The sequence below is a fragment of the Bradyrhizobium sp. CCBAU 11434 genome, assembly GCF_028128895.1.
GTDB lineage: Bacteria > Pseudomonadota > Alphaproteobacteria > Rhizobiales > Xanthobacteraceae > Bradyrhizobium > Bradyrhizobium zhengyangense.
The window spans coordinates 396110-453780 of sequence record NZ_LBJX01000102.1 but is presented as its reverse complement, the minus strand read 5'-3'; the positions used below and the strand labels follow the sequence as shown (position 1 = coordinate 453780).

Annotated in this window: 50 protein-coding genes (2 of these 50 running past the window's edge); 20 read left to right on the top strand and 30 right to left on the bottom strand. The window is 64.4% G+C overall.

What is annotated here, in order from left to right; all coding sequences use genetic code 11:
* On the bottom strand, window positions 1–515 hold the beginning of the coding sequence (gene urtA / locus XI06_RS39365) for an urea ABC transporter substrate-binding protein (RefSeq protein ID WP_237860351.1). It extends 745 nt beyond the left edge of the window; 515 of the gene's 1260 nt are visible here — the first part of the coding sequence; it begins with the start codon at window positions 513–515; the stop codon falls past the left edge of the window.
* A gap of 167 nt (window positions 516–682) precedes the next feature.
* Here urtA and XI06_RS39360 point away from each other — a divergent pair, with 167 nt between their 5' ends.
* Entirely contained in the window at window positions 683–4054 is a 3372-nt protein-coding gene (locus XI06_RS39360; protein WP_271607769.1) for a hybrid sensor histidine kinase/response regulator, read from the top strand.
* Window positions 4038–4964, top strand: a complete 927-nt coding sequence (locus XI06_RS39355) for a response regulator (RefSeq protein WP_237860355.1) — start codon at window positions 4038–4040, stop codon at window positions 4962–4964. Before XI06_RS39360 ends, XI06_RS39355 begins: the two co-directional genes overlap by 17 nt.
* 210 nt (window positions 4965–5174) lie before the next feature.
* Here XI06_RS39355 and XI06_RS39350 read toward each other — a convergent pair whose 3' ends face one another.
* Together XI06_RS39350 and XI06_RS39345 are read right to left on the bottom strand one after the other, a co-directional pair.
* On the bottom strand, window positions 5175–6677 hold the full coding sequence (locus tag XI06_RS39350) for a flavin-containing monooxygenase (protein WP_271607768.1): 1503 nt from the start codon (window positions 6675–6677) through the stop codon (window positions 5175–5177).
* Window positions 6678–6799: 122 nt separating this feature from the next.
* On the bottom strand, window positions 6800–7558 hold the full coding sequence (locus XI06_RS39345) for a S1 family peptidase (protein ID WP_237860359.1): 759 nt from the start codon (window positions 7556–7558) through the stop codon (window positions 6800–6802).
* Between the two features lie 85 nt (window positions 7559–7643).
* Between XI06_RS39345 and XI06_RS39340 the strand changes: the two genes are divergently transcribed.
* On the top strand, window positions 7644–8279 hold the full coding sequence (locus XI06_RS39340) for an HAD-IA family hydrolase (RefSeq protein WP_237860361.1): 636 nt from the start codon (window positions 7644–7646) through the stop codon (window positions 8277–8279).
* A gap of 120 nt (window positions 8280–8399) precedes the next feature.
* Here the strand turns inward: XI06_RS39340 and mtnA are convergent, their stop codons facing one another.
* The 3 genes from mtnA to XI06_RS39325 form a co-directional block, all read right to left on the bottom strand.
* Complete coding sequence (mtnA, locus tag XI06_RS39335; RefSeq protein WP_237860363.1) at window positions 8400–9509, bottom strand: S-methyl-5-thioribose-1-phosphate isomerase; 1110 nt, start codon at window positions 9507–9509, stop codon at window positions 8400–8402.
* Between the two features lie 30 nt (window positions 9510–9539).
* A complete protein-coding gene (locus XI06_RS39330; RefSeq protein ID WP_237872343.1) occupies window positions 9540–10415 on the bottom strand; it encodes an S-methyl-5'-thioadenosine phosphorylase in 876 nt (291 codons plus the stop codon).
* Window positions 10416–10576: 161 nt separating this feature from the next.
* The gene (locus XI06_RS39325) at window positions 10577–10849 is read right to left on the bottom strand and encodes a phosphopantetheine-binding protein (protein WP_237860369.1); all 273 of its coding nucleotides are present in this window, start codon (window positions 10847–10849) and stop codon (window positions 10577–10579) included.
* A gap of 359 nt (window positions 10850–11208) precedes the next feature.
* On the opposite strand from XI06_RS39325, the gene XI06_RS39320 reads away from it, so the two are divergent.
* From XI06_RS39320 to XI06_RS39305, 4 genes are all read left to right on the top strand, one after another.
* On the top strand, window positions 11209–12426 hold the full coding sequence (locus tag XI06_RS39320; protein ID WP_237860371.1) for an acyl-CoA dehydrogenase family protein: 1218 nt from the start codon (window positions 11209–11211) through the stop codon (window positions 12424–12426).
* A gap of 39 nt (window positions 12427–12465) precedes the next feature.
* Complete coding sequence (locus XI06_RS39315) at window positions 12466–13446, top strand: amino acid--[acyl-carrier-protein] ligase (RefSeq protein ID WP_237860373.1); 981 nt, start codon at window positions 12466–12468, stop codon at window positions 13444–13446.
* 36 nt (window positions 13447–13482) lie between these two features.
* Window positions 13483–14358 carry an acyl-CoA acyltransferase gene (locus XI06_RS39310; RefSeq protein WP_237860375.1) on the top strand — a complete coding sequence of 292 codons (876 nt, stop codon included), beginning with the start codon at window positions 13483–13485 and terminating at the stop codon, window positions 14356–14358.
* Window positions 14359–14536: 178 nt separating this feature from the next.
* Window positions 14537–17404 carry a PAS-domain containing protein gene (locus XI06_RS39305; protein WP_237860377.1) on the top strand — a complete coding sequence of 956 codons (2868 nt, stop codon included), beginning with the start codon at window positions 14537–14539 and terminating at the stop codon, window positions 17402–17404.
* 127 nt (window positions 17405–17531) lie between these two features.
* On the opposite strand, the gene XI06_RS39300 is transcribed toward XI06_RS39305, so the two are convergent.
* On the bottom strand, window positions 17532–19226 hold the full coding sequence (locus XI06_RS39300; RefSeq protein WP_271607767.1) for a bifunctional diguanylate cyclase/phosphodiesterase: 1695 nt from the start codon (window positions 19224–19226) through the stop codon (window positions 17532–17534).
* Window positions 19227–19445: 219 nt separating this feature from the next.
* Here XI06_RS39300 and XI06_RS39295 point away from each other — a divergent pair, with 219 nt between their 5' ends.
* Window positions 19446–19706 carry a hypothetical protein gene (locus XI06_RS39295; RefSeq protein WP_237891825.1) on the top strand — a complete coding sequence of 87 codons (261 nt, stop codon included), beginning with the start codon at window positions 19446–19448 and terminating at the stop codon, window positions 19704–19706.
* Between the two features lie 6 nt (window positions 19707–19712).
* Here XI06_RS39295 and XI06_RS39290 read toward each other — a convergent pair whose 3' ends face one another.
* From XI06_RS39290 to mtgA, 3 genes are all read right to left on the bottom strand, one after another.
* Window positions 19713–20351, bottom strand: coding sequence for a hypothetical protein (locus XI06_RS39290; RefSeq protein WP_237861302.1), 639 nt, complete (start codon window positions 20349–20351; stop codon window positions 19713–19715).
* 153 nt (window positions 20352–20504) lie between these two features.
* Window positions 20505–20687, bottom strand: coding sequence for a 50S ribosomal protein L32 (gene rpmF, locus XI06_RS39285; RefSeq protein ID WP_007598106.1), 183 nt, complete (start codon window positions 20685–20687; stop codon window positions 20505–20507).
* 170 nt (window positions 20688–20857) lie between these two features.
* On the bottom strand, window positions 20858–21532 hold the full coding sequence (gene mtgA, locus XI06_RS39280) for a monofunctional biosynthetic peptidoglycan transglycosylase (RefSeq protein ID WP_237891824.1): 675 nt from the start codon (window positions 21530–21532) through the stop codon (window positions 20858–20860).
* Between the two features lie 161 nt (window positions 21533–21693).
* Between mtgA and XI06_RS39275 the strand changes: the two genes are divergently transcribed.
* Together XI06_RS39275 and XI06_RS39270 are read left to right on the top strand one after the other, a co-directional pair.
* Window positions 21694–22617, top strand: a complete 924-nt coding sequence (locus XI06_RS39275; protein WP_237860382.1) for a polyprenyl synthetase family protein — start codon at window positions 21694–21696, stop codon at window positions 22615–22617.
* Window positions 22618–22695: 78 nt separating this feature from the next.
* Complete coding sequence (locus XI06_RS39270) at window positions 22696–23379, top strand: DUF1345 domain-containing protein (RefSeq protein WP_237860384.1); 684 nt, start codon at window positions 22696–22698, stop codon at window positions 23377–23379.
* Window positions 23380–23646: 267 nt separating this feature from the next.
* On the opposite strand, the gene XI06_RS39265 is transcribed toward XI06_RS39270, so the two are convergent.
* Complete coding sequence (locus XI06_RS39265; protein ID WP_271607766.1) at window positions 23647–25443, bottom strand: caspase family protein; 1797 nt, start codon at window positions 25441–25443, stop codon at window positions 23647–23649.
* Window positions 25444–25641: 198 nt separating this feature from the next.
* Window positions 25642–26070 (bottom strand): GFA family protein, encoded by a 429-nt coding sequence (locus tag XI06_RS39260; RefSeq protein ID WP_271607822.1) that lies wholly within the window; start codon window positions 26068–26070, stop codon window positions 25642–25644.
* Between the two features lie 95 nt (window positions 26071–26165).
* Here XI06_RS39260 and XI06_RS39255 point away from each other — a divergent pair, with 95 nt between their 5' ends.
* The 3 genes from XI06_RS39255 to XI06_RS39245 all read left to right on the top strand — a co-directional run bounded on the left by XI06_RS39255 (window position 26166) and on the right by XI06_RS39245 (window position 29249).
* Window positions 26166–26540 carry a nuclear transport factor 2 family protein gene (locus XI06_RS39255; protein WP_237860387.1) on the top strand — a complete coding sequence of 125 codons (375 nt, stop codon included), beginning with the start codon at window positions 26166–26168 and terminating at the stop codon, window positions 26538–26540.
* 195 nt (window positions 26541–26735) lie between these two features.
* On the top strand, window positions 26736–27593 hold the full coding sequence (gene bla, locus XI06_RS39250; RefSeq protein WP_237860388.1) for a class A beta-lactamase: 858 nt from the start codon (window positions 26736–26738) through the stop codon (window positions 27591–27593).
* Window positions 27594–27638: 45 nt separating this feature from the next.
* On the top strand, window positions 27639–29249 hold the full coding sequence (locus XI06_RS39245) for a Na+/H+ antiporter (protein WP_271607765.1): 1611 nt from the start codon (window positions 27639–27641) through the stop codon (window positions 29247–29249).
* A gap of 11 nt (window positions 29250–29260) precedes the next feature.
* On the opposite strand, the gene XI06_RS39240 is transcribed toward XI06_RS39245, so the two are convergent.
* The 5 genes from XI06_RS39240 to XI06_RS39220 form a co-directional block, all read right to left on the bottom strand.
* Window positions 29261–30058 carry an N-acetylmuramoyl-L-alanine amidase family protein gene (locus tag XI06_RS39240; protein ID WP_271607764.1) on the bottom strand — a complete coding sequence of 266 codons (798 nt, stop codon included), beginning with the start codon at window positions 30056–30058 and terminating at the stop codon, window positions 29261–29263.
* A complete protein-coding gene (locus XI06_RS39235) occupies window positions 30055–30951 on the bottom strand; it encodes a TauD/TfdA dioxygenase family protein (RefSeq protein ID WP_271607763.1) in 897 nt (298 codons plus the stop codon). The genes XI06_RS39240 and XI06_RS39235 overlap by 4 nt, the downstream gene beginning before the upstream one ends.
* A 99-nt stretch (window positions 30952–31050) precedes the next feature.
* Window positions 31051–32328, bottom strand: a complete 1278-nt coding sequence (gene ispG, locus XI06_RS39230) for a flavodoxin-dependent (E)-4-hydroxy-3-methylbut-2-enyl-diphosphate synthase (RefSeq protein ID WP_237860397.1) — start codon at window positions 32326–32328, stop codon at window positions 31051–31053.
* Between the two features lie 12 nt (window positions 32329–32340).
* Entirely contained in the window at window positions 32341–33294 is a 954-nt protein-coding gene (locus tag XI06_RS39225; RefSeq protein ID WP_237871707.1) for a DMT family transporter, read from the bottom strand.
* A gap of 35 nt (window positions 33295–33329) precedes the next feature.
* A complete protein-coding gene (locus XI06_RS39220; protein ID WP_237871709.1) occupies window positions 33330–33824 on the bottom strand; it encodes a Fur family transcriptional regulator in 495 nt (164 codons plus the stop codon).
* 155 nt (window positions 33825–33979) lie between these two features.
* On the opposite strand from XI06_RS39220, the gene XI06_RS39215 reads away from it, so the two are divergent.
* Genes XI06_RS39215 through XI06_RS39205 form a run of 3 tightly spaced genes read left to right on the top strand, consistent with a single transcriptional unit; the run spans window position 33980 to window position 37194 of the window.
* Window positions 33980–34465 carry a MarR family winged helix-turn-helix transcriptional regulator gene (locus XI06_RS39215; protein WP_237860402.1) on the top strand — a complete coding sequence of 162 codons (486 nt, stop codon included), beginning with the start codon at window positions 33980–33982 and terminating at the stop codon, window positions 34463–34465.
* Window positions 34458–35633, top strand: a complete 1176-nt coding sequence (locus XI06_RS39210) for an HlyD family secretion protein (RefSeq protein WP_271607762.1) — start codon at window positions 34458–34460, stop codon at window positions 35631–35633. Before XI06_RS39215 ends, XI06_RS39210 begins: the two co-directional genes overlap by 8 nt.
* Window positions 35634–35637: 4 nt before the next feature.
* Window positions 35638–37194 carry an MDR family MFS transporter gene (locus XI06_RS39205; RefSeq protein ID WP_271607761.1) on the top strand — a complete coding sequence of 519 codons (1557 nt, stop codon included), beginning with the start codon at window positions 35638–35640 and terminating at the stop codon, window positions 37192–37194.
* A gap of 200 nt (window positions 37195–37394) precedes the next feature.
* On the opposite strand, the gene XI06_RS39200 is transcribed toward XI06_RS39205, so the two are convergent.
* The 6 genes from XI06_RS39200 to pcaF all read right to left on the bottom strand — a co-directional run bounded on the left by XI06_RS39200 (window position 37395) and on the right by pcaF (window position 44008).
* On the bottom strand, window positions 37395–38483 hold the full coding sequence (locus XI06_RS39200; RefSeq protein WP_271607760.1) for a phosphotransferase: 1089 nt from the start codon (window positions 38481–38483) through the stop codon (window positions 37395–37397).
* 49 nt (window positions 38484–38532) lie between these two features.
* Window positions 38533–40224 (bottom strand): methyl-accepting chemotaxis protein, encoded by a 1692-nt coding sequence (locus XI06_RS39195; protein ID WP_237860410.1) that lies wholly within the window; start codon window positions 40222–40224, stop codon window positions 38533–38535.
* A gap of 178 nt (window positions 40225–40402) precedes the next feature.
* Window positions 40403–41005: a protocatechuate 3,4-dioxygenase subunit alpha gene (pcaG, locus tag XI06_RS39190; protein WP_271607759.1), complete on the bottom strand. Its 603-nt coding sequence runs from the start codon at window positions 41003–41005 to the stop codon at window positions 40403–40405.
* A 1-nt stretch (window position 41006) separates the two neighbouring features.
* Window positions 41007–41708 (bottom strand): protocatechuate 3,4-dioxygenase subunit beta, encoded by a 702-nt coding sequence (pcaH, locus tag XI06_RS39185; RefSeq protein WP_271607758.1) that lies wholly within the window; start codon window positions 41706–41708, stop codon window positions 41007–41009.
* A gap of 126 nt (window positions 41709–41834) precedes the next feature.
* On the bottom strand, window positions 41835–42728 hold the full coding sequence (locus XI06_RS39180; protein ID WP_271607757.1) for a dioxygenase family protein: 894 nt from the start codon (window positions 42726–42728) through the stop codon (window positions 41835–41837).
* Window positions 42729–42799: 71 nt separating this feature from the next.
* Window positions 42800–44008 carry a 3-oxoadipyl-CoA thiolase gene (gene pcaF / locus XI06_RS39175; protein WP_237860419.1) on the bottom strand — a complete coding sequence of 403 codons (1209 nt, stop codon included), beginning with the start codon at window positions 44006–44008 and terminating at the stop codon, window positions 42800–42802.
* Window positions 44009–44224: 216 nt separating this feature from the next.
* Between pcaF and mutS the strand changes: the two genes are divergently transcribed.
* On the top strand, window positions 44225–46963 hold the full coding sequence (gene mutS, locus XI06_RS39170; protein WP_271607756.1) for a DNA mismatch repair protein MutS: 2739 nt from the start codon (window positions 44225–44227) through the stop codon (window positions 46961–46963).
* 9 nt (window positions 46964–46972) lie between these two features.
* Here the strand turns inward: mutS and XI06_RS39165 are convergent, their stop codons facing one another.
* The 6 genes from XI06_RS39165 to XI06_RS39140 all read right to left on the bottom strand — a co-directional run bounded on the left by XI06_RS39165 (window position 46973) and on the right by XI06_RS39140 (window position 53076).
* The gene (locus XI06_RS39165) at window positions 46973–48649 is read right to left on the bottom strand and encodes a methyl-accepting chemotaxis protein (protein ID WP_237860424.1); all 1677 of its coding nucleotides are present in this window, start codon (window positions 48647–48649) and stop codon (window positions 46973–46975) included.
* Between the two features lie 252 nt (window positions 48650–48901).
* Entirely contained in the window at window positions 48902–49702 is an 801-nt protein-coding gene (locus tag XI06_RS39160; RefSeq protein ID WP_237860426.1) for a hypothetical protein, read from the bottom strand.
* Between the two features lie 74 nt (window positions 49703–49776).
* Window positions 49777–50286, bottom strand: a complete 510-nt coding sequence (locus tag XI06_RS39155) for an OsmC family protein (RefSeq protein ID WP_237860428.1) — start codon at window positions 50284–50286, stop codon at window positions 49777–49779.
* Window positions 50287–50340: 54 nt separating this feature from the next.
* Window positions 50341–51126 (bottom strand): ABC transporter ATP-binding protein, encoded by a 786-nt coding sequence (locus XI06_RS39150; RefSeq protein ID WP_237860430.1) that lies wholly within the window; start codon window positions 51124–51126, stop codon window positions 50341–50343.
* A gap of 4 nt (window positions 51127–51130) precedes the next feature.
* Window positions 51131–51976: an ABC transporter permease gene (locus XI06_RS39145; protein WP_237860433.1), complete on the bottom strand. Its 846-nt coding sequence runs from the start codon at window positions 51974–51976 to the stop codon at window positions 51131–51133.
* Between the two features lie 128 nt (window positions 51977–52104).
* A complete protein-coding gene (locus tag XI06_RS39140) occupies window positions 52105–53076 on the bottom strand; it encodes an aliphatic sulfonate ABC transporter substrate-binding protein (RefSeq protein WP_271607755.1) in 972 nt (323 codons plus the stop codon).
* A gap of 188 nt (window positions 53077–53264) precedes the next feature.
* Here XI06_RS39140 and XI06_RS39135 point away from each other — a divergent pair, with 188 nt between their 5' ends.
* A complete protein-coding gene (locus tag XI06_RS39135) occupies window positions 53265–56054 on the top strand; it encodes a [protein-PII] uridylyltransferase (protein WP_271607754.1) in 2790 nt (929 codons plus the stop codon).
* A gap of 115 nt (window positions 56055–56169) precedes the next feature.
* On the opposite strand, the gene XI06_RS39130 is transcribed toward XI06_RS39135, so the two are convergent.
* Window positions 56170–56700 carry a methylated-DNA--[protein]-cysteine S-methyltransferase gene (locus XI06_RS39130; protein WP_271607753.1) on the bottom strand — a complete coding sequence of 177 codons (531 nt, stop codon included), beginning with the start codon at window positions 56698–56700 and terminating at the stop codon, window positions 56170–56172.
* 39 nt (window positions 56701–56739) lie between these two features.
* Here XI06_RS39130 and XI06_RS39125 point away from each other — a divergent pair, with 39 nt between their 5' ends.
* The gene (locus XI06_RS39125) at window positions 56740–57156 is read left to right on the top strand and encodes a DUF1304 domain-containing protein (RefSeq protein ID WP_237871733.1); all 417 of its coding nucleotides are present in this window, start codon (window positions 56740–56742) and stop codon (window positions 57154–57156) included.
* A 169-nt stretch (window positions 57157–57325) separates the two neighbouring features.
* A protein-coding gene (locus tag XI06_RS39120; protein WP_237860442.1) for an ABC transporter substrate-binding protein crosses the window boundary here: on the top strand, window positions 57326–57671 show its 5' end (the start). Its footprint extends 881 nt past the window's final position; the window shows 346 of its 1227 coding nt (coding positions 1–346); it begins with the start codon at window positions 57326–57328; the stop codon falls past the right edge of the window.

The window sequence follows — 57671 nt, the reverse complement described above, 5'->3', positions numbered from 1 at the left end:
GCTTCCTGGCCGGTGTAGATCACGTTCTTGGACTGCTCGAGACCTTCATAGAAGGTCGGATAGTAGAGCATGCCGTTGTACTGCTCGACCACCGGCAGCACCGCCTTGCGCGAGGCCGAGGTCCAACAGCCCATGATCGCCGCGACCTTGTCGTTGACGAGCAGCTTCTTCGCCTTCTCCGCGAAGGTCGGCCAGTCGCTGGCGCCGTCTTCCTGGATGAACTTGATCTTGCGCCCCAGAACGCCGCCGGCGGCGTTGATCTGCTCGATGGCGAGCTTTTCGGCCTCGATCGAGCCGGTCTCGGAAATCGCCATCGTGCCGGTAGCCGAATGTAGGATGCCGACCGTGACCTCGGTGTCGGTGACCGCTAGACCGGTGGTGTTGACCGCCGAAGTCGCCGGGGCCTGCGCAAACGACGTCCGCGGCAGCATCGTGATGGCCGGGACGGCCGCCATTCCCATCAATAGTTTGCGCCGGAGCGGCGACAACAAGCCCTTGTTGGTTTCGTCTGACATGAGCACCCCACTGTTTGTTCGAGGACACGCGATTGGTGTCGTGAGGATGGCTCGAATTTGTGCACCGCAAGGATACGCAAGATCGCGTATATTGCACCGCAAAATGCCGACGTAGGCTTCTGGTACGGGATTTGCGAGGGATCCGGCGGGTTCGGGAGTGGAGTTAAGTGGCAGGGCGGCAGCGAATAGACCGCGTCAGGCGCCAGTACAATCAATGGGTCGCCAACCAGACGCTGGAAGACTACGCGCTGCGCTTCACCGCCAAGAGCGCGCGACGCTGGTCCGCCGCGCGCGTTGCCAACACCGCCATCGGCGCGATTTCCTTCCTGGTGCTGGAGGCGATCGGCGGCACCATAACCCTCAACTACGGCGTGACCAACGCCGTATCTGCAATTCTCGTCGTCTCCGTCATCATCTTCTGCTGCGGCGTTCCGATTGCCTATTATGCCGCCAAATGCGGCATCGACATTGACCTGCTCACGCGCGGCGCCGGCTTCGGCTATATCGGCTCGACCGTCACCTCGCTGATCTACGCCTCCTTCACCTTCATCTTCTTTGCCATCGAGGCCGTGATCCTGGCCACCGCGCTGGAGATGTGCCTCGGGATCCCCCGCCCGATCGGCTACCTCATCAGCGCCATTGCGATCATCCCGCTGGTGACCTACGGCATCACGCTGATCAGCCGCTTCCAGCTCTGGACGCAGCCGCTCTGGGTCGTGTTGCACATCCTGCCCTTTGCCGCGATCGCCTGGGCGAGCCCGCATTCTTTCACTGAATGGCACAAATTCGCCGGCGAGCATGGCGATCTCGGCGGCCATTTCGATCTGTTGCTGTTCGGCGTTGCGTCTTCCGTCGTATTCTCGCTGGTGGCGCAGATCGGCGAGCAGGTCGACTTCCTGCGATTTCTGCCGCGCGACCGTCGTACCTCCAAGGCGTCGTGGTGGATCGCGTTGATGAGCGCGGGGCCTGGCTGGATCGTGCTCGGCGCGCTGAAACTGCTTGCGGGCTCGTTCCTCGCCTTCTTTGCGCTCAGCCACGGCGTGCCGCCCGAGGAGGCCGCCGAGCCCGCGCATATGTATCTCGTGGCATTTCGCTACGTCCTCTCAGATCCGGACCTTGCACTGGCGCTGACCGGCTTCTTCGTGGTGCTGTCGCAGATCAAGATCAACGTCACCAATGCCTATGCCGGCTCGATCGCCTGGTCGAACTTCTTCTCACGGCTGACGCACAGCCATCCCGGACGCGTGGTCTGGCTGGTGTTCAACGTGATGGTCGCGCTTCTGCTGATGGAGATCGGCGTCTACAAGGCGCTGGAGCAGACGCTCGCGCTCTACTCCAACGTTGCGATTGCCTGGGTCGGCGCGCTGGTGTCGGATCTCGTCATCAACAAGCCGCTTGGCCTGCGTCCGCCGCAGATGGAGTTCAAGCGCGCGCATCTCTACGACATCAATCCTGTCGGCGTCGGCGCGATGACGCTCGCGATCATCGTCTCGATCGCGGCGTTCTACGGCCTGTTCGGCCCGACCATGAAGGCGCTCGCTGCCTTCGTCGCGCTGACGGTGGCCTTCGTCACCGCGCCCGTGATCGCCTGGCTGACGGACGGAAAATTCTACATCGCGCGCAAGCCGAAACGGAGCTGGGCCAATATCGAGGCGATCCAGTGCTGTATTTGCGAGCACAGCTTTGAGCCTGAGGATACCACCTCATGTCCGGCCTATGCTGGCCCGATCTGCTCGCTGTGCTGCTCGCTCGATGCCCGCTGCCACGATCTCTGCAAGCCGCACGGACGCGCGCAGGTGCAGTTCTCCGAGGCGCTCAGCAAGATCCTGCCGCAGCCGATCTATCAGCGCATCAACTCCCAGTTCGGCCACTATATCGGCGTGTTCGTGGTCTCCGCCGGCCTCGTCGCACTGGTGCTCGGGCTGATCTATCTCCAGACGTCGGCGAGCGTGCATGGCGAGAACGCACTCGTCTCCAACGTGTTGTGGAAGGTGTTCTTCTCGCTCAGCATCATCATCGGCGTGGTTGCCTGGCTATTCGTGCTGGCGCAGCAGAGCCGCCGCGCGGCGGAGGCCGAGACGCGGCGGCAGACCGCGCTCCTCATCCAGGAAATCGACGCGCACAAGCGCACCGACGCCGAGCTCCAGCGCGCCAAGGAGGTCGCCGAATCCGCCAACCTCGCCAAGAGCCGGTATGTGGTGGGACTGAGCCACGAGTTGCGCTCGCCGCTGAACGCGATCAGCGGCTATGCGCAACTCCTCGAGCAGGACGCGACACTGAATACCAAGCCGCGCGACCAGGTCCGCGTGGTCCGCCGCAGCGCCGACCATCTCTCCGGCCTGATCGACGGCATTCTGGATATTTCCAAGATCGAGGCCGGCCGGCTTTATCTCTCCCGCGATGAAGTCCGCCTGAGCGAGTTCCTCGATCAGCTCGTCGGCATGTTCCGCCTCCAGGCCGGCGCCAAGGGCATCGACTTCCTGTTCCGGCGTCCGGCGACACTGCCGACAGTGGTCTATGCTGACGAGAAGCGGCTGCGCCAGGTGCTGATCAACCTCCTCTCCAACGCCATCAAATTCACCCAGACCGGCAGCGTCCAGTTCGTCGTGCATTACCGCAGCCCGGTCGCCGAATTCGAGGTGATCGATACCGGTCCCGGTATCCAGGGCGACGATCTCGAACGCATCTTCGCGCCGTTCGAGCGTGGCGCGCTGGGCGTCTCGCAGCCGCAGACCGGCACCGGACTGGGTCTCACCATCAGCCGGCTGCTCGCCGGCGTGATGGGCGGCGACATCAAGGTCGCCAGCACCGTCGGCCGCGGCAGCACGTTCAAGGTGAAGATGCTGCTGTTGGAGGTCACCAATCCCAGGCGCATTGCGCCGGTGAAGGCGCCGGTCTCGGGCTATCACGGCGCGCGCAAGACCATCCTCATCACCGACGACGATCCTGTTCATCGCGATCTCCTGCGCGAGGTGCTGACGCCGCTCGGCTTCATCCTGCTGAGCGCCGCCGACGGTCCCGGCTGCCTCGCGCTGGCGCAGCATTGCCGGCCCGACCTGTTCCTGCTCGACATCTCCATGCCTGCCATGGACGGCTGGACGGTGGCGGAACAGCTGCGCGCAGCAGGCCATCACCAGGCCCGCATCCTGATGGTGTCGGCAAGCGCGCTGGAGGCGCACGGCGCACCGCTCGCACAGCCGTTCCACGACGGCTATCTGATGAAGCCGATCGACATTCCGCGATTGCTGGAGACCATCCGGCAGTTGCTCAGGATCGAATGGCAATACGGCTCCGATGAGACCGTCGTACCGCTGTGGCGGCCGGAGAGCGGCTCGCGGCCGCCGGTCAGGCACATCGAGGCGCTGATCGGGCTCGGCCAGATCGGCTACGTCAAAGCTATCCAGCTCAAGCTGGACGAGATCGGCAGCGAGCACCCGGAGCATGCCGACTTCGTCGCTGAAATGAGATCACTGGTCGATCGCTTCGACCTCGACCAATACATGACAACATTGAAAACCCTGCATGCTTATGAGCATTGAGCCGAAAAAGCGCGACGTCGCGCTCGTTGTCGACGACTCGCCGGAGACGCTGAGGCTGCTGACCGATGCGCTCGACGGCGCCGGGATGACGGTGATGGTGGCGCTCGACGGCGCCAGCGCGATGCGCATCGTCGACCAGATCACGCCCGACATCGTGCTGCTCGACGCCGTGATGCCCGGCATGGACGGGTTTGAGACCTGCCGGCGGCTCAAGCGCGACGCCGGCCTTGCCAATGTCCCCGTGATCTTCATGACCGGCCTTGCCGAAACCGAGCACATCGTGCGCGGACTGGAAGCCGGCGGCGTCGACTACGTGACCAAACCGATCGTGATCGAGGAGATGCTGGCGCGCATCCGCGTCCATCTCGGCAATGCGCGCCTGACCCAGAGCGCGCGCGCCGCGCTCGACGTCTCCGGCCGCTTCCTGTTCGCGGTCAACCGCCAGGGCCACATTCTCTGGGCAACGCCGCAGGCGCAAAAGCTGCTGGCCGACCACCACGGCGTGCAGACCGATGACTTCGTCCTGCCGCCGTCGCTGCTGCAATGGCTGGAACAGGCGAAAGGCAAGGGCAGCGCGAAGTCGCAGGCCGCGTCCTTGCCCGACAATCCGCAGCTCCGCTTCTACTACATGGGCGAGACGGCGCCGAACGAGTTTCTGCTGCGGCTGTCCAAGGAAGCCGGCACTGCGCTGCCGCCAGAGTTTTCGAGCGAGCTCGGCCTCACCACGCGCGAGGGTGAGGTGCTGGCCTGGCTCAGCAAGGGCAAGACCAACCGCGACATCGCGCAAATTTTGGGATTGAGCCCGCGTACCGTCGACAAGCATCTGGAGCAGATTTACGCCAAGCTGGGCGTGGAGAACCGGACGGCAGCCGCGGCGATCGCGACGAATGCGACGCGGAGGAATTCGTAGCCGTGGTGAGATTGAGTTGGAACGCTATCGCCTGACAACATGTGTCATCCCGGCGAAGGCCGGGACCCGCACCGCGTGATTCTCGGTTTGAGCGGTAGCCGTACCGGACCACGAATCTTCGCCAAACTACTCCCTGGGATTATGGGTCCCGGCTTTCGCCGGGACGACAGTGGAGTGTGGAGCGAGCGCTATCGCTCCACACGTCTCTCGTCACCCATACACAAACGCCTTGTCATCCAGATCCGTCTTCGGGATCTCGTCCTTCTCGGTCCAGTAATCCTGGCTATGCTGCCATTCCGGCTTGTCGCCGCGCTTGGGCAGCAGGTTCATGTTGCGCATGATGTAGCCGGGATTGAAATTCTCAGGATCAATCCAAGGCAGGATCGGCATGTTGTGATCTTCGGGCCGCAGCTTGACCTCGACCTTCTTCGCCCCCTTCGCCTTCATGTGACCGAGCAGGCGGCAAACGAAATCGGCGACGAGATCGACGCGCAGGGTCCAGCTCGCGCGGAAATAGCCGAACACCCAGACCATGTTAGGCACGCCTGTGAACATCATGCCGCGATAGGTGACGGTATCGCCGAAGGCGAGCGGCTTGCCGTCGATCTCGAAGGCGATGTCGCCGAGCGCGGAGAGATTGAAGCCCGTCGCAGTGACGATGACGTCAGCCTCGAGCAGCTTCCCGGACTTGAGCTGGATGCCGTTCTCAACGAAGCACTCGATCTCGTCGGTCACTACCGAGGCCTTGCCGCTGGCGATGCCCTTGAACAAATCGGCATCGGGCACGAAGGCAATGCGCTGCCGCCACGGGCGGTAGCTCGGTGTGAAATGCGTCTCGACGTCGTAGTCCGGACCGAGCACCGCGCTGATCTGGCCGATCAGCTCCTTCTTCACCTGCTCGGGCTTCGCCAGGCAGAGCTTTGTGAACGCATCCTGCTCGAACAGGATCTTGCGGCGGACGATCTCGTGGATCCAGGCTTCATCGATCTGGAGCCGACGCAGCTCCTCGGCGATCTCGATCGCGTTGCGCCCCAGGCGGAAATAGGTCGGCGAGCGCTGCAGCATGGTGACATGCGCGCATTCGTCCGCGATGTTCGGCACCAGCGTCGCAGCCGTCGCGCCAGAACCGATCACGACGACCTTCTTATCTTTAAGGTCGATATCGTCAGGCCAGGTCTGCGGATGGACGATGCGGCCCTTGAAGCGGTCCATACCCTTCCATTCCGGCGTGTAGCCTTCCGAATGGCGATAATAGCCCTGGCACATCCAGAGGAAGTTGGCGGTGAAGAACTTCGTCTCGCCGGTGTCGGTCGTCGTCGCCTCGATGGTCCAGAGATTCTGCTCGCTCGACCAGCTCGCCGAGATGATCTTGTGCCCGTAGCGGATGTGGCGGGCGATATCGTTGTCGTCGATCACCTCGTTCATATAGGCGAGGATTTCATCGGCGGTCGCGATCGGCGGCCCGACCCAGGGCTTGAAGCTGTAGCCGAAGGTGTGGAGATCGCTGTCCGAGCGAATGCCGGGATAACGATGCGTAGACCAGGTGCCGCCGAACGTCGCCTGCGTTTCCAGGATGACGTAGCTCGTGCCAGGCAACTGCTTTTCGATGTGATAGGCGCTGCCGATGCCGGAGATGCCGGCGCCGACGATCAGCACGTCGAAATGTTCTGAGGCCTGCTTGGTCGTGGCGTGATTGCGAACAGCGACATTCATTGTTGCTTCTATGCCTTGTCTTTTTCTGGCCGCCCTTGATCGGCGACGCGTTTCCTCAGCGATGGGCATCGTCGCCCATCGCGCTTCCCTTGCAAAATGACATAGATCAAGTCGCGATCAAACTACAACGCCGCGCCCCAGCTCCGCGCTGTCTGCAGGATCCAGTCGCGATAGAGCGTCAGCGGCGTGACGCCGGTCAATCCGCCGCAGCCCGCGGCATTATTCGGCCCTGTCGACCAGCTGATGACGCCGACGAGCACGGCACCGTTCGGCTTGTCCTCGAACATGGGACCACCGGAATCGCCGGTGCAGGCGCCGATTCCGTCGCGAACACCGTTGGTTACGGGATCGACCAGACGGATCTGGAACGTGCCGGGCTGGCCGGTAACAACAAGGCCGGCGACGCGAATCGTGCCGCCGCTCTTGCCATCGCCGCGCACGGTGACGCCGATACCGGCGATGGTGAAGCGGCTGCCGACCTGTATTGGAATATTCGGCATGCCGACCGGCACCGTCGATTTTCCCTTGAGTGGAATTTCCAGCTGCAGCAATGCCACGTCGGCGGTGGCGCGATGCGCCAACATCGCCTGCATGTTGAAGCTCGGATGGATTGCAACGGTCCGCACGTTCAGCAGTTGCGGCTGACCGTCCGCGCCACGTTCGACGATCTTGTAATCCGCGCCGGGCTGCACGCAGTGCGCGACCGTCAGCACAAGCTGAGGGGCGATCAAGGTGCCGGTACAAAAATTACCGCGCGAGCCGACGATGGTGACGACCGCGCGCGCAACGCCGTCCGTCTGCGGTGTGCCGCCGCCGACGATCGCATGAGCTGGCGTCGTAAGCAGCAGCGTGGCTATGGCGAGAGTGGCAAGCTTCTTCATGGAACAGGCTCTGACATCGGCAGGACTGGTCCTTGCCGATAGCGCATGCTAGCCGTCTTGGAAAGCAATTGACGAGGGCAGGATAGTGGCGATCGAGGCGGTGATCTTTGATTTTGGCGGCGTGCTGACGAGCTCGCCATTCGAGGCGTTTTCGCGGTTCGAGACGGAGCGTGGACTGCCCGCCGACATTATCCGGCGCACCAACGCCGCCAACCATTTGGAAAATGCCTGGGCCAAGTTCGAGCGCGCCGAGGTCGACATCGAGACATTCGATCAATTGTTTGCCGCAGAATCACGGGCGCTCGGCGCCGAAGTGCGCGGCCGCGACGTGCTGCCGCTGCTCCAGGGCGATCTGCGCCCCGAGATGGTCAAGGCGCTAAAGTCCATCAAGGCCAAGTTCAAGACCGGCTGCATCACCAACAACCTTCCGGCCAATGCCATCGGCAGCATGACCGGGCGTTCGCTCTACGTCGCGGAGGTGATGGTGCTGTTCGATCATGTCATCGAATCCGCCAAGATCGGACTGCGCAAGCCTGATCCGCGCATTTACCAGCTGATGGTCGAGACGCTGAAGGTCGACCCAAAGAGATGCGTCTATCTCGACGATCTCGGCGTCAACCTGAAGCCCGCGCGCGAGATGGGCATGACCACGATCAAGGTGGCTAGTGGCGCGCAGGCGATCGCGGAGCTCGAGGCCGCGACGGGGATGAAGCTCGGGTAGTCTATCAACCTCGTCATTGCGAGCGCAGCGAAGCAATCCAGACTATCTCCGCGGAAAGATTCCGGATTGCTTCGCTGCGCTCGCAATGACGGGTGCGGCGAGACATCGCCTGAATAGTGCCTACTCTGCCGCGACGGCGATGCGTTCCGGAAATGCCGCCGCCAGCGAGGCGCGATCGGGCCTCAATACGCCACGCTCGGTGATCAGGCCCGTCACGAGCCGCGCCGGGGTCACGTCGAAGGCGTAGTTCGCGACAGGCGATCCTTCTGGCACGATGCGCACGGTCTCCAGCCGACCGTCGGCGGTACGGCCGGTCATGTCGGTGACCTCCGTGCCACTGCGCTGCTCGATCGGAATGTCCCTGATGCCGTCGTCGACCGCAAAATCGATCGTCGGTGACGGCAGCGCGACATAGAACGGAACGTTGTTGTCTTGCGCCGCGAGCGCCTTCAGATAGGTGCCGATCTTGTTGCAGACGTCGCCATTGGCAGCGACGCGGTCGGTGCCGACGATAGCGAGATCGACCATGCCGTGCTGCATCAGATGGCCGCCGGTGTTGTCGGGAATTACGGTGTGCGGAACGCCGTGATGGCCGAGCTCCCACGCCGTCAGCGAGGCGCCCTGGTTGCGCGGGCGGGTCTCGTCGACCCAGACATGGATCTTGATGCCGCGCTCATGCGCGAGATAGATCGGCGCGGTCGCCGTGCCCCAGTCGACGGTGGCAAGCCAACCGGCATTGCAATGGGTCAGCACGTTGACGGTCTCGCCCGGCTTCTTCTTGGCCACGATCGCTTCGATCAGCTTCAGGCCGTTGCCGGCGATGCCACGATTGATCTCGACGTCCTGTTCGACGATCTCATCGGCGCGCGCATAGGCCGCTTCCGCACGTTCGAGCGGATCGATCGGCGCGAGCGTCGCGCGCATCTCGTCCAGCGCCCATTTCAGGTTGATCGCTGTCGGTCGTGCCACGACTAGCGTCTCATAGGCCCGTTTCAAGCCCGCGTCGGAGGCGTCCTCGCGCATCGCCAACGCCATGCCGTAAGCGGCGGTAGCGCCGATCAGCGGCGCGCCGCGCACCAACATGTCGCTGATCGCGACCGCCGCGTCCTCGCACGATACTAAGCGCGCAACGACGAACTCATGCGGCAACCGCCGCTGATCGATTGCACCGACCGACCAGCCGTCGCGCTCACGCCAGATACTGCGGAAATGCTTGCCGTCGACCTTCATGGCGTTCTACCCTTTCGTTATTCTTGCGTCTTAACCGCGCAGGATGCGCCCGGCCACCGCATCGAGCTTCTTCAAAAGCTCGGGATCGCGTGCCTCGGGCGCGGTGATCAGCGCGGTGTCGAGCGCGCGGTCCGATCCGATTGGACACGGCTCATGCTCGCGCGGAAACTCCTTGGCCAGCCGCGCCACCAGCGCCTTGGCCTTGTCGGCGTTGGACGTCAGCACGCGGATGATGTCCTGCACGGTGACGGCGTCGTGATCGGGATGCCAGCAATCGAAATCCGTCACCATCGCCACGGTCGCGTAACAAATCTCGGCCTCGCGAGCGAGCTTTGCTTCAGGCATGTTGGTCATGCCGATCACGGAATAGCCCAGCGTCTTGTAAGTCATGCTCTCCGCATAAGTGGAGAATTGCGGCCCCTCCATGCAGACATAAGTGCCGCCGCGCGCGACCGCGATGCCCTCGGCCTCGGCCGCCGCGGCGAGATGAATCCGCAGCCGCGGCGATACCGGATGCGCCATCGAGACATGCGCAACGCAACCCTTGCCGAAGAACGAGCTCTCGCGCTTGTGGGTACGGTCGACAAACTGGTCGACCAAAACGAAGGTGCCGGGCGGCATCTCCTCCTTGAAGGAACCGCAGGCCGAGAGTGAGATCAGATCGGTGACACCGGCGCGCTTCAACACGTCGATGTTGGCGCGGTAGTTAATGTCGGAAGGCGAGAGACGGTGACCCTTGTCGTGCCGCGGAAGAAATACGATCGGCAGGCCGGCGATAGTCCCGCGCCGCACCGGAGCCGACGGCTCTCCCCAGGGACTCCTGATCACCTCTTCGTGCGCGCCCTCGAGACCCGGCAAATCGTAGATGCCGGAGCCGCCGATGATGCCCAATACCGCCTGCGTCATGCCTGCTCACCCCTGTCCGCCACGTGCGACATGGTTAAGCTATGCCAGTTTTGCGGCGGATTTGGAACGGGGGGTAGTGGGGAGGCGGATGCCGGTGTCGTGAGGCGCTTGCCCCTCACTCGGTGTCGTCGTGGCAAACGCCAGACGACCCCGGAGTATGATCAAGCCGCGTTTGCGGGCTGCAACTGCGCCGCGACCATGCGTTCCAGTGTCTCGACGGACTGGAAGTTCTCCGGCGTGATCTCGGTCTGCGGAATGGTGAAATCGAACTCCGCTTCGACGCCCAGCATCAGATTGACCATATCCATCGAGGTCAGGCCGGCATCGACGAGCTTCGTCGACGGCGTGACGTCAGCGCTGAGCGAGTTCTGCTCGAGAATGCCCTTCACCAGCTTGATAATGCGGTTACGCACGTCGGTGTCGAAGGCCTGCATGGTTAAAATTCCCGTCTTTCCAAAATCGATCGAGCCGTCGCCCGGTACGATGGGCGCGACGGGCCGATCTCACAATGGGCGTGACCATTACTTCGCGCTTCTTAGTAAACGATGACTCAGATTGTCTGGAATTCGCCCTTCTTCCAGAACCCTAACGTGATCATCGAAAATCAGACGTTGCAAACAACCGGACCTTAACTGTTCGTCCCGAATTGCAGTTCGTTTACCCTCTATTTCATCGACGAATTTGAATTAAATCCGTAGCCTCGTCTCACAAGCAAAGATGGTCGGGGGATCTCCTTCAACGGCATCGCGAATGATGCCGGCGATCCCGAACGACGAAGAGGAGGCGGACGAGTATGAACGTGCGTGAAGCAGTCCAGACTTTCGATGAAGCGCAGCCGAGCCCTCTCGAGCACGGCCCCTCCTTGATCGAGCGCGCGGCGCGCACCGCCAGCGTGGCCGCGGCTGAGGCCGACGGCGTCGATCGCGACGCCAGCTTCCCCCACAAGGCTTTCGAAGCCGCGCGTGAGCAAAGGCTGCTCGGCGTCATGATCCCGGTCGAGTTCGGCGGCTTCGGCGCCTCGATCCACGACGTCACCGACATCTGCTACACGCTCGGGCGCGCCTGCGCCTCGACTGCGATGATCTACGCCATGCATCAGACCAAGGTCGCCTGCATCATCAGGCACGGCCACGGTATCCCCTGGATGGAAACCATGATGCGCCGGGTCGCCCGCGACCAGTGGCTGCTCGCCTCTTCCACCACCGAAGGCCAGAACGGCGGCAACATTCGCGCCAGCGCGGCCGCGGTCGACCACGCCGGCGACACCGTCTCGCTGGTACGCGACGCCACCGTGATCTCCTACGGCGCTCAGGCCGACGGCCTCGTCACCATCGCCCGCCGTGCCACCGAGGCCGCCGCCTCCGACCAGGTGCTGCTGGCGCTAGCCAAGGACGATTATTCGCTGAAGCAGACGCAGGGCTGGGAAACGCTGGGCATGCGCGGCACCTGCTCGACCGGTTTCGAGCTCAAGGTCGACTGCCCCGCCGATCGCGTCTTCCCGGAAGCTTATGACAAGATTCACGCACAGACCATGACGCCGTTTGCGCATTTGTGCTGGTCGTCAACCTGGGCCGGCATTGCAGCCGCCTCGGTGACGCGTGCGCAGGCCTTCGTCCGCAAGGCTGCCCGCAACTCCGGTGGCCAAATGCCGCCGGCCGCAGCGCACTTCACCGCTGCAAAGATGTCTCTGGCCAAGCTGCGGGCCTTGATCGCTGCCAACCTCGACGCTTTTGCTCGCGCCGAGCATGACGAGCGCGCGCTCAGCTCACTCGACTTCCAGTCTTCGATCACGTTGTTGAAGGTGCAGGCCTCCGAGCTCGCGGTCGAGACCGTGATGCATGCGATGCGCACTGCGGGCCTCGCCGGCTACCGCAACGACGGCGAGTTCACCATGGGCCGCCATCTGCGCGACGTGCTGTCGTCGCCGATCATGATCAACAACGACCGTATCCTGGCCAACGCCGCCACCGCTACCTTGATGAGCGGCATTCCGACAAGCCTTCGCGACTAAATCAACAAGAACAATTTTCAGATAGCAGGACACCATCCCATGAACATTGCCGTCCTCCCCGATTCGCCCGAGACCGCGCCTCAGATCGTCGATCCGCTCGATCATCTCGCCGACAAGCTGTTCCACCGCATGGGCTCGGACGGCGTCTATGCGCGCACTGCGCTCTATGAGGGCATCGTCGAGAAGCTCGCCGCGCTGATCACCAGCCATCGCGAAGCCGGCACCGAGGTGATGCGCTTTCCGCCGGTGATGAGCCGCGCCCAGCTGGAAAAGTCCGGCTACCTCAAGAGCTTTCCGAACCTGCTCGGTTGCGTCTGCGGCCTGCACGGCACCGAACGCGAGATCAACGCTGCGGTGAGCCGCTTCGATACCGGCGGCGATTGGACTTCGTCGCTCTCGCCCGCGGACCTCGTGCTGTCGCCCGCCGCTTGCTATCCCGTCTACCCGATCGCGGCGAGCCGCGGCCAGCTGCCGAAGGGTGGCCTGCGCTTCGACGTCGCAGCCGATTGCTTCCGCCGCGAGCCGTCAAAGCATCTCGATCGGCTGCAATCGTTCCGGATGCGCGAATATGTCTGCATCGGCACGCCCGATGATGTCGCCGATTTTCGCGAGCGCTGGATGGTGCGCGCGCAGAAGATCGCGACCGATCTCGGCCTCTCCTTTCGCGTCGACTATGCCAGCGATCCCTTCTTCGGCCGCGTCGGCCAGATGAAGGCTGTGAGCCAGAAGCAGCAGCAGCTCAAGTTCGAGCTCCTGATCCCGCTGCGGTCGGAAGAGCAGCCGACTGCCTGCATGAGCTTCAACTATCACCGCGAACATTTCGGCACGACCTGGGGGATCCAGGACGCCAATGGCGAGCCCGCCCACACCGGCTGCGTCGCCTTCGGCATGGATCGCCTGGCCGTCGCCATGTTTCACACCCACGGCACCGATCTTTCCGCCTGGCCCGCCAAGGTGCGGGAGATGCTGGGCCTGCAGCCGGAAATCGCGGCGAATGCTCACGGCGAAGGCTGGCGATAAGGCAAGAGGCTGATCATTTCTACGGGCAAGACGAGCGTGATCCATACCAAGGTCCGATGTCGCGAAATCACCGAGTCCGATGTCGAAGGCATCGCGGATTTGCTGACGCGCGGCTTCGTCGGCCGCTCGCGCAATTACTGGATCCAGGGCCTGCGCCGGCAGGCCTTCCGGCCGGTGCCGGACGGCTATCCGCGCTTCGGCTACATGCTCGACAATGACGGCGAACCGGTCGGCGTGCTGCTGCTGATCTACACCGCGCGCAAGGATGGCGATGAGACCGCCATCCATTGCAACCTGTCGAGCTGGTATGTCGAGCCGGCCTATCGCAATTACGCGCCGCTGCTGACGAAGATCGCGCAGCGGCACAAGCACGTCACCTATCTCAACATCAGCCCGGCGCCGTGGACCTGGCCGATCGTCGAGACGCAGGGCTTTCGCGCCTATTGCCGCGGCATCTTCATCTCGGTGCCCGCACTGTCGCGCGCGCCGCGCTGGAGCAAGATCGAGGTCATCTCCCAGCATACCAAGGCGATCGAGGGGCTCTCCGAAACCGAGACCGAGCTGTTGACACGGCATGCGCGCTACAATTGCCTCAGCCTGGTCTGCCGCACGCCGAAGGGCGTGTTCCCATTCATCCTGCAACCGGTGCGCATCCGCCGCGGTTTCATCGCACCGCCGGTGATGCAGCTGATCTATTGCCGCAGCGCCGCCGAATACGCAGCCTGCGCCGGCCGCATCGGCCGGCTGCTGCTGCGGCTCGGCAAGGTCTCGGTGATCGTCGATTCCAACGAGCCCATCCCCGGCCTCGTCGGTATTTATACCGAGCGCCGTGGCCGCAAATATTTCAAGGGCCCGCATCGCCCGCGGCTGGCCGATCTCACCGATACGGAACTCGTGCTGTACGGGCCGTAGGCGCACTACGCGCTTGCGACACCACGATTTGTCGTGCGGTCTGAGATCCTCACTCTCTGCATCAGTAGTCACCCTCCGTAAACTACGGCGCTTAAGGGAATTTTCCCGCCTCTTCGTTACGGTCAGAGGCTGAATTACGTTGCGTTAAGTCTATTGCCACCGAGATCCCGCTGATCCCATGATTTCGACCCGCGACAACGAGCTCGGTGCACGCCGCGAGCAAGGCCAACAGGGCCTGCTGTCGCTGAGCCAGCTTGCGCTCGACGGCATGGAACAGGGCGTCTGCGTCTACGATGCCGACAACCGGATCTTGCTGGTCAATCGCCGGTATATCGAGCTGTTCGACATGTCGCCCGACATCGTCCGGCTCGGAACGAGTTACCGCGATGTCCTCGCCCACAGCGTGGCGCGCGGCAATATCCCGGCGGATGAGCTCGACGCGCTCTATGCTTCGCGGATCGCCTTGATCGCGGCTGGCGAGCCGTTCCAGACCCGGCAGACGCTGGCAAGCGGCCTTGTCATCACGCTCGAACTGAAGCCGCTCCCCGGCGGCGGCTGGATGACGATCTGCGACGATGTCAGCCGCCTCGCCCGCCTCGAAGCCGAGTTGCGCCTTCAGACCGAGCGCAGCGAGCACGCGCTCGCGAACATGTCTCACGGCCTCATCATGTTTGACGCCGATAGCCGCCTCGTCGTCTGCAACGAACGTTTCCTGCAACTCTACGACCTCGACCCCAACGTCCTGAAACCAGGTATCACGCACACCGAGGCGATCGACCTTTGGCTCGCGCGCGGAAACCGAACGGGCATGTCGGGAGACGAATTCCGCGATGCACGGATCAACGATGTCCTGACCCGCAACCCAAAGACCGTCTTGGTCACGCGCCACGACGGCCGGAAGATACAGGCCGTGTCGCGGTTCATGCCCGACGGCGGTTGGGTGACGCTGCATGAGGATGTTAACGAGCGGCTGCAATATGAGGAGATGCTGAAACAGCAAAACCTCATGCTCGATGCCGCGCTCGAGAACATGGCGCATGGGCTCGCATTCTACGACAGCGACATGCGCCTGCGCGTCTGCAACTCCACCTATCAGAAGATCTACCGGTTGTCGCCGGAGGAGAGCAAGCCGGGCACGCATCTCTCCGAGCTGATCGAACGGTCGATCGCGAACGGCGCCTTCGCATCCGAATACAGCCCGCAGCAGATCCTGGAGGCCGCGCGCGCCCGGATCGAAAACAACGATTCCTCGCCGATGCGCCGGCGCATGACCAACGACACGATCATCTCGGTGCGCTATTGCGCGTTGCCCGAGGGCGGCTTCGTCGCCACCTATGAGGACATCACCGAGCGCGAACACGCGGTCGAGGAACTCAGCGAGCAATATCGTCGCTTCGACGCCGCGCTGAACAACATGAGCCAGGGCCTGTGCATGCTCGATGCGAGCCTGCACGTGATCGTCTGCAACCGCCGCTATATCGAGATGTACGGCCTGTCGCCCGACATCGTGAAGCCGGGCATCTCGATGCGCGAGATCATGGAGCACAGCTGCGATCTCGGCATCCATCCGAACACGACCGCCGCCAAGCTCTACGCCGACTATGTCGAGCGGCTGCGCGAGGGCGAGCACACGCTGCACCGCCATCTGAGCGACGGCCGCATCATCAAGCTCAACCACAAGCGGATGGAGCACGGTGGCTGGGTCGTCACCTATGAGGACGTCACCGAGCGCCACAAGGCCCAGGCGCGCGTCGCGCACATGGCACGGCACGACTCCCTGACGGATCTGCCGAACCGCACGCTGTTCCGCGAGAAGATGGGCGAAGGGCTGAACCAGGTCGCGATCGCCGGCGGGTCCATGGCGGTGCTGTGCTTCGACCTCGACAATTTCAAGACCGTCAACGACCGGCTTGGCCACGCCGCCGGCGACCGGCTGCTGCGCTGGGTCGCGGCGCGGCTGAAGGAGAATGTCGGCGAGCACGACACCGTCGCCCGCCTCGGCGGCGACGAGTTCGCCGTACTCCAGCGCGGGCCGCAGCCGCAATCGGCGGAGCGGCTGGCACGGCGTCTGGTCGAGATCATCGGCCACCCGCCGCCACTGGAAAGCCAGTCGATCCATGTCGGCGCCTCCGTCGGCATCGCGATTGCGCCCGATCACGGCCTCGATGCCGACGAGCTGATGAAATGCGCCGATCTCGCGCTGTACCAGGCCAAGGCCAAGGGGCGCGGCGCCTTTCAGCTGTTCGAACCCCGGATGGAGGAAGAGGCGCGCAGCCGGCACGCGCTCGAGCACGATCTGCGCGGCGCGCTGGAGGGCAACCAATTCCACCTGGTGTTCCAGCCGCAGGTGCGGCTCGATACCACCGAGCTCACCGGCTTCGAGGCGCTGCTGCGCTGGAAACATCCCTCGCGCGGCTTCATCTCGCCGGCTGAGTTCATTCCGATCGCCGAGGAGAACGGCCTGATCGTTCCGATCGGCGAATGGGTGCTGCGCACCGCCTGCGCCACAGCCGCCTCATGGCCTGACGTCACGGTCGCGGTGAACCTCTCCCCCGTGCAATTCCACTCGCGCGGATTGGTGTCGATGGTGACGAGCGCGCTTGCGGAAGCCGGCCTGCCGCCGCAGCGACTGGAGCTCGAGGTCACCGAGACGGCGCTGCTCGACGACAGCGAAGCCACGATCGAGATGCTGCACCAGCTCCGCGCGCTCGGCGTACGCGTCAGCCTGGATGATTTCGGTGTCGGCTATTCCTCGCTCAGCTATTTGCGCAAGTTTCCATTCGACCGCATCAAGATCGACCGCTCCTTCGTGGGCACGCTCGGCGAAAGCCCGGAGAGCGTCGCGATCGTCCGCACCATCGCGAGCCTCGGCTCCGTGCTCGGTGTCGAGACCACGGCGGAAGGTGTCGAGACCATCGAACAGCTCGACTTCGTCCGCGAATGCGGCTGCACCGCGGTGCAGGGCTATTATTTCGGCAAGCCGTGCCCGGCGGCCGAGGTGGCGCTGACCATCGAGACGCTGAACGCGGTTCGCCGCGTGGCGTGAGCCCCCTCCCTCGCGAACCTTCGCGAAAACAACCCCATGCACAGTAGAACGGGCGTCGATTTCACAGGAGAAAATCTCTGAGATCGTGGGCACGGCGCAAGGGCGCCTTTGCCGACCCTGCGAGACCTCAGCTGGCCGCGGGCAGCGCGCTGTCCGGCGGCGCGCTCCAGGGACGGTCGGCTGAGGCGAGGCCGATCAGGCGGCCCTGGATGTAGTCGCAACCCCAGTCGCGCAACATGGCGGCGGCCTCCTCGTCCTGCACCCATTCGGCGACGGTCTTGATGTCGAGGCGGCGGGCGAGGTCGATCAGGGTCTGCACGAAGGCGGGGTCGTCTGCGGAGTGGATGATGTTCTGCACGAAGGCGCCATCGATCTTCACGATATCCACGCCGAGCTTGCGCAAGTTTCTGAACGACGTGTAGCCGGCGCCGAAATCGTCGATGGCGATGCGACTGCCGAAATTCTTGAGCCGGCTGACGAAGGCGCGGACGTCGTCGATATCCTGGATCGCGACCGTCTCGGTGATCTCCACGATCAGCCGCTCGGCAACGCCGGGATGGGCGCGCATCAGCGATTCGATTCCGGCCCACCAGTCGGGATCCATCGTGGTATCGGGCGAGATGTTCAGGCTGAGCCTGACATCGGGCGCGGCCGCAAGCTCGGCGACCACGAGCTCGAGCACGCGGTGGTCGACCAGGCGGATCAGGCCGAGCCGCTCGGCGACCGGCACGATGTCGGGTGCGAGCAGCACCTGGCCGTCGCCCTGGTCCATCCGCACCAGGCATTCGTGGAATGCGCCCTCGCGCGTGGCGGCCGACACGACCGGCTCGTAAGCGAGCTTGATGCGGCGCTCGTTCAGCGCGGTGACGATCTCATCGGTGACACGGATGTTGACGCGGCGCTGCGCATCGCGGGTCGCATCCGGGCGCCAGGCTGCGAACGCACCGGCGCGGCGACGCTTGGCGGCGTCGAGCGTCTCATGGGCGCGATTGATCGCCTCGTCGGTGTTGCGGGCATAGCGCGGCAGGCTGACGGCGCCGATCGAGACGGTGACCGAGACCGGGCCGGACTTGGTCGGCACCACCTCGTCGCGGACGCCGACGAGGAAGCGCTCGGCGGCGACGTTCATGTCGTCGACGGTGCAGTTCTTCAGGATCAGGCCGAACTTGTTGCCCGAGAAGCGGCCGAGCACGTCGCCGCCGCGCAGGCGCGTGCGGATCCGCCTGGCGACATCGAGGATCACGGCATCGGCCACATCGAAGCCGAAGGCGTCATTGACGCGGGCAAGATGATCGATTCCGACCAGCATGAAGGCTGCGGTCGAGCGGAAACGGCTCGTCTCCTCGATTGCTTCGGCCAGCGCCGCGATCAGATGCGAACGGTTGAGCTCGCCCGTCAGTGGATCGAGCCGGGCAAGCCTCGCCAATTCCTCGTCGCGGGCATGCCGCTCGTTGTTGATACGGACGGAGCCGATCGCGCGCGTCGGGCGACCGTCGGCGCCGGCGAACCAGCGGCCGGTCTCCTCGATCCAGACCACCGGATCGGAAGCGCTCATGCGCACGCCATATTCGACCCGGTAGGGCGTGCCGTCGGCGCCGTGCACGGCGGACGTTTGCGCCAGCGCGGCGGTCCGCAAGCCTTGCGCAGGCTCGATCAGCTTGGCGAACTCGGCGCCGGTCGCAAGCCGCTCGGCGGGAATGCCGGGGAAGATGGCGCCGACCTGCTCACCCCAGACGATCGCGTCGCTGGCGAGATCCCAGACGAACACGGCCTGGCCGAGGGCGGCGAGGATTTCGGAGGCTTGCGGCAATGCGGGGGTCAAAAGCGCCTCGTTTCGGGACAGCGGGGAGTCCTGAGCCGGCACAGGATACGGCCAGATTCGTCTCCGACCCTAGGCAAAGTTCATAAACAATTTGGAAACCACGTTTCCGACGCCAACGGAACGGAATAGGCTCGGCCGGCATAGCCCTTGCGAGACCATCATATGCACCGGCGCCTGCGTCCCAAAACGGGCCAGTTCAACCGGATCAGCGGTGTTGCGATGGTGAATTGGGATCAGATCGAAGAAACAACGCGGGAAGCGAGTACCGCGCTGGTCCCGCTCACGCCGGTTTTACAGCTCGTCCGCAAGGTGCCGCTGACGCGCCCCGATCCGAGTTTTGTCACCCAGCTGATCGCCAATGCCGAGCACCTGCCCCAAGCAAGCCGGCTGCGCCGCGGTTCGTCCGAGGACGCCCGCACGGCCTATGGCAGCAAGCTCCTGCTTCCCAGCGTCAGCTCACGAACGCGTCAGGTGGCGTAGCGCCGCTCAGCGCGGTTCTTCGGGCGAGGACGGCGTGCCGTTGCCCGGCTGCAAATGCGGTGAGGGAATTTCCGGCGACGGCGCGATCACCGGCTTCGGCGCGGGATGATCCATCAAGACGGATTCGGCCACCGATTGCGCCGAGGGTGCGGGTGGCTCAGGCCGCGGTGCCGGCGCGGGATCGAGCTTCGGCTCGAACGTTGACGCTGGCGGCGGCGCCTCGGCCTGACGCTTGGCCTTGCGCGGCACTGTCACCGTCTCCGTGGCAACATAGGCAATGCGGCGGCGTGTGCGTTGCGCGATACCGCCGAGGAAATCGGCCATCGAAAGCAGCACCAGAAGAAAAAAGGTCGAGTTGCCGAATTTCGGCCACATCACGAATTCGGCCGCGGCGGCGCCGAAGATGATCAGCGACAGCAGATGATCCATGAGGAATTTCGCGCCGGGCCGCGCGCCCTTGACCACTTCGAGTAGCAGCAGCAGCACGCCGAGCGCCAGCAGCAGATCGGACAGCGTGACCGGCCAGGCCACGCCCGTGATCATCGGCACCTTGAACAGCACGTCCGAGAAGGACACGCTGGGCATCAGGAAGGCGATGATGTTGTAGACCGCAAGCGGAATCAGAAGCAGCGGGAAACCGACCATCGGCAATGCGCCTTCTCGATCAAGATGTCCGGGCAGGACAACGCGGCGGCGAAGCATCCGCTCCGCCGCCGTCACTGTCATATCTCATGGTTCGGCCGAAATCAGGCGGGTCACGTCATCCTGATTGAGGATAACCCTGCCTGAGAAGAGTCCTTAGGACTCTTTCTTCTTCAGGACCTGACGGCCCTTGTACATGCCGGTCTTGAGGTCGAGATGGTGCGGACGACGGAGCTCACCGGAGTCCTTGTCTTCCACATAGGTCGGCTTCTTGATGGCGTCTGCCGAGCGGCGCATGCCACGGCGCGACGGCGAAGTTTTACGTCTCGGAACGGCCATTTCAATATCCTCTAGGGATTGGTGTTCATCCGGGCATCGTCCGCGAGGGGACGGCTCAGCACCCGCAATACGAGGCGAGCTGAATGCCGATCAAGGCCGGGCTTATAGAGGAAGGCTGGCCGTAAAGCTAGGGTTCAGGAGCGGAAAATACGCCCGAAAAGGGCCCGAAATCAGCGATTTTCCCGCCAGCAGGTCAAAAGCGACGACGCCTGCGCCCTGGCCACATAGGTCCCGGCCAGCCGCCTGACGCCCGGCCCCGGGGCCCTGGCGCTGCGTTTGACCGGATTCGGCAGGATCGAGGCCAGAAGGGCCGCCTCCCGGGGGGAGAGGTTTGCGGCCGACTTGCCGAAAGCATAGGCGCTGCCGGTCTCCGCCCCGAACTGGCCCTGGGGCCCGAGCTCGGCGATGTTCAGGTAAATTTCCAGGATCCGGTGCTTGGGCAGGACGAAATCGATCCAGAGCGCCAGCGGAAACTCCAGCGCCTTGCGGACGAAATCCCGCCCCTGCCAGAGGAACAGGTTTTTCGCCACCTGCTGGGTGATCGTGGAGGCGCCGCGGAAGGCGGTGCCGTCCTCCTGCGCATCGTTGATCGCCTCGCGCAGCGCGCCCCAATCGATGCCGTGATGCTTGCAGAAATGGGCATCCTCGGCCGCCACCACCGAGCGCGGCAGGTAAGGCGACATCTCGGCCAGATCGATCCATTCGCGATGCATCGGCGCGCCCGTCAGCGAGCGCCAGGCCATCAGCGTCGAAACCGGGTGACCGCTGCGGTAGAACGGCGCGACCACATAGGGCGCGAGAGCCACGATCGCGAGCGCTACCAGCAGGATTTTGACGATGCGCAATTCGGCCTTTCCGGCGGGAAATGAAACGCGGTCACGGATCCCGGCATTAAGTCTGTGATAATTCGGGCCTTTTCCAGCACTTTTTAGGCCTTCCAAACGATTGACTGGAACGGGCGCATAAAGGATTGTCCGCCGAATTTTTAGTTCTGGAGCCTTTCTTGATGACCGGCACGTCCCCGTCCGATTTCGCCAAGCGTCTGGACAAGACCGCTGATGACACCGAAGCCTTGCTCGGGCGTTTGCTGTCGGACGACATCCTGCACGATGAGATCGCCCGCCCCAAGCGGCTGATGGACGCCATGCGCTATTCGAGCCTCAACGGCGGCAAGCGCCTGCGGCCGTTCCTGGTGGTCGAAAGTGCGGCCGTGTTCGGCGTTCCCCGCGAGGCGGCTCTGCTCGTCGGCGCAGCTCTGGAATGCATCCATTGCTATTCGCTGATCCATGACGATCTGCCGGCGATGGACAATTCGGACCTGCGCCGCGGCCGGCCCACCCTGCACAAGCAGACCGATGACGCGACCGCGATCCTCGCCGGCGACGGCTTGCTGACGATCGCCTTCGACATCATCACCCGCGACGAGGTGCATCGCGACGCCAATGTGCGACTGCTGCTGACGCGCGCGCTGGCGCGTTGCGCGGGCATCGGCGGCATGGTCGGCGGCCAGATTCTCGACCTCGCCGGCGAAGGCCGCTTTGGCGGCAACGAGCCGATCGACGTCGCCCGTATTCAGCAGATGAAGACCGGCGCGCTGCTCCGCTATGGCTGCATCGCCGGCGCGCTGCTCGGCCAGGCTTCGGTGCAGGAATATCAGGCGCTCGACGATTACGGCCGCGCACTCGGTGAAGCCTTCCAGATCGCCGACGATCTGCTCGACGTCGAAGGCGATGCGGCCGCGCTCGGCAAGCCGGCCGGCGCCGATGCCGCGCTCGGCAAGACCACCTTCGTGACCCAGCTCGGCATCGACGGCGCCAAGCAGCGCGTGCGCGATCTGCTGGCCCGCGCCGACAGCGCCATCTCGATCTTCGGCGACCGCGCCACCGTGCTGCAAGCCGCCGCGCACTTCGTCGCCGAGCGGAAGAACTGACGATCTTCGCCTCTCCCCGCAAGCGGGGCGAGGGAGCAGACCGCCGCTGCGGCGGTAGCGAGAGAGCCATCACCGATCATGGCCACTGACAAAGAAGATCCCGTCCTCGCCCGCTTCCGCCAGATGTCGCGGCCGATGCGGCTGATCTACGCGCGACCGCGGACCTTCATCTCGCTTGCCGTCGGCGTCCTCGTCTGCCTGCTCATTCCCGGTTCGTACCGGCTGGTGACGCGGCTGCTGTTCGGCTGGGATGCGCTGATCGCGGTCTATCTCGTGCTGGTCTACACGATGATGCTGTGCAACGACCACCAGCACATCCGCCGCGGCGCCGCGATGCAGGACGACGGCCGCTTCGTCATCCTGCTGGTGACGGCGATCGGCGCGTTCGCGAGCATCGCTGCGATCGTCGCCGAGCTCGGCGTCCATCGCGGCGCCACAGAGCTGACCATCGCAATCACCACGATTGTGCTGTCCTGGGCGGCCGTACACACCACCTTCGCGCTGCACTACGCGCATGACTATTATCGCGCTCCGGTGGGCGGATTGCAGTTTCCGAGCGGCGACAAGGAAGACCACGCCGACTATTGGGACTTCGTCTATTTCTCGTTCGTGATCGGCATGACTGCGCAGGTCTCCGACGTCGGCATCACCGACAAGACCATCCGGCGCACCGCCACGGCGCATGGCATCGTGTCTTTCATCTACAACACGGCCCTGCTGGCGCTGACGGTGAACATCGCAGCGAGCGCGATCGCGAACTAAAGCGCGATGAAATTAGGTTTGGTCGGCGGTCCCGTGTTTCACCTCTCCCCAACGGGGAGAGGTCGGATTGCACAGGCGCGCAATTGCGCGCCTGTGCAATCCGGGTGAGGGGCCGCGGCGCACAGTGAGACTGTAACCCCTCACCCGGATCGCATCTTACGATGCGATCCGACCTCTCCCTGCGGGAGAGGTGACTCGAGTTCTTGGCGCGCATCGATTCATCCCAATCGCATCGCGCTTTAGCCGTCACGAACGTCTTGCGGCAGATCAGTTACAGACCTCGGCATTGGCATCATTGTGAGGGCCGCCGCCGCCGCGATAGACGAGATGGCAGCCGGGCCTGACCGGACGGCAGAGCAGATCGTTGCAAAAGATCTGACCGCCACCGCCCGTAGCGCGACCGGCGCCAGCCGCAGCGACGCCGCCGGCACCGCCGGACTGACGACGCTGCCGTGCGGGACGATCATCGCTGTCGTCGCGCTTGGCGGTTGCAGGCTTGTCAGTTGCAGGTTTGCCCGGCTTGGCGACGCGCTGCTTCTCGCATTGATTGTCGTCATTCAGCACATAGCCATCGTCGCAGACGATCTTGGTGCATTTCTCGCCATCGGCCTTGAAGCCGTGATCGCAGACCAGCGGGCAGACGCGCGACTGCTTTGACTTAACCGTATCGAGCGCATCGGTGCTCGCCACCTTCACGTCGAGCTTGGTGCCGGCATAGCGGTTGAACTGCGACAGCGACCGCTGCGAGGACGGATTCCAGACGCCGTCAGCCTGTCCGGAGAAACAGCCGACGCGGCCGAGCTCGGTCTGCACCGAGCGGCTGAGATCGGCAGGCGTCAGCGAAGCGACATTGGTCCCGGCAGGGCTTGCGGTGCTGGCCGGCGCAGCGCCCGGCGTCGCAGCGGCGAGATTGACACGCTGCTGCTCGGCGGCCGCGGCCTGCTGCTGCGCCTGCTCCTTCGCCTTCTGCGCAACGAGCTGGGCCTGCTCGGCCGCCTTCGCGTCAGCCGCCGCCTTGGCTTGCGCGTCCGTCTGCGCACCAATCGCGGCGAGACGGTCACGCTCGGCCTCGGCCTGCTTCGCCTTCTCGATTGCGGCAGCATGAACCTGCTCGGCCTGGATCTTGTCGATCTGAAGCTTGGCAAGGTTCGCGTAGAAGCCGTCCGGGTGCTGGGCCAGGAAGGCCTCCCATGCCGGCTTGTTACCGACCTGGAGCGCAAGCTCATAGTCGCGGCGCATGTCGGCCTGCGGATTGATCGCGGGCGCGGATGCGGCTGCCGGCGCGGCCTTGACCGGCACCAGCGGCACGTCCTCGCCGCCGAGCGAGCCGTAGACGAACGGCTCCTGCTTGTTGCCGGTCGCCTTGAGCACATCGTCGCGCACGAAGCCGAAGGCGCGGCGGACGTCGAGGCCCGGCGTCGTCAGATGCTTCGACAAGGCGATGGTGAAGGGGCTGTTGGCACCGTCGCCATCCTGTGCGGTGAAGCCGGCCTTGGCCGAATAGGCGATCAGCGTGTTGGTGCTGGCCGGCTCGACCTGGGCCAGACCTCGGCCGATGCCGCGCGAGGCCAGGGTGCGCTTCATGGTCTTGCCAAACGGATTGTCGCGGCAGGCATCGAGGATCACCAAACGAAGCTGCTTCGCCGGCTCGACCGCGACCAGCACGCGATCGAGCGACAGCGCCTCGTCATAGACGTCGGTGTCGCGCTCAAGCTTGGCATCGACAGGAATCAGATAGTTGGAGCCGTCGACCTCGATGCCATGGCCGGCATAGTAGACCACGGCGATGTCGGCATTGCGGGTCGCATCGGCGAAGTCGCGCAGCACGCGCCGCGTATCGAGCGCGGTCAGGTCGTGGCGGGAATCGACGACATCGAAGCCGGCATCCTTCAGCGTCTTGGCCATCACCGCACCGTCGTTGACGGGATTGGCGAGCGAGGGCGCGTTCTGATAGGCCGAGTTGGCCAGCACCAGCGCGACACGCTTTCCGGCAAAGGCAGGATCGGCGCCGAACAGCAGCACGGCGGCAAGGAGCAATGGGCAAAGCCTGAACAAATTGCGCATGACACCACTTCCAAAAAATTCGGGGTAGCTCACACCCCCGAGACAGACTTAGCAAGATCCGCCGCCTGCGCTTGTGATGGAGGTCACCAAGCCGGCGCGAGCAACCGGCCGAGGCGCCCCTTTCGTTAGTCGCGCCAGTGCGTTGGCGGTTCGCCGCCATATCCGCATAAGCCGGTATCCACTTCGCTCGAAAACCCTTTAGCCATCGCCGACGTGCCCCCGATACTGCGGCAGATTGTCCGTGATCTCGTGCCACGGCGCCTTGGAGCCCACGAAAATATGGGCACTCGGACGGATCGAGGGGGTATCGACCAGGGTTCCCATGGCGACATGGGCCCATTTTCCTTCGCGGACGCGAGAATAAAGCAACGAGCCGCAGCGGGCACAGTGCGCGTCATGGGTGGTGTCGTCGCCGTAGATGACCTTGATGTCCTCGCCCCTGACCAGGCGGAGCTGGCCGTATTCGATGCCGGCGAACGGCTTGAAGGCGGAACCGGTGGTGCGGCGGCAGTTCGAGCAGTGACAAATCAGCGCGTAGGAGAACGCATCCGCCACCTCGTAGCGCACCGCGCGGCAATAGCATTCGCCAGCAAGGATCCGAGCGTTCCGATATTGCGATCCCGTCACGATGGCGCCCTCGTGCAAATGGCAGAAGACAGCCATAGCGCAATTTGACGTGTACGACTAAATTCGTGCCCAACCATCATTCAAGGGGATGACCCATGAGCCCAAATCGGTCGAGCGTCGAAACAGTCGTGCAATCCTATTTCGACGCGCTTTACGAGGGGGATGCCGACAAGCTCGGCGATGTCTTCCACCCCTCAGCCGATCTGCGCTGGGTGGAAAAGGGCGAGCTGAAGATCCTGACCGTGCCTGACTGGCTCGCCTGGGTGCGCAAGCGCCCCTCCGCCAAGGCGGAAGGCAAGCCGCGCGAGGACTTCATCATCACCATCGACCGCTCGGACGACAAGACCGCCTTCATCAAGGTCAAATGCCAGCTGCCGCCACGGTTCTTCACGGACTATCTGGTGGCGATGAAGCTCGCCGACGGCTGGCAGATCGTATCGAAATCGTACAGGTATGATCTGAAGGAGTGAGGCGTTCGCCGGCCGTCGGATAGAAGCCGCCGTCATTACGAGCCCAACTCTCGCCACACGTCATTGCGAGCGTAGCGAAGCAATCCAGAATCCCTCCACGGAGACGCTCTGGATTGCTTCGCTACGCTCGCAATGACGGCGCGGATAGCACATACGCTAAGTCGCTCCTCTCCCCACCTGCCCCGAAAGTCCCCCATGCTTCTCGATCGCCGTTCCCTGCTCGCCTCGCTGTGCTGGATGGCCGCTGCGCCCGCCTTTGCCGCCGACGCACCGCCTGAACTCGAATCCTATGAGCGCGAGAGCGGCGGAAAGATCGGGGTCTATGCGGAGAACCTCGCGACCGGCGCCAAGCTCGCCTGGCGGGCAGACGAGCGCTTCGTGATGTGCTCGACATTCAAGGCCTCGCTCGCCGCCTGCGTGCTGGCGCGGGTCGATCGCGGCGAGGAGAAGCTCGCCACCGTGATCCCTTACGGCAAGGCCGATCTCCTGGACTACGCGCCGGTCGCAAAACAGAATCTCTCGGCCGGCGCGATGTCGGTCGCCGACATGTGCAAGGCGGCCGTCGAGCTCAGCGACAACACCTGCGCCAATCTGCTGCTCGCGCGCATCGGCGGACCAGCCGCGCTCACGGCTTTCTGGCGCTCGATCGGCGACACCACCTCGCGGCTCGACCACAACGAACCCGAGCTCAACCGCTCCCCGCCCGGCGATGTCAGGGACACCACGACGCCGGCGGCGATGGCGGGCAATCTCAAACGGCTGGTCACGGGCGAGGCACTGTCGCCCGCTTCACGCGCCCAGCTCACCGAGTGGCTGGTCGGTTGCAAGACCGGCGCGAACCGCCTGCGGGGCGGCCTGCCGGCAGCCTGGAAGATCGGCGACAAGACCGGCAACAATGGCAAGGACGCATCGGGCGATATCGCCGTCGCCTGGCCGAAAGGCGATGCGCCGATCCTGATCGCGGCCTACACCCAGGGCGGCACACCAAATGCGGCCCAGCTCGAGGCGGTGTTCGCCAGCATCGGGCGCAGAGTGGCCGAACGACTAGCGTAGACCACCCTGCATTGACCTGCTGGCCGCTTCCGGCCAAGACAGGTCATGATCGCAGCGAAATTCCAGACCTTTCTCATCCTGCTCGCGGTGCTGGCCGGCACCGCGCTGGTGGCACGGCGCTTCAACCTGGCGCCTGCCATCCTGTTGATGCTGTCGGGCGTCGGGCTTGCTTTCGTGCCGGGCATGCCGCCGGTGGAACTGCCGCCGGAACTGGTGCTGCTGATGGTGCTGCCGCCGCTGATCTACTCGGCGAGCGTGGCGATGAGCTGGCGCGAGTTCAGGACCAATCTGCGACCGATCGTGCTGCTCGCGGTCGGGGCGGTGATCTTCACTGCGGCGCTTGTTGCAGCCGCCACCCATTACGTGATCGGCCTGCCCTGGAGCATCGGCTTCCTGCTGGGCGCCATCGTTGCGCCGCCCGACGTGGTGGCGCCGCTCGCGATCGCCCGGCGCCTCAACATGCCGCGCCGGCTGCTTGTCATCCTCGAGGGCGAGGGGCTCGCCAACGACGCCACCGCGCTGATCCTGTACCGCTTCGCGCTCGCCGCGATCATGGTCGGGCAATTCTCGCTGCCGATGGCGGCGGGCGAATTCGTCCTGATTGTTGCCGGCGAGATTGCCTTCGGCATCGGCGTCGGCTGGCTTTCGCTACGGTTCCGCAAATGGTCGTGCGAGCCGCGGGTCGAGCTGACGCTGTCGCTGATCACGCCTTACGTCTCCTATTGGCTGCCGGAGCATGTCGGCGGCTCCGGCGTGATCGCCACCGTGGCCTGCGGCCTTTATGTCAGTTGGAACGGACCGTTGCTGATTTCGGCGTCGACGCGCCTGCAGGGCATCTTCTTCTGGGACCTCATCATCTACCTGATCGAGGGCCTGCTGTTCCTGCTCACCGGCTTCCAGATGCGCGCGCTCTATGAAAAGTCGAAGGCGTTCCCGCTCGACGACATCATGATCGCGACCGCGGTGGTCATGGCCATCATCGTTCTGGCGCGCTTTGCCTGGCTCTACCCCGCGACCTATCTGCCGCGGATGCTGAGCAAGTCGCTGCGCACGCGCGACCCGTCGCCGCCCTGGCAATGGCCGTTCGCGCTCGCCTTCACCGGCGTGCGCGGCGCGGTGTCGCTGGCCGCCGCGCTGGCGCTGCCATTCACGCTGCCCGGCGGCGAGGCCTTCCCCTATCGCGACCTGATCCTGTTCGTCGCCTTCGGCGTCATCTTCATCACGCTGATCGGCGTCGGCCTGACGCTGCCGCCGGTGGTGCGCTGGCTCGGCATCGCCGAAGCCGGCCGCGTCGAGCATGTCGCCGAGCACGAGGCCGAGATCTCGGCGCGGCGCCAGGCGCTCGACGCCGCGCTGAAATCGCTGGATGCATTGACCGAGGAGAAAGAGGTGTCGGACGAGGTGATGCGGCTGTTGCGCGCCCGCCACGAGATCCGCGTCAACCAGCTGCCTGACTCGCTCGATCCCGCCCATCACGACGTCTCCGCCGCCGGCACAGCGCTCACGCGCGACCTGATCGAAGCCGAGCGCAAATTCATCCATGATCTCTTGCGCGACGGGCAGATCACCGACGAGACGCGGCGCAGGATCGAGCGCGATCTGGATCTGGAAGAGGCAAGCTTGGCGAACCGGGAATATCGGGGCGCGCCGCTGTAGATTCCCGCGCGCTACCGCTTCTCGCAATACGACCGCATCGCCCTCGTCACGGCCGCTGCAATCAGCTCCCGTCGCTCCGGCGAGTTCATCGCCATCTCCTCGTCGCGGTTGATGATGGAACCGGCCTCCAGCAAGACCGCGGCGCTTCGGGTCTGCGACAGCACGACGAGCCCGTCATAGCGATAGACGCCGACATCCTTGTCGAGCAACGGATGCCGGTAATGCCCCATCAGCGGCAGGGTGTATTGGGTGGCGTATTGCAGGCCTTTCTCCTTCAACTCCCGTCCCAGCAGCTTGGCGAAGGCGAGGCTGGCGGAGAAATGCGGGTTGCGCTCCGACACGAACAGCGAATGGCCGCTGAAACGGTCGCTGAAATAGCTCTTGGCGCCGTCGAATTCCCATTCCTCGAGCATCTTGTCCGGCACGGAATCGTGGTGGACCGACAGGAAAAAATCCGCATGCGCGTCGTTCGCCGTGCCGACGCGCTTGAGCAGGCTGGCACGCGCCTTGCCGTCGGTCACGAGCACGCGGGTTGCAGCGAAACCGGCCGACTTCAAGCGCTCTCCGATCAGCCGCGTCAGATACAGGTTGAAGCCGAACTCCACGTCATTGCGCGCGCTGGTCGCGCCTTGCGATTCGGAGGTGTGCCCGACATCGAGGACGATCCGGAATTTGCGGGGATCGCATGTCTCGGGCGTTGCAGGCTTGATCTTCGCTCGCGCGGCCGCCTCGCCATGGTCAGCCGGCACGGCCACAAGCGGGATCAGCGCAACAGCAATAGCGGCGGTGATGCGCCATGAGATTTTCACACCGGCCGCTCCCCCTTCACCGTCACGCGCGTGCCCGAGCGCGTATGCGGCCAGTAGTCCCACATGGCGCGATGCTGGGTGCAGCGATTGTCCCAGAAGGCGATGGCGTTCTCGGTCCAGCGGAAGCGGCACTGGAATAGCGGGTTCTCGGCGTGCTGGTAGAGATAGGCGAGCATCGCATCGCTCTCGTCGCGCGGAATGCCGTTGATGTGCCTGGTGAAGCCGCGATTGACGTAAAGCGCCTTCCTGCCCGTCACCGGATGCGTGCGCACCACCGGATGCTCGGCGTTCGGATAGGACGGGCGATCGGCGACGCCGTAGTTCGCGTAAAGGCCGCGATAGATCGGCTCGCCGTCATGCAGCGCGGTGAGGCCGTCGAGATAGGCCTTCATGCGATCGGACAGGGCTTCATAGGCGGCATACATGTTGGCGAACAGCGTGTCGCCGCCGCGCGGCGGGCACTGCTTGATGTAGAGGATCGAGCCCATCGGCGGCTCGAGGTCGCAGGACACGTCGGAGTGCCAGCCCTCGCCGTTGGCGCGGGGCGAGTTCTTGTCGGCGTAGATCTTCATCAGCGCCGGGTCTTCATCCTCGTGTGGGGCTGCGGGATGAAAATGCAGCTCGCCGAACTTGCGGCCGAAGGCGAGATGCTGTTTCGGCGTGATGGCCTGGTCGCGGAAAAAGATGACGAGGTTTTCGGCAAGCGCGCGATGAATCTCGTCCATCTGCTGGTTGGAGCCGCTGTCGCCTTCGACCAGCTTGCCGATATCGACGCCGGAGATTTCCGCACCGATGATGGGGGTGAGCTTTTCGACCGCGATGGTCTCGTACGGCGCGCCGTCGTCAGCCGTGTGGCGGTAACGCGGACCTTGCTTGCCGGCGAGTGAGCTCATGGGTGTTGCTCCCAATCATTGTTGATTGGGAGGCATCGTAGCCCGGATGGAGCGAAGCGCAATCCGGGCTAAACGCGGGTCACATCTAGCGGAGTGGAATCACTCCGCCGCCGGCGCCTTGGCGCCCTGGCCGTAGCGCTGGTCGATATAGTCGATCACCAGCGCCTTGAAGTCGGCGGAGATGGTCGGACCGCGCAGCGTGCGGAACTTCTTGCCGTCGACGAAGACCGGCGCGGCCGGGGCTTCGCCGGTGCCGGGCAAGGAGATGCCGATATTGGCGTGCTTGGATTCGCCGGGGCCGTTGACGATGCAACCCATCACCGCGACGTTGAGCTCCTCGACGCCGGGATATTTGCTCTTCCAGCTCGGCATCTCGTCGCGGATGAAGTCCTGGATCGAGCGTGCCAGCTCCTGGAACGTGGTCGAGGTGGTGCGGCCGCAGCCGGGGCACGCGGCGACCAGCGGCACGAAGGTGCGGAAGCCCATGGTCTGGAGCAGTTCCTGGCCCACCTGCACCTCGCGGGTGCGGTCGCCGCCGGGCTCCGGCGTCAGCGAGATGCGGATGGTGTCGCCGATGCCCTGCTGCAAGAGGATGCCGAGCGCGGCCGAGGACGCCACGATGCCCTTCGAGCCCATGCCGGCTTCGGTCAGACCGAGATGGATGGCGTAGTCGGACCGGCTGGCGAGATCCTGATAGACCGCGATCAGGTCCTGCACCGCCGAAACCTTGGCGGAGAGGATGATGCGATCCTTGGGCATGCCGAGCTCTTCGGCGCGCGCGGCCGAGAGCAGCGCCGACTGCACCATCGCCTCGCGCGTCACCGCGCGCACGTCGCGCGGATTGGCGGAGGCGGCGTTCTCGTCCATCAGCTTGGTCAAGAGCTCCTGGTCGAGCGAGCCCCAATTGGCGCCGATGCGGACCGGCTTGTTGTTCTTGTTCGCGATCTCGATGATGTCGGCGAACTGCGTGTCGCGCTTGTCCTTGAAGCCGACATTGCCGGGATTGATGCGATACTTCGCCAGCGCCTCGGCGCAGGCCGGATAGGCCGCGAGCAGCTTGTGGCCGATATAATGGAAGTCGCCGATCAGCGGCGTGGTGATGCCGCGCTTGGCGAGACCATCGCGGATGTGCGGGACGGCGGCAGCGGCCTCCTCGCGGTCCACGGTGATGCGGACCATTTCGGAGCCGGCGCGCGCGAGCGCTGCGACCTGGGCGATGGTGCCGTCGATGTCGGCGGTGTCGGTGTTGGTCATCGACTGCACGACGATCGGCGCGCCGCCGCCGACGGCGACGTTGCCCACCTTCACCTGGGTGGTCTTGTGCCGGGGCGCGGGGCCCGCGAGGTCGGAATCGAGGGGGTTTTCGAGCTTGTTCATGGGGTCCAAATATCAGGTTTTGGTGACATTCAGCAATGCATCAGCTGGCGCCGCAGCGGATTGGCTGGGACGGTTAACCAGGAAAAGTCCAGCGATTACAAGGACGGCTGCCGCCCCAAAGGCCAGACTCAGGGTGTCGTGCATGATGAAATAGCTACCCACCACGCCAAACAAAGGGGTGATGAAGGTAAAAGCCGACAATTTGCTGGCCGAATAGGTCTTCACCAGCGCGAACCAAAGCGTGAACGTGGTTCCCACCACCCAGACCGCCTGGAACACCATCAGTCCGATCGAGAGCGGGCTTGGGGTGTGGGGGATGGTCTCCCCGAACAGATAGGCGGCGAGCCCGAGAATCGGGATCGACATCGCGACCTGGTAGCCGAGCGCCTTCTCCGGCGGGGCAAAGCGCAGCCGCGTCGCCTTGGCGACCAGCGTGGTCGCGGCCCAAAGCGCGCCACCGCCGACGATCATGAGATCGCCGAGCAGCACTTTGGCGTCGACATCCGGCTGCGGCACGCCGATCGCGAGCGCGACGCCGGCAAAGCTCAAGGCCAGCCCCAACCATTGCGAGCCCATCAGCCGCTCCCCCAGCACCTGATACGAACCGAGCGCGACAAAGAACGGCGCGGTGTAGAGGAACACGACCGCGCGCGAAGCTGGCGTGAAGCGCAGACCTTCATAGATCAGCACGAATTCGACGCCGAACATCAAGCCGGCAAACAGACCTGCCGCGAGCGTGCCGTCGCGCTCGAAGAACCTTACCCCGCGCAAGCTGCCGATGATGAACAGCACCGGCAGCGCCCCCATCGAGCGGATGGTCGCCTGCAACATCGGCGGGATGTCGGGGATGACGAGCTTCACCGCGATCTGGTTGAAGCCCCAGGTCAGGCACAGCATCAGCATCAGGGCGATGGCGCCGGCACTGAGAGGGCGGCCGGCGGACGGGATGGCTTGAGGTGAGGACATGTCTTCCTGGAATCCGGCTTTGCGCCGTTGTTGCTTTAGGACGTTTTCTGACAATGGGTGCAGACGCCCGCGATCTCCACCACAGACAGTTTTGGTGCAAAGCCTGACGCGCGCGCCGCGGCGTTGAGCTCCCTGGCGAACGACCCTGACGGGATCTCGCCGACCAGACCGCAGCGCTCGCAGATCAGGAACGCCACCGCCGAGGTCGCGTCATGATCGTGCGCGGCGCAGGCGAGATAGGCGTTGCGGCTCTCGATGCGGTGCACGAGGCCGTTCGCCATCAGGAAATCGAGAGCGCGGTAGACCGTGATCGGCGCCGGCCGCGGCATCGATTTGGCGAGCTCGTCGATCACTTCATAGGCGCCGAGCGGGCGATGGCTGGAGAGCAAGGCCCCCAGCACCTGGCGGCGGATCGGCGTGAATTTCTGCGCGCGCTGCTCGCAAACCGCTTCCGCATGCGCCAGCGCATCCGCGGTGCAGCGTCCGTGATCATGGTCGGGCGTCGGAAAGGTGGGCTTTGCGAGGGTCATTCGGCCCGCTTCTAGCATTTCGGCCGGGGAACCCAAAGCACGACCGGCGCAGCGGCGGTCAGCCATGCTTTTGCTGCGGGACAGCACCGCGTTAACCCGCCATGAAATAATCATAAGCTTGCTTATTATATCCAAGCTTATTGGAGACCAAGCTCATGACCCGCGGGTCGTCTGTCGACCAGAATTTCCTGTTCACGCTCGGCGAGCTGTACCGGCTGTTGCGCGTCTATGCCGACAAGGAGGCCTCGCGCTTCGGCATCACCCGCGCGCAATGGGCTGTCTTGGCCAAGGTCGAGCGTAGCGAGGGCATGAAGCAGTCGGAACTCGCCGAGCTGCTGGAGATGCAGCCGATCACGCTGACGCGGCTGATCGACAAGCTCTGCGACAGCGACTGGATCGAGCGCCGCAGCGACGCCAGCGACCGCCGCGTCAAGCGCCTCTATCTCAAGAAGGCCGGCCGTGCACTGCTCGGCAAGATGAGCGGCCTGAAATCGGAGCTCACGGCGAACGCGCTCGACGGCATCAGCCCGGCGGACGCCCACCGCCTCCTCACCCAACTCGAAACCATCAAAGAAAACGTGCGAACTGCGATTCAGACCTCTGGCGCGGAACAAGCACGTAAGGAGCAGCGCTATGGCTGATCAGGTTCTCAAATTCCAGCCGGAGCAAAAGATCGACAGCGGCAAGCCGACCAAGAAGGCCGGCACCGACTCGCGCCGCCGCTTCGTCGCGGGCTTGCGCCGCCATCGCCGCTTCCTGCTGATGGTGGTGCTGCCGATCGTGGCCGTCATCGCCGGCCTGACCTTCTATCTCAATGGCGGCCGCTACGTCGGCACCGACGACGCCTATGTCGGCGCCCAGAAAGTGCTGGTGACGCCCGACATCTCCGGCAAGATCCAGAAGGTCGTCGTGAAGGAGGGACAGTCGGTCAAGAAGGGCGACGAGCTGTTCGAGATCGATCCCGTGCCGTTCCGCCTCGCAGCGGAAGAAGCCAAGGCGCAAGTCGCCCAGGCGCAGACGACCTATGACAATCTCATCGCCAACATCAAGATCTACGGCGACATGCTCGATCTCGCCCAGCAGGGCGTCGACCTGAAGCAGCGCGACGTCGAGCGCAAGCAGGCGCTGGTGAAGAACAGCTTTGGCTCGCAGCTCGACCTCGACAACGCCTCGAACGCGATGGTCACCGCAGGCGCGCAGGCGCAATTCATCAAGCAGCAGCTCTCCAACGCCAAGACGCAATTGCTCGGCAATCCCAAACTGCCGCTGGAGGAATTCCCGCCTTACGTCCAGGCCAAGGCCAAGCTCGACGACGCCCAGCGCAATCTCGATCACACCGTGCTGCGCGCGCCGATGGACGGCATCGCGACCCAGGTCGAGCAGATCCAGCTTGGCCGCTATGTCGCCGCCGGAACGGCGGTGTTCTCCATCGTCGACATCGCCCATCCCTGGGTCGATGCCAACCCGAAGGAGAGCGACCTCACCTACGTCACCGAGGGACAGCCCGTCACGCTCGAGGTCGACGCGTTCCCGAACCACGTCTTCAAGGGCAAGATCGGCTCGCTGTCGCCCGGCACCGGCGCGCAATTCGCGATCCTGCCGCCGCAGAACGCCACCGGCAATTTCGTCAAGGTGGTGCAGCGCGTGCCTGTCAGGATCTATTTCGACGAGAGCGACAAATACGTGAAGAAGCTGAAGGCCGGCATGAGCGTCTATGCCACCATCGACACCGGTCATCAGCGCTCGCTCGCCGGCCTGCTCGGCCTGTCGGCGACCGCAAGCCAAGATAAAGACCAGGACAAGGACTGATCCGATGGCGGAGTCCAATCCCGCCCTGATGGTCCCCGGCCTGCGCCGGAACATGGTGACGATCTGCGCCATGACGGCGACCATCATGCAGGCGCTGGACACCACCATTGCCAACGTCGCCCTGCCCTACATGCAGGGCACGCTGTCGGCCTCGCAGGACCAGATCAACTGGGTGTTGACCTCCTACATCGTCGCCGCCGCGATCATGACGGCACCGGTGGGCTGGATCTCCAACCGCTTCGGCCGCAAGCGCATCTTCATCATCTGCGCTGCTGGCTTCACCTTTGCTTCCGTGCTCTGCGGCCTTGCACAGGACATCAACCAGATGGTGCTGTTCCGCCTGCTGCAGGGCGTGTTTGGCGCCGCACTGGTGCCGCTGTCGCAGTCGGTCATGCTCGACTATTACACGCTCCAGGAACGCGCCAAGGCGATGTCGATCTGGGGCATGGGCGTGATGATGGGGCCGATCATGGGCCCGTCGCTCGGTGCCTGGTTGACCGAAACCTATTCCTGGCACTGGGTGTTCTTCGTCAATCTGCCGTTCGGTGCAATCACCGTGTTCGGACTGATGGTCTTCATGGATGAGACCAAGAAGGACCTCGGCCTCAAATTCGACTGGTTCGGCTTCGGCGCGCTGGCGATCGCGATCGGCGCGCTTCAGCTCGCGCTCGACCGCGGCGAGCAGCTCGACTGGTTCGAATCGGTCGAGATCGTGACCGAGTTCGTCATCTCGGGCGTCGCGTTCTATTACTTCTTCGCCCACTCCTTCACGACCTCGCGTCCGTTCATCCAGTTCGCGCTGTTCAAAGACCGCAACTTCCTCACTGGCTGCATCTTCATGACGGTGATGGGCCTGGTGCTGTATTCGACCATGGCGCTGGCCTCGCCGTATCTCCAAAACGTCATCGGCTATCCCATCATGACCGCCGGCGGTCTCTTGGCGAGCCGGGGCTTCGGCACCTTCTTCGCCATGATGATGGTCGGCCGCATCATGAAGTACATCGAGGCGCGCACCCTGATCATCTGCGGCCTGACGCTGACGGCGGCCTCGCTGTTCCAGATGACCGGCTGGACCGACCAGACCCAGGTGCCGGAGATCGTCATCGTCAGCGTGATGCAGGGCTTCGGCTTCGGCCTCGTCTTCGTGCCGCTCTCGACGGTGTCGTTCCTGACGCTGCCGAACCATTTGCGCACCGACGGCACCTCGATGCTGACGCTCTTGCGCAACGTCGCAAGCTCGGTCGGCATCTCCATCGTCATCGCGCAGCTGACGCAGGGCACGCGCAGGACCTATGCGATCCTCTCGGAGCATATCAACCCGTTCAACCACGCGCTCCAGATGCCCGACGTGCGCGGCCTGATCAACCTCTCCACCGACGCCGGCCGCGCCATGGCCGACCGCATGGTCAGCGTGCAGGCGCAGATCATCGCCTTTTCGCACGACTATATGCTGGTGATGATCTTCATCCTCTGCACCATCCCGCTGGCGCTGATGATCGGCTCAACCAGGGCCACGCTGCGCAAGCAGGCGGCCGGGCCGGAACATGCGGTGATGGAGTAGGAGCATCTGTCATGCCCCGGCCTGCCGCCTTCGCTGAAGCTTCGGCGTGCCGAGCGCCCGTGTGGGCCTCGGCGTAGCCTTGGCGGAGCCGGAACCGGGGCATCCGGTACGCCGCGGCTTTTCCGCATCCCACAGACGTCTCTGGAATACTGGGTCGCCCGGTCAAGCCGGGCGACGACAGCGAGTGCGTAGCGCGCTCCCTACAACAACTCCTCACACCCCAGATCCTCGACCGCCATCATGATCCGCTCCAGATGATGCCACCAGATCCCTGGCGGGATGTTGATGGCCCATTGCCAGACCGGCTTGGTGATGTGCCAGAGCACCGACAGGCGGTAGTCACGATCGAGCGCGCCGCGCGTGTAGCCGGTGATGCCGCTTGCGAGCAGTGTCTCGTGATAGAGATTGAGGAGCGGACGCTCCAGGGCCTGCCGGCGCTCCGGAAACCAATGCAGCGCCATCATGTAGGCGAGGTCGTTGGTCGGGACATTGACGCCCCACAGGTCGAAATCGAAGATGCGCACGGTGTCAGCGACGCCGACGCGCGGCAGAAAGAAATTCCAGGTGTGAGCATCGCCGTGGGTGATGCTGAGGTTACGACGCGAATGGTAACGCTCGGATAGCCGGGCCGACTGGTCGATCAGGCGACGATAAAGGAGCCGGCGCTCCTCGCTGAGGCGATCGCCGAGCATATCGGCGAAACGGTCGTAATGACCGGCAAAGGTCTCCAAATGCTGCGCGCTGTCGTCCGGGCTCGCCCAGGTGCCGATGGTGTGGCCGAGATCGGGATGGTCCCACCAGGCCGCATGCCAGCGTGCAAGCGTAGCGACGATCGCGAATGTCTGCTCGCGCGACGGCGGCAGCGGCCATTGGGTCACGATCTCGTGGCTGTCGGTGAGATCTTCGAGCAGGAGATGCCAGGTCTCGCCCAGCTCGTCGAAACGTCCGTCGAAGCAGCGCGGCACCAGCCCTCGCGGCATGTTCGGTGCGAGCCTGGTGTAGAAGGCCACCTCATGCCGGCCGCCATCGGCGAGCGTCTTGGCAAAATCGGCATGTGGCGTCTTCAGGATCAGGGATTGCGGCGCGCCGGCTGATTCGCCGACATAGCGCAGGCCGATCCGGGCGATGTGCGACACCACGGTGTCGCGCTCATGCAGCACCGTCACCTCGCGCACGGCGCCGGCGTCCAGCGCGCCGGCCTTGCGCAATGCGGCCGTGAGGTAACCGGGTTCAGCGACCGCCGGCAGTTGTGGAGGTGTCATAGCCCTGATGCCCCTGCCCCGTGCCATACTGCACGATCACGCCCCCACGCGCCAGCGGCCGAGTTGGTGTCGGACGTTAAGCCGCTGCGGTCGAGTCTCGCACGGTGCGGACCACAACCGATCGCAGCGATTCCAGATTGGCCGCCATGCCCGCGATGGCCTGCCTGACCTCCGTGGCGCGGTCGTTCACGGACGCGGCGTCGCGGCTGACATTGGCGATCTTGGCAGAGACCTCCTTCGCGGCAGACGCCGATTCGGAGATCGAACGGGCGATCTCTCGCGTCGCGGCATCCTGCTCTTCCATCGCGGCGGCGACCGAGGTCGCCACGCCGTCGATCTCGACGATGTGGCCACCCATGGTCTCGACGGCATCGACCGCGGCCTGCGTCGAGGTCTGGATCTCCGCGATCAGGCGCCCGATCTCCTCGGTGGATTTCGCAGTCTGGTCGGACAGGGATTTCACTTCGGCCGCGACGACCGCAAAACCGCGGCCTGCCTCGCCGGCACGCGCCGCCTCGATCGTGGCGTTGAGCGCGAGCAGATTGGTCTGGCCGGCGATGCCGCCGATCAGGTCGGAGACCTCGGCGATCTTTTTCACTGCGCCCGCCAGCGCCTGGATGGTCGAGCGCGCCTGCTCGCGGCCTGCGACCGCCGACTTGGTGACAGTCGAGGTGCGTCCGACCTGCGTTGCGATCTCCCGGATCGAGGCACTCAGCTCTTCGGCGGCGGCCGAAACGGTCTGCGAACTGCCGAGGGCCTGGGTGGAGGCGGCGGCGACGGCCTGCGATTCCGAAGACAGGGATCGCGCGATCTCGGAAAGGCTCACGGCAGCCCGCTCCACGCCCTGCGTCGCAGAGCTCGCGGTATCGACGGAACGGCCGGTCTCGCGCTCGACGGTCTCGGCCATCTGGTGCAGGGCACTGCGCTTGGCCAGCGCCGCTTCCTGTTCCTTCTGCAATTGCTCCTCGCGCAGGCGCGAATTCTCGATCGCTCCCTGCTTGAACACCTGGAGTGCGCCGGCCATCGAGCCGACCTCGTCCTGACGTTGCGCGAAAGGGATGTCGGCGGCGAGATCTCCGGTCGCAAGCTTCTGCATCGTGTCCGTCATGCGCACGATCGGACGCACCACGCCGAACGCGACGCCGAGCAGACCGGCGGCAATGAAGGCGAGCACGGCCGCGGAGACGCCAAGCAGAATATAGAGCATCGCGCTGTCGCGCTCGGCGGCCAGCTTCTCCATGTCGGCGTTCTGCTTGTTGGCGCTGTCGACGATGCTGTCGATGACGGCGCGATGCGCGGTGTAGGCGGCCTTGAGCTGCGCATAGGCGCGTTCGGACGCAGCCGCGTCCTTGGCCTTGAGCGCCGGCAGGAGCTGATCGGACAACAGCTTCCAGAATTTCTGCACCTCGGCGTCGGACTTGGACACCAGGGCCGTCTTCAGGTCAGCCGCGAGGCTGGACGCGGTCCAATAGGCCTTGCGCTCGTCATAATCCTTGCGGAGCTGGACCAGACGTTCGCCATGGGCTGCCAGTTGGTCCGGCTCACGCATGGCGAGCGTGGCTTCGAGATAGGCCTCGATGACATATTCCGGCGGCGGCAGGATGTCGGCGATCAAATCGTTGCCGAGCTTGATGTCGGAGTAGAGCGGACCACCGACCTTGAGCTCGCGTAGCGCATAGAGGCTGGTGGAGACGACCGCCGTGAAGCCGATGGCCAGAACAATGCCAAATGCAATGATTGCTGAAGACAGCGAAAGACGAATTTTCATGAAACAATCCGATAGCCAGCGCCAAATCAACGCGAAGCCTAAAGGATTGCGGTAAACACGGACTTTCTTCGCGCGGAAATTGCGTCGCGATCACCCCGGGAAAATACGGGGAATGCGATACGGCAATCGATCCTTTGACGTCTGCCGGCGACCTGATGTCGCCGGCATGCGCTTGGCTTCACACGTCGAAGAACACCGTCTCGTTGTCGCCCTGCAGGCGCAGGTCGAGCTTGTAGACCGCCTTGCCCGCGTCACGCACCGCAATCAGCGTGGCGCGGCGGTCGGCTGGAACCAGCGCCAGCACGGGATCGGCTGTATTGCCGGCCTCGTCGCCGAAATAGATGCGGGTATAGAGATGCCGCAGCATGCCGCGCGCGAACACCGCCAGGACGAGATGTGGTGCCTGCGGCTTGCCGTCGGCATCGGGCACCGTGCCCGGCTTGATGGTGTCGAAGGAATAATTGCCTTCCTTGTCGGTGCCGCAGCGGGCGAAGCCGCGGAAGCTGGCGTTCGGCGGCGCGCGCTTGTCCTGCGGATCGGCGTAGCGCCCCTGCGCATCCGCCTGCCAGATCTCCAGCATGGCGTCGGGCACGGTGGCACCGTCGCCGTCGAGCACGCGGCCCTCGATGCGGACGCGATCGCCGGAGACGTCAGGCGTCAGCGTCGAATTGGTGAAGGCGTCGTTCCAGGCGTAATCGCCTGTCGGCGTCAGGCCGTATTTGAAGAACGGGCCGACGGTCTGCGACGGCGTAATCCCATCGGGCTTCACAGAATCCTGCACGTTAGTGGTTCTCCATGGGGGTGGCGTTCTTGCCGCGCAGCACGATGTCGAAGCGGTAGCACAGCGCCCATTCGGGCTTGGTATTCTCGAGGTCAAACGACGAGACCATGCGCATCCGCGCCTTCTCGTCCGGCACCGAATTGAAGATCGGATCGAACGGGAACAGCGGATCTCCCGGAAAATACATCTGCGTCACCAGGCGGCTGACGAAGGAATGACCGAACACCGAAAGATGAATGTGCGCGGGGCGCCAGGCATTGTGATGATTGCCCCAGGGATACGCGCCGGGCTTGATGCTGACGAAGCGGTAATAACCGGCGGCATCGCTCACGGTGCGGCCCGCGCCGGTGAAATTGGGATCGAGCGGCGCCGGATGCTGATCGCGGACATGGACGTAGCGGCCGCAGGCGTTGGCCTGCCAGATCTCGACCAGCGTGTTGGGCACGCCGCGGCCATCCTCGTCGCGGACATGACCATGCACGATGATGCGCTCGCCGAGCGGCTCGCCCTTGTGCTGGGTGGTGAGATCGTTGTCGCCTTCGCGCACGGTCTCGTGGCCGTAGACCGGGCCGGTCAGTTCCGACAGCGTGTGGCGCATCGGGATCAACGGCTTGTTCGGCGCGCGCTTGATCGAGCTCTTGTACTCGGGCGACAGCGGCAGCGGATGCGCCGTGTTGCTGTCTGTGGGATAAATGAACGTCATTGGCGAACTCCTCCCCGGCCATTTCGGTTCGGCCGGACCAAATTTGCGCCAATCATTATAGAATATAACTAATCTAGGGAAGCGGCTTTCGCACCCCTTTCGCGCCCGGCATTCGGCACGAGCGCCCTATTTGATCGGCGCACGCGGCAGCACGGCCTCCCCGGCCTCGAGCCGGTAGGTGTGATCGAGCGAATACCAGGGGGTCGAAACGTCACGCGCGGTCGGATGCGGCGCCTCGTGGCGCACGAACTTGCCGATCAACGCTTGTGTCACGCCGAACTGCACGTCGCTGTCGATATGGGGATCGCTGGGATCGTAGACCTGCGAGATCAGCACCTTGAAGCCGGGCTTGAAGATCAGGGCATGCAGATGCGCCGGACGATAGGGATGCCGGCTCTGCGCTTCCAGAAGGCGACCGACCACGCCATTGGTCGGAATGGGATAGCCTGTCATCATCACCGAGCGAAAGGCGAAGCGCCCGTCTGCATCTGTCGTGAACTTGCCGCGCAGGTTCATGTCGGCTTGCTCGGGGTCCTGGTTCTCGTACAGCCCAACCGGCGAGGCGTGCCAGACATCGACTTCCGCGCCGGCGACGGGGCGACCGTCCTTGTCGACGACACGGCCATTGACGAACAGCGGCGCGCCCGGAGTCTCGGAGCGGACGATCGATCCGCCATTCTCCACCCGTGGCGAGTTCAGCCGCCAGAACGGCCCGAGCAGCGACTGATCGGTTTCCGTATTGCCTTGATCGCCATTATTGAGCAGGCAGACCAGCGGCGAGACCCCGAGCGAGCCCGCCATCAGCACGACTTCGTTATGCGTGTCGGTGGTCAGCTTGCCGAGTTCGGCGATGATTGCGGTCGCGTCGCGAAATTCCTTCTCGGTCAAGCGCACGTCACGGACAAAGCCGTGCAGATGCTTGACCAGCGAGACCATGATCTGCCGCATCCGCGGATCGGACGTTCGCTCCATCACCGCCAGTGCCGCGGCCGTGACGTCCTGCTCGCGCTCGATGATCATGGAACGATCCTCTCATCTCCCGAGGACTCTTCGCCTCTCCCCGCTTGCGGGGAGAGGGAGAGGACAGAGTCTTAGTTCACCTTCTCGATCGCGACGGCCACGCCCTGGCCGACGCCGACGCACATGGTGGCGAGCGCGAGCTTGCCGCCGCGCTTTTCCATGCCGTGCACGGCGGTGAGCGCGAGGCGCGCGCCGCTCATGCCGAGGGGATGGCCGAGCGCGATGGCGCCGCCATGCGGATTGACGTAGTCGGCATCGTCGGCGACGCCGAGCTGGCGCATGCAGGCGATGCCCTGCGAGGCGAAAGCCTCGTTCAGCTCGATCAGGTCGAAATCGGTGATCTTCTTGCCGAGCCGCTCCATCAGCCTGCGGGTCGCCGGCACCGGGCCGATGCCCATGATGCGCGGCGGCACGCCGGCCGAGGCAAGGCCGAGGATGCGCGCGCGGGGCGTCAGGCCGTGCTTCTTCACAGCGGCTTCGGACGCAAGGATCATCGCGGCGGCGCCGTCATTGACGCCGGAGGCATTGCCGGCGGTCACCGTGCCGGGGTTGCGCACGATCGGCTTCAGTTTTGCCAAACCTTCCAGCGTGGTCTCGGGACGCGGATGCTCGTCCTTGTCGACCGTGATCGGACCGGCTTTGCCGCCAGGAATGGTGATGGGCGTGATTTCTTCCGCAAAATAGCCGGCGGCGATCGCTTTGCCGGCGCGCTGCTGCGAGCGGATGGCGAAGGCATCCTGGTCGGCGCGCGAGACCTGGAATTCCTCGGCGACGTTCTCGCCGGTCTCCGGCATCGCGTCGACGCCATACTGCGCCTTGAGCAGCGGGTTGATGAAGCGCCAGCCGATGGTGGTGTCGAAGATCTCGGCCGAACGCGAGAACGCTTCCTGCGCCTTGCCCATCACGAAGGGCGCGCGGGTCATGGATTCGACGCCGCCGGCAATGGCAAGCTCGATCTCGCCGGAGCGGATGGCACGGCCGGCCGCACCGACCGCATCGAGGCCGGAGGCGCAGAGCCGGTTCAGGGTCTGGCCGGGAACCGAGTCGGGGAGCCCCGCCAGCAGCAGCGCCATGCGCGCGACGTTGCGGTTGTCCTCGCCGGCCTGGTTGGCGCAGCCAAAGAAGACTTCGTCCACCTGCGCCCAGTCGAGATTGGGGTGCTTGGCCATCAGCGCCTTGATGGGAGCGGCGGCGAGGTCGTCAGCACGCACCTTGGCCAGCGAGCCGCCGAAACGGCCGATCGGGGTCCGCACGGCATCGCAGATAAAGACGTCACGCATCGTTGTTCTCCCTGAATGCCGCGGTTCGGCGGAAATTCTTCAATGTCGGCGGAGTTTTAGGAGGGCGCCCGCGGCAGGTCAATTGACGGTTGCTTGCGTGTTCCGAGGGACCAGCACGCCGCCGGCGCATGCCGCGGTGCGGACAACGTGGAAAACCCCCGCTGTCGGGCCAAAGCGATAGGAGCAGGAGGCGAAATTTTGTAGGTTGCGCCGCCCATGACAATGCAACAGCCCATACAAGCGCCAGAGCCTGAAACGACCCCCGCACCGCCGGCGGAAGCCGCCGCGCGCGTCACGCCGATGATGGAACAGTATCTGGAGATCAAGGCGGCGCATCAGGGCTTGCTGCTGTTCTACCGGATGGGCGATTTCTACGAGCTGTTCTTCGAGGACGCCGAGATCGCCTCCAGGACGCTCGGCATCGTGTTGACCAAGCGCGGCAAGCATCAGGGCAACGATATCCCGATGTGCGGCGTGCCGGTCGAGCGCTCCGAGGATTATCTGCACCGCCTGATCAGCGCCGGCCACCGGGTCGCCGTGTGCGAGCAGACCGAGGATCCCGCGGCGGCGAAAGCGCGCGGCAACAAGAGCGTCGTGCGCCGCGGCGTGGTGCGGCTGGTGACGCCGGGCACGCTGACGGAAGACACGCTGCTCGATGCGCGCGCGAACAATTATTTGCTGGCGATCGCGCGGGCGCGCTCGTCCGCCGGCGGCGACCGTTTCGGGCTTGCCTGGATCGACATCTCGACCGCCGAATTCACGGTGACGGAAGTCTCGGGCGGCGAGCTCGCCGCGACGCTGGCGCGCATCAACCCGAACGAGGCCATCGTCACCGACGCGCTTTATGGCGATAACGAACTCGGGCAGACCTTGCGCGAGCTGCCGGCGGTGACGCCGGTGACCCGCGATGTCTTCGACGGCGCCACCGCCGAGAAGCGCCTTTGCGACTACTTTGCCGTCGCGACCATGGACGGGCTGGCGCAGCTGTCGCGGCTGGAAGCCACCGCTGCTGCCGCCGCCGTCACCTATGTCGACCGCACCCAGGTCGGCAAGCATCCGCCGCTGTCGCCGCCCGCGCGCGAAGCCTCCGGCGCGACCATGGCGATCGATCCCGCCACCCGCGCCAATCTCGAGCTGACGCGGACGCTCGCCGGCGAACGCCGCGGCTCGCTGCTCGATGCCATCGACTGCACGGTCACCTCGGCCGGCTCGCGCCTGCTGGCGCAGCGGCTGGCCGCGCCCTTGACCGACGCGCCGGCGATCGCGCGGCGGCTCGATGCCGTCAGTGCCTTCGTCGCGGATTCGGCGACGCGCGAGGACATCCGCAGCATCTTGCGCGGCGCGCCCGACATGTCGCGCGCGCTGGCCCGCCTCTCCGTCGGCCGCGGCGGACCGCGCGACCTTGCGGGCTTGCGCGACGGCATCATCGCCGCAGACCAGGTTTTGGCGCGGCTTGGCGAGATCGACCAGCCGCCGCAGGAGATCACGGCAGTGATGGCGGCGCTGAAGCGTCCCTCGCGCGAGCTCGCCGCCGAATTCGCGCGCGCGCTCGACGAGCAATTGCCGCTGATCAAGCGCGATGGCGGCTTCGTTCGTGCCGGCTATGAGCCGGCGCTCGACGAAGCGCGAAACCTACGCGACGCTTCGCGCCTGGTCGTGGCCTCGATGCAGGCGCGCTATGCCGACGTGACCTCCGTCAAGGCGCTCAAGATCCGCCACAACAATGTGCTCGGCTATTTCGTCGAGGTCACCGCGCAGCACGGCGACAAGCTGATGTCGGCGCCGCTGAATGCGACCTTCATCCATCGCCAGACGCTGGCGGGCCAGGTGCGGTTCACGACGTCGGAGCTCGGCGAGATCGAAGCAAAGATCGCCAATGCCGGCGACCGCGCGCTCGGCCTCGAGCTCGAGATCTTCGAGCGGCTCTGCGCCAGGGCGATCGAAATCAGCGACGATCTGCGTGCGGCCGCGCAAGGCTTTGCGCTGCTCGATGTCGCGACGTCGCTGGCCAAGCTCGCGGTCGACGAGAACTATGTGCGACCCGAGGTCGATGGCTCGCTCGGCTTTGCGATCGAGGCCGGCCGCCATCCCGTGGTCGAGAAAGCCTTGAAGCGCAACGGCGAGCCGTTCATTGCGAACGCCTGCGATCTCTCGCCGAGCCCGGCGCAAAAATCCGGCCAGCTCTGGCTGCTGACCGGCCCGAACATGGCGGGTAAGTCGACCTTCCTGCGCCAGAACGCGCTGATTGCGCTTCTTGCTCAAATCGGCAGTTTCGTGCCGGCGACGCGCGCGCGGATCGGCATCGTCGACCGTCTGTTCTCGCGCGTCGGCGCCGCCGACGATCTCGCCCGCGGCCGCTCGACCTTCATGGTGGAGATGGTGGAGACGGCGGCGATCCTGAACCAGGCCGGCGAGCGCGCGCTTGTGATCTTAGATGAGATCGGCCGCGGCACCGCGACCTTCGACGGTCTGTCGATCGCCTGGGCCGCGATCGAGCATCTGCACGAGAGCAACCGCTGCCGCACGCTGTTCGCGACGCATTATCACGAGCTGACCGCGCTCTCGGCCAAGCTGCCGCGCATGTTCAATGCGACGGTGCGGGTGAAGGAATGGCAGGGCAATGTCGTGTTCCTGCACGAGGTGCTGCCGGGCTCGGCCGATCGCTCCTACGGCATCCAGGTCGCCAAGCTCGCAGGCCTGCCGCCCGCCGTCATTACGCGTGCCAAATCGGTGCTGGCAAAGCTGGAAGCGCAAGACCGCGGCCAGACCGCCCGTGCGCTCGCCGACGATCTGCCGTTGTTCGCCGTCCCCTCGCGCGCCGCCGCGGAAGCCGCACCGCCGACCGAGGCTGAACTGCTGATGGACGCCGTGAAGGCGCTCCACCCCGACGAGATGTCGCCGCGCGAGGCGTTGGATGCGCTGTATGCGCTGAAGGCCAAGCTGCCGAAGCAGTGACGATGCCGTTTACGCCCTCGCCGCGATCGCCGCAGCTTCCGCGGCGGCGCGCTGCATGCTGGTCGACATTTCGTTCGTGACCGTGCTCTGCTCCTCGATTGCGGCGGCCGTCGACGTGACATATTCGCTGACGTTGTTGATGGCCGTCTTGATCGAAGCCAGAGCGGTGACGACGTCGCCGGAGATGCCGTTGAGGCTGCCGATCTCCGCGCCAATCTTGTCCGTGGCCTGCTTGGCCTGGTTGGCGAGGCTCTTGACCTCCGAGGCGACCACGGCGAAGCCGCGACCGGCTTCGCCAGCGCGCGCCGATTCGATCGTGGCGTTGAGCGCGAGCAGGTTGATCTGCCCGGTGATGTTGTTGATGAGCTCGACGATGCCGCTCATTGCCTGCGCGGCTTCGGTGAGGCGCTGGGCCTGCGCGTCGGCGGTAGCGACCTGATCCACCGCGCTCATCGCCGTCTCGCGCGACTTTGTCATGGCCTCCGAGATCTCCCGCACCGAGGCATTCAGCTCCTCTGATCCGGCGGCGACCGATTCCATCATGCCGCGAACGCGTTCGTTGCCCATGCGTACCAGCACCTGCTTCGTGACATCGGTGGCGTATTTCACGACCTTGTAGGGCCTGCCGTTGAGATCGAAGATCGGGTTGTAGGAGGCCTGGATGTAGACTTCCTTGCCGCCCTTGCCGATGCGCTTGTATTCCCCTGCCTGGTACTGACCGCGGTTGAGCGCGGCCCAGAATTCGCGATAGGCGGCGCCGTCGCGCTCACCGGGCTCGACGAACATGCTGTGATGCTTGCCCTTGATCTCGGCCAGCGAATAGCCGAGGGCTGCGAGGAAGTTCGAGTTCGCTGTGATGATCGTGCCGTCCATGTTGAACTCGATCACGGCCTGCGCCTTGTCGATGGCTTCGAGCTGGCCGGCGCGGTCGGCGTTCTTCAGCTTTTCCGCGGTGACGTCTGTTGCGTATTTGACCACGCCGAACGGCTTGCCGCTCTCGTCGAGCAGCGGGTTGTAAGAGGCGAGAATCCAGACCTCTCGGCCACCCTTGCCGATACGCTTGAACTCGCCGGCCTGGTACTCACCGCGATTGAGCTTCGCCCAGAATTCGCGATAGGCCGCGCCATCGCGCTCGGCGGGCGCCACGAACATGCTGTGATGCTTGCCCTGGATCTCGGCCAGCGAATAGCCGAGCGCATTGCAGAAATTCTCGTTGGCGGCGACAATAGTTCCGTCGAGCTTGAACTCGATCACCGCCTGGGCACGACTGCTGGCGGCGATCTTCGAAGCGTCCGTCATGCTCCGGATCTTCTTCTCGGTGATGTCGGTCGCAATCTTGGCGACCATCACCGCCTTGCCGTTGCCGTCGAGCACCGGATTGTAGGATGCTTCGATCCAGATCTCGTGGCCGTCCTTCGCGATTCGCTTGAACTCGCGCGCCTGATACTCGCCACGATTCAGTGCGGCCCAGAACGCCTTGTACTCAGCGGTTTCGCGCTGGTCGGCCGGCACGAACATGGAGTGATGTTTGCCCTGGATTTCGTCGAGCCGATAGCCAAGGGCATCGAGGAAATTCTTGTTGGCCGTGATGATCGTCCCATCAAGATTGAATTCGATCATCGCCTGGGAACGGCCGATGGCATCGAGCCGCGCCTGGGCATCAGAATGGGACTTGCGACCGAACATTCAAATATCTCCTCGATGAGAAATGGTTTTGCATGACGCAGGCACCGTTGCCCTCACGCTCGAAAATTTTCGGCTCGCTCGCCACTTGGATTTCGAAACTGCAGGCCCGCATTCAACGTGGGCCACCTCAACAACCGACGAGTACATTTACGGGCAAGGCGCAAAGATTAAATTAACGACGCTGTCGAAAACCGGCGGCCGAACACCGGAGAAGTACGAGGCGGATCACCGCAAAATATCCGTACGCAACGCTTACGTTCCAATGCGTCGCGCTCTACGCCCATTCCACCACAGCGTCAGGTTCCACGTCACGCAGGTTGCAAGCGCCAGGAAAAGGCCAACCCCCGATCCAAATTTCTCCACTGCAACGTGCATGACCGCGATCGCCATGCCGAAACCGAGCAGGCCCCACGCGGAATTGGCGAGCACGGCGGCGGTCGGCGGGCCGCCAATGCGGGGATGCAGGATCACCATCATGCTGGAGAACACCACGGGGAACAGCGCAATGATGCCGCTGATGCGAGGGCCGACCCAATTCGACGTCGAGACGACGATGGCGACGAGAGTCGCGACCAGCGCGGCCCGCATCGGGATGTCGTACCAGCGGCGCGTCACCAGCGGCATCTTCACGTGGCGATAGCCTGAGAGCAGCGGAATGCAGATGCCGAACGCGATGAAGTTCGCGGTGAGGCCCGCGGTGAGTGTCCAGTCGAACATGCGGATGACCGATGCGATCGCGATCCAGACCGCGAACGCGCTGCCGCAGCTCACCGCCATGCTGTGCCGCTGCGCCAGCACGACATAAGTGAGGCCCATGAAGATCGTTGCGGCGTTGACCGGCAAGCTCGACAACGCGCCCTGCGCGATGAAGGCGGCGTCATGGTCGATCGCGAGGAAGACGTAGGAGGGGCCGGCGGAAACCGGCAGCGTCGCAACCAGCGCTCCGATCGCCGGCCCCGAGCGCTCGGTGATGACAGACGCCGACACGACGAACGCCGCCGCGATCGCCATGCGCAGGAGGAGGAAGACGATGAAGTGGAGGTCGAGGGACATTTTGTCTGTCATTCCGGGGCGCGCGAAGCGCGAGCCCCGGAACGACACCAATTGCTGCGGTTACGACCTGCGCCTCACACCCGCTGCATCGACACCGAAACCTTCGGGCCGTTCTTGATGGTCTGATAGACCACGCAATAGCGCTCGGTGAGCTTGAGCAGGAGATCGAGCTTGTCTTGCGGTGCCGGCGTGTCGACCTCGAAGCGGAGGCGTATCTCGGCGAAGCCGACCGGGGTCTCCTTGTCGATGCCGAGTGTGCCGCGGAAATCGAGATCGCCCTCGGCGTAGACATTGCCGCTTCTGAGCGGCACTTCGATCGCGGTCGCAACCGACTTCAGTGTGACACCGGCGCAGGCAACGAGCGCTTCCAGCAGCATGTCACCGGAGCAGAGCTCGAGCCCTGAACCGCCGGTGGCCGGATGCAGGCCAGCCGTCGCGATGGCGCGGCCGGTCTCAACCTTGCAGGCGATGCCTTCGCTCTCGGTCGAGCCCTTGGCCTTCAGCGTGATCATCGCGGTCTTGGGATCGGACTTGTAGCGTTCCTTGATCGGGGCCTGCATCTGGCGCAGCTCTGCGGCATCCATCTTGTTCTCTCCCGGGAAAATTGTCTCTCGATGTACCGGCTCGGGGCGAAAATGTCACCACCACATGGCCTGACCGGGACCCTGGGTTGCGTCACGGTCGGGCACGTTGCGGTCGAGCGAACGGTCGAGTGACGTCAGCACACTTCGCTTGAAATTCTCGAACAGCGGCGAATTGCGGTCGCGCGGACGGGTCAGATTGATCTCGATCTGGTCGAACAGCCGACCGGGCCGCGGCCGCATCACCAGCACGCGATCGGCCAGCACGACGGCCTCGTCGACGTCATGTGTGACGAGGATCAAGGTCGGCCGCGTGTCGGCCCAGAGGTCGAGCAGATGATCCTGCAGGTCCCGACGGGTGAAGGCATCGAGCGCGGAGAACGGCTCGTCGAGCAGGAGCACTTCGGGTTGCGGCACCAGCGCACGCGCAATCGCGACCCGCTGCGCCTGTCCGCCCGAGAGCTCGCGCGGCCAGGCCTGCGCCTTGTCGGCGAGGCCAACGCGTGCCAGCGCTCGCGCCACCTTGTCGCGCCGCTCGGCCGCCGGCAACTCGGCGATACCGAAGCCGATATTGTCGGCAACGCTGAGCCAGGGCAGCAGCCGCGGCTCCTGAAAGATGATGCCAATCTTGGCGTGCGGCGAGGCGATCGCCTCGCTGTCGAGCGTCACCGTGCCGGAACTGGCGCGGTCAAGACCCGCGATGGCGCGGAGCAATGTGGATTTGCCGCAGCCGGAACCCCCGATGATTGCGATGATCTCGCCCTGCCTGATCTCGGCGGAAAAGCGCGCCAGCGCCTCGACGCCGTTGGGATAGGTCTTGCTGACCCGGTCGAGCGCCAGCATCGCCTCAAGCTCCCTTCGCGCGGCCGAAGGCGTCCTGCCAGCGCAGGAACGGTGCCGCGGCGACCTCGATCAGCCAGTCCGTCAGCTTGCCGAGAATGGCGAAGATCACGATGGCGGCGAGGATTTGCGCCGGCTTGCCGAGCTGCTGGCCGTCGAGCAGGAGATAGCCGAGGCCTTCGGAGGCGCCGATCAATTCGGCGGCGACCACGAACATCCAGCCGAGACCAAGGCCAACGCGCAAGGATACGACATAGGCCGGCAGCACGGCGGGCAGCAGGATGCGGCGGATCATCGCGAAGCCTGAGAGGCGGAAGGTGCGGCCGACCTCGACGATCTTGCGATCGACCGAGAGGATCGCGCCCATCACGCCGAGATAGACCGGGAAGAACACGCCGACCGCGATCAGCGCGATCTTCGATGTCTCGAAAATGCCGAGCCAGAGGATGAACAGGGGCACCCAGGCGAGCGACGGGATCGCGCGCAACGCTTGTACAGTGGGATCAAGAAGCCGCCGCGCCAGCGACCAATAGCCCGAGAGGGCGCCAAGCACCGTGCCAGCGACGACGCCGAAGGCGAAGCCGAGCCCGACCCGCCACAACGTCGCGGCGATGTGGCGGAGCAGCTCGCCGGAGCGGGCGAGATCAGCGATGGTGGCGAAGACGCGCGAGGGCGGCGGCACCAGGCGGCCATTGGACCAGCCGGACCAGACCACCAGCTCCCAGCCGAGCGCGAGGATCACCGGCAGCAGCAGCCCCAGCACCGGCCGCGCATGGCGCGACAACCGCGAGGCCGCGCCGGCGCTCTCGGCTGGTTCCGATGATTGTTGCAGCACTGGTGCGTCGGAGATCATGGCCGGTAGGAAACGCGTCTGGCGAGGGATTGCAACATGACTCTTGCCGCGCTCTCCGCTGTCGTCCCCGGGCGCGCGCGGCGCGAGCCCGGGACGACGCAGTGTGTGTGGCGCCGGTCTGCCTCTTACTAATTCGCCGGCAGCGGGACCTGGTCGTCGATCAGCGCATCCAGCGTCGCCTTCACGTCGACCTTGGCATCGACGACGCCGGCCTGTTGCAGCGCGAGGCCGGCAGCGAGGACCGACTCGCGCTGGGGTGCGCCGATACGGCTGTGGGTGAGCTCGGTGCGCTCCTTGAGCTGCTTGTCGACGACGGCCTCGGGCAGTTTTGTCACCGCAATGAAGGTCTTCTTCAGATCATCGTAGTTGGCGAGCGAATATTTCCGCGCCTCTTCGTAGGTTGCGAGCACGCGGCGGGCGGCGTCCGGATAGTCCTTCAAGAACTGCTCGCGCACATTGAGGATACCCCAGGTGTTGGCGTCGGCCTTGCGATAGAACAGCTTCGCGCCCTCCTCGATCTCGGCCTGCGCCATCATCGGATCGAGACCGGCCCAGGCATCGACGTCGCCACGGATCAGCGCGGTCTTGCCGTCGGCATGCTGCAGCAGCACCGGTGTGATGTCCTTCTCGGTGAGCCCTGCGCCCAGCAGCGCACGCACCAGGAAGATGTGCGGATCGGTGCCGCGCGTCACCGCGACGCGCCTACCCTTGAGATCAGCGACATCAGCGATCTTGGAATCCTTGCCCGTGACAAGCGCGGTCCACTCAGGACGTGAGTAGACGTAAATCGACTTGATCGGATTGCCGTTGATGCGCGCGACCAGCGCCGCCGAGCCGGCGGTCGAGCCGAAATCGATCGAGCCGGCGTTGAGGAATTCGAGCGCCTTGTTGGAGCCCGCCGACTGCACCCAGGTGATGGTGATGCCGTCCTTGGCGAACTCCTTCTCCAGGAGCCCCTTCTGCTTCAGGACCAGCGACACCGGATTGTAAGTCGCCCAGTCGATGCGGATTTCCTTCAGCGGATCGGCCGCCCGCGCCGCGGGGGCCATGGCGAGCGCAACGGCTCCCGCCAGCAGAATACGTCGTGTGATGTCAGCCATGCCCAGCCTCCTCAAAAACTTCATTGTTTTTCAATGAGTTATGCCTAGAGGTCAACGAGAAAATCCCACCCTTGAAAGCGCGTGGCCTGAGAACAATTTTGCTTCCAGCCGGCGATTTCCAGCATGGAACGACTATTGCTGGCGAATGGCTGATGACAGCGCCTGCCGCCTCTTATATCCGGTGAGACATGGATAGCGTTGCGACCGAGCATAAGCCACAGGTGGATGATCGTTTCGACACTGCGCGGATCACCGCCGCGGTCGATGCGCTTGCCGAGAAGCATCAGGGGCGTGAGGACGCGTTCCGCACCGCAGTTGCTCAATTGCTCAAGGCGGAACTCATCGCCGCGCGCGCCGCCGCGCAGGCGATCCTGCTGAAGGACCGCCACGGCCGCCGCTGCGCCGAGCGCTTGTGCCACGTGCAGGACGAGATCATCCGCATTCTCTACTCGGCCGCGACCCGCCATCTCTATCGTTCACCGATCCCGAGCGGCGCCGAACGCATGGCGGTGGTTGCGACCGGCGGCTACGGCCGCGGCCTGATGGCGCCCGAGTCCGACATCGATCTCTTGTTCATCCTCCCCTACAAGCAGACCGCCTGGGGCGAGCAGGTGGCTGAGGCCATCCTCTATTGCCTCTGGGATATGGGTCTGAAGGTCGGTCACGCCACGCGCTCGGTCGACGAGTCGATCCGGCAGGCGCGTGGCGACATGACCATCCGCACCGCCATTCTGGAGACGCGCTTCCTCACCGGCGACCAGCCGCTCTATGACGAGCTTGTCGCGCGCTTCGACAAGGAAGTGGTGCAGGGCACCGCCTCCGAATTCGTCACCGCCAAGCTCGCCGAGCGCGAAGAGCGCCATCGCCGCGGCGGCCAGTCGCGCTATCTGGTCGAGCCCAACGTCAAGGACGGCAAGGGCGCCTTGCGCGACCTGCACACGCTGTTCTGGATCGCCAAATACGTCTATCGCGTCCGCGACACCGACGAGCTCGTCGAACGCGGCGTGTTCGACGCGCAGGAATATCGCAGCTTCCGCCGTTGCGCCGACTTCCTCTGGTCGGTGCGCTGCAATCTGCATTTCTACTGCGGGCGGCCGGAGGAGCGGCTGTCCTTCGACCTCCAGCGCGAGATCGCTGTCAGGCTCGGCTACACCTCGCATCCCGGCATGCAGGACGTCGAGCGCTTCATGAAGCACTACTTCCTGGTCGCCAAGGAAGTCGGCAATCTCACCGCCATCCTCTGCGCCAAGCTCGAGGACCAGCAGGCCAAGCCCGCCCCGGTGCTGAGCCGGATGATGGCGCGGCTGCGCCCGACGCCAGCGAAGCGGCGCGTGCCCGAGAGCGACGATTTCATCGTCGACAACAACCGCATCAACGTCGCCGCGCCCGACGTTTTCAAGCACGATCCGGTCAATTTGATCCGCATCTTCCGCCTGGCGCAAAAGAACAACCTCGCCTTCCATCCGGACGCGATGCGCGACGTGACGCGCTCGCTCGGCCTGATCAACGCGCAGATGCGCGAGAATCCCGAGGCCAACCGGCTGTTCATGGAGATTCTCACCTCCGACAACGCCGAGATCGTGCTGCGGCGGATGAACGAAACAGGCGTGCTCGGCCACTTCATCCGCGCCTTCGGCAAGATCGTCTCGATGATGCAGTTCAACATGTATCATCACTACACCGTGGACGAGCACCTGATCCGCTGCGTCGGCTTCCTCCAGGACATCGAGCGCGGCGGCATCGAGGAATTCACTCTCGCCAGCGATTTGATGCGCAAAATCCGTCCCGAGCACCGTGCGGTGATCTACATCACGACGCTGTTGCACGACATCGCCAAGGGTCGGCCGGAAGACCACTCCATCGCAGGGGCCAAGGTGGCGCGGCGGCTGTGCCCGCGGCTCGGCTTCAGCGCATCCGACACCGAGCTCGTGGCCTGGCTGATCGAGGAACATCTGACGATGTCGACGGTCGCGCAGTCGCGCGATCTCTCCGACCGCAAGACCATCGAGAACTTCGCCGCCGTCGTGCAATCGGTCGAGCAGATGAAGCTCTTGACCATCCTGACCACTGCCGACATTCGCGGCGTCGGTCCGGGCGTGTGGAACGGCTGGAAGGCGCAGCTATTGCGCTCGCTGTATTACGAGACCGAGCCGGTGCTGACCGGCGGCTTCTCGGAGGTCGACCGCGGCAAGCGCCTCACGGCCGCCTACGCCGAATTCCGTCACGCCTTCGCCGAATGGCCGGCCGACGAGCTGGACGCCTATGTCGGCCGGCACTATCCGGCCTACTGGCTCAAGGTCGAGCTGCCGCGAAAAATTCGCCACGCACGCTTCGTGCGATCGAGCGAACAGGCCGGCCACAAGCTCGCGATCAATGTCGGCTTCGACGAGGTGCGCGGCGTCACCGAACTCACGATCTTCGCCGCCGACCATCCCTGGCTGCTCTCGATCATCGCGGGCGCCTGTGCTTCGGCCGGCGCCAACATCGTCGACGCCCAGATCTACACCACGACCGACGGCCGCGCGCTCGACACTATCTCGATCTCGCGTGAATACGATCGTGACGAGGACGAAGGCCGCAGAGCCACCCGCATCGGCGAGATGATCGAGGACGTGCTGGAAGGCAAGCTGCGCCTGCCCGAGGTGGTGGCGCGGCGCACCGTGCGCAGCAAGGCAAGGCCGTTCGTGATCGAGCCGGAAGTGACCATCAACAACCAATGGTCCGACCGCTACACCGTGATCGAGGTCTCCGGCCTCGACCGCCCCGGCCTGCTCTACGAGCTGACCACCGCGATCTCGAAGCTCAACCTCAACATCGCCTCGGCCCATGTCGCAACCTTCGGCGAGCGCGCCCGCGACGTGTTCTACGTCACCGATCTCCTCGGCGCGCAGATCAACGCGCCGACGCGGCAGTCCGCGATCAAGAGCGCGCTGACCCATGTGATGGCCGGCGACAAGGCGGTTCAGCCGGCGGCGTGATCTTCTTCCGTCATTCCGGGGCGATGCGCAGCATCGAACTATGGTGCGCAATTGCGCACCTGAGAATCTCGAAGTTCCGGGTTCGCCCTATGGGCGCCCCGGAACGACCGAGGCTTCAAACCTCCACGCCCTCATGCCTGAGCAGCCACTTCTTCCGCTCCAGCCCGCCGCCGTATTTCACCAGCGAACCGTCCGCGCCGATCAGGCGGTGGCACGGCAGCACCACGCTGATCGGGTTGGAGCCGTTGGCATGGCCGACGGCGCGGATGGCCCTGGGCATGTCGATCCTTGCGGCCATCGCGCCATAGCTCATCGTCGTGCCTGCCGGGATTTGCGCCAGCGCGGTCCAGACCTTTTGCTGGAACGGCGTGCCGGCGATACGCCATGCGACACGCGAGAGCTGATCGAGATCGCCCTCGAAATATGCCGACAGCGCGGTCTTCATCGCCGTCGGCGCTAACTGATCGCAGAGCTCCACCGCGCCGTAATGCAGGCGCAACAACTCGCGCATCCGATGATCGTAGTCGTCCCAATCGAGCGCGCGCAAATGGCCTTCGGCGTCGGTGACGAGCAGCGCGGTCCCGATCGGCGTCGCCAGCCGATCGAGGCCGAAGCGTTCAGGTATCCTGCTTGATCGCTCGGGCATGGCAGCACCATTGCATCGAAACACGGCATCGCACTTGCCATGCCGGCCGTGCTAACGTCCACCCGAAAGCTGACGCTTTTGGGGGAGCTCAACTTGATTCTTGTCGCCAATGTCCTGGTGGCGCTGGTCGCCGCACTGCACGCCTATTTCCTGATCCTGGAAATGTTTCTCTGGGACAAGCCGCTCGGCTTGAAGACATTCCGCAACACGCCTGAGAAGGCTGAGATCACGAAAGTGCTGGCGGCCAATCAGGGGCTCTACAACGGCTTCCTCGTCGCCGGCCTGATCTGGGGGCTGCTGCATGGCAATCCGGCCTTCGCGTTCGAGATCAAGGTGTTCTTCCTGCTCTGTGTGATCGTGGCCGGCGCTTATGGCGCGGCCACCGTCAGCACGCGCATCCTGATCGTGCAGGCGCTGCCGGCCGCGATCGCGCTGGTTGCGTTGTTCCTGGCGTAAGACGCTGCCGGCGAAAGACTCTGGCCTAGCCTGAGACGCTTCAGCGCGACGCCGCGATCCTTGCGCGGCGTCCGCCGTTCCTCCACACTCGCCAGCAGCGATGGCGACCGTTGCAAGCAACGGGAAAAGACCGTCGGCCGGAAAATTCCGTCAGGAGGAACAACCCAACATGAGTACTCGCAGAGCCTTGATAGCTGCCACGGCGGCGCTCGCCTTCGCGTTCTCCGCCAACCAGGCCCTCGCCCAGAAAAAATACGACACCGGCGCGAGCGACACCGAGATCAAGATCGGCCAGACCGTGCCGTTCTCCGGCGCCTACTCCGTCTACGCCAATATCGGCAAGACCCAGGCGGCCTACTTCAAGATGATCAACGACCAGGGCGGCATCAATGGCCGCAAGATCAACCTGATCCAGTATGACGATGCCTATTCGCCACCGAAGACCGTCGAGCAGGTGCGCAAGCTCGTCGAAGGCGACGAAGTGCTGTTCACCTTCCAGATCATCGGCACGGCCG

Coding starts and splice junctions, on each gene's coding strand:
- XI06_RS39355 (WP_237860355.1), top strand. CDS start 4,038: ATGCTTATGAGCATTGAGCCGAAAAAGCGCGACGTCGCGCTCGTTGTC.
- XI06_RS39350 (WP_271607768.1), bottom strand. CDS start 6,677: ATGAATGTCGCTGTTCGCAATCACGCCACGACCAAGCAGGCCTCAGAA.
- XI06_RS39345 (WP_237860359.1), bottom strand. CDS start 7,558: ATGAAGAAGCTTGCCACTCTCGCCATAGCCACGCTGCTGCTTACGACG.
- mtnA (WP_237860363.1), bottom strand. CDS start 9,509: ATGAAGGTCGACGGCAAGCATTTCCGCAGTATCTGGCGTGAGCGCGAC.
- XI06_RS39330 (WP_237872343.1), bottom strand. CDS start 10,415: ATGACGCAGGCGGTATTGGGCATCATCGGCGGCTCCGGCATCTACGAT.
- XI06_RS39325 (WP_237860369.1), bottom strand. CDS start 10,849: ATGCAGGCCTTCGACACCGACGTGCGTAACCGCATTATCAAGCTGGTG.
- XI06_RS39320 (WP_237860371.1), top strand. CDS start 11,209: ATGAACGTGCGTGAAGCAGTCCAGACTTTCGATGAAGCGCAGCCGAGC.
- XI06_RS39315 (WP_237860373.1), top strand. CDS start 12,466: ATGAACATTGCCGTCCTCCCCGATTCGCCCGAGACCGCGCCTCAGATC.
- XI06_RS39305 (WP_237860377.1), top strand. CDS start 14,537: ATGATTTCGACCCGCGACAACGAGCTCGGTGCACGCCGCGAGCAAGGC.
- XI06_RS39295 (WP_237891825.1), top strand. CDS start 19,446: ATGGTGAATTGGGATCAGATCGAAGAAACAACGCGGGAAGCGAGTACC.
- XI06_RS39290 (WP_237861302.1), bottom strand. CDS start 20,351: ATGGTCGGTTTCCCGCTGCTTCTGATTCCGCTTGCGGTCTACAACATC.
- rpmF (WP_007598106.1), bottom strand. CDS start 20,687: ATGGCCGTTCCGAGACGTAAAACTTCGCCGTCGCGCCGTGGCATGCGC.
- XI06_RS39275 (WP_237860382.1), top strand. CDS start 21,694: ATGACCGGCACGTCCCCGTCCGATTTCGCCAAGCGTCTGGACAAGACC.
- XI06_RS39270 (WP_237860384.1), top strand. CDS start 22,696: ATGGCCACTGACAAAGAAGATCCCGTCCTCGCCCGCTTCCGCCAGATG.
- XI06_RS39265 (WP_271607766.1), bottom strand. CDS start 25,443: ATGCGCAATTTGTTCAGGCTTTGCCCATTGCTCCTTGCCGCCGTGCTG.
- XI06_RS39255 (WP_237860387.1), top strand. CDS start 26,166: ATGAGCCCAAATCGGTCGAGCGTCGAAACAGTCGTGCAATCCTATTTC.
- bla (WP_237860388.1), top strand. CDS start 26,736: ATGCTTCTCGATCGCCGTTCCCTGCTCGCCTCGCTGTGCTGGATGGCC.
- XI06_RS39245 (WP_271607765.1), top strand. CDS start 27,639: ATGATCGCAGCGAAATTCCAGACCTTTCTCATCCTGCTCGCGGTGCTG.
- XI06_RS39235 (WP_271607763.1), bottom strand. CDS start 30,951: ATGAGCTCACTCGCCGGCAAGCAAGGTCCGCGTTACCGCCACACGGCT.
- ispG (WP_237860397.1), bottom strand. CDS start 32,328: ATGAACAAGCTCGAAAACCCCCTCGATTCCGACCTCGCGGGCCCCGCG.
- XI06_RS39225 (WP_237871707.1), bottom strand. CDS start 33,294: ATGTCCTCACCTCAAGCCATCCCGTCCGCCGGCCGCCCTCTCAGTGCC.
- XI06_RS39220 (WP_237871709.1), bottom strand. CDS start 33,824: ATGACCCTCGCAAAGCCCACCTTTCCGACGCCCGACCATGATCACGGA.
- XI06_RS39215 (WP_237860402.1), top strand. CDS start 33,980: ATGACCCGCGGGTCGTCTGTCGACCAGAATTTCCTGTTCACGCTCGGC.
- XI06_RS39210 (WP_271607762.1), top strand. CDS start 34,458: ATGGCTGATCAGGTTCTCAAATTCCAGCCGGAGCAAAAGATCGACAGC.
- XI06_RS39205 (WP_271607761.1), top strand. CDS start 35,638: ATGGCGGAGTCCAATCCCGCCCTGATGGTCCCCGGCCTGCGCCGGAAC.
- XI06_RS39200 (WP_271607760.1), bottom strand. CDS start 38,483: ATGGCACGGGGCAGGGGCATCAGGGCTATGACACCTCCACAACTGCCG.
- XI06_RS39195 (WP_237860410.1), bottom strand. CDS start 40,224: ATGAAAATTCGTCTTTCGCTGTCTTCAGCAATCATTGCATTTGGCATT.
- pcaH (WP_271607758.1), bottom strand. CDS start 41,708: ATGACGTTCATTTATCCCACAGACAGCAACACGGCGCATCCGCTGCCG.
- XI06_RS39180 (WP_271607757.1), bottom strand. CDS start 42,728: ATGATCATCGAGCGCGAGCAGGACGTCACGGCCGCGGCACTGGCGGTG.
- pcaF (WP_237860419.1), bottom strand. CDS start 44,008: ATGCGTGACGTCTTTATCTGCGATGCCGTGCGGACCCCGATCGGCCGT.
- mutS (WP_271607756.1), top strand. CDS start 44,225: ATGACAATGCAACAGCCCATACAAGCGCCAGAGCCTGAAACGACCCCC.
- XI06_RS39165 (WP_237860424.1), bottom strand. CDS start 48,649: ATGTTCGGTCGCAAGTCCCATTCTGATGCCCAGGCGCGGCTCGATGCC.
- XI06_RS39160 (WP_237860426.1), bottom strand. CDS start 49,702: ATGTCCCTCGACCTCCACTTCATCGTCTTCCTCCTCCTGCGCATGGCG.
- XI06_RS39155 (WP_237860428.1), bottom strand. CDS start 50,286: ATGGATGCCGCAGAGCTGCGCCAGATGCAGGCCCCGATCAAGGAACGC.
- XI06_RS39150 (WP_237860430.1), bottom strand. CDS start 51,126: ATGCTGGCGCTCGACCGGGTCAGCAAGACCTATCCCAACGGCGTCGAG.
- XI06_RS39145 (WP_237860433.1), bottom strand. CDS start 51,976: ATGATCTCCGACGCACCAGTGCTGCAACAATCATCGGAACCAGCCGAG.
- XI06_RS39140 (WP_271607755.1), bottom strand. CDS start 53,076: ATGGCTGACATCACACGACGTATTCTGCTGGCGGGAGCCGTTGCGCTC.
- XI06_RS39135 (WP_271607754.1), top strand. CDS start 53,265: ATGGATAGCGTTGCGACCGAGCATAAGCCACAGGTGGATGATCGTTTC.
- XI06_RS39130 (WP_271607753.1), bottom strand. CDS start 56,700: ATGCCCGAGCGATCAAGCAGGATACCTGAACGCTTCGGCCTCGATCGG.
- XI06_RS39125 (WP_237871733.1), top strand. CDS start 56,740: ATGCCGGCCGTGCTAACGTCCACCCGAAAGCTGACGCTTTTGGGGGAG.